At 42.8% G+C, this 57,671-nt stretch carries 38 protein-coding genes and 2 tRNA genes (2 of these 40 only partly in view); 18 read left to right on the forward strand and 22 right to left on the reverse strand.

The features are described from left to right. Together WA1_RS39615 and WA1_RS58955 are read left to right on the forward strand one after the other, a co-directional pair. On the forward strand, positions 1 to 889 hold the 3' portion of the coding sequence (locus WA1_RS39615) for a DNA primase family protein (RefSeq protein WP_272819325.1). The gene continues 83 nt to the left of window position 1, outside the view; the window shows 889 of its 972 coding nt (coding positions 84-972); its start codon lies beyond the left edge, outside the window; the stop codon is at positions 887 to 889. A gap of 347 nt (positions 890 to 1,236) precedes the next feature. Further along, complete coding sequence (locus WA1_RS58955) at positions 1,237 to 4,134, forward strand: competence protein CoiA family protein (RefSeq protein WP_201789154.1); 2,898 nt, start codon at positions 1,237 to 1,239, stop codon at positions 4,132 to 4,134. Positions 4,135 to 4,297: 163 nt separating this feature from the next. Here WA1_RS58955 and WA1_RS39625 read toward each other — a convergent pair whose 3' ends face one another. Further along, positions 4,298 to 4,483 carry a hypothetical protein gene (locus WA1_RS39625; RefSeq protein WP_017746155.1) on the reverse strand — a complete coding sequence of 62 codons (186 nt, stop codon included), beginning with the start codon at positions 4,481 to 4,483 and terminating at the stop codon, positions 4,298 to 4,300. A 217-nt stretch (positions 4,484 to 4,700) separates the two neighbouring features. Here WA1_RS39625 and WA1_RS39630 point away from each other — a divergent pair, with 217 nt between their 5' ends. Together WA1_RS39630 and WA1_RS57645 are read left to right on the forward strand one after the other, a co-directional pair. Further along, positions 4,701 to 5,048, forward strand: coding sequence for a hypothetical protein (locus tag WA1_RS39630; RefSeq protein ID WP_017746156.1), 348 nt, complete (start codon positions 4,701 to 4,703; stop codon positions 5,046 to 5,048). 341 nt (positions 5,049 to 5,389) lie between these two features. Further along, positions 5,390 to 5,545 (forward strand): hypothetical protein, encoded by a 156-nt coding sequence (locus WA1_RS57645; protein ID WP_017746157.1) that lies wholly within the window; start codon positions 5,390 to 5,392, stop codon positions 5,543 to 5,545. Between the two features lie 383 nt (positions 5,546 to 5,928). On the opposite strand, the gene WA1_RS39635 is transcribed toward WA1_RS57645, so the two are convergent. The 4 genes from WA1_RS39635 to WA1_RS39650 all read right to left on the reverse strand — a co-directional run bounded on the left by WA1_RS39635 (position 5,929) and on the right by WA1_RS39650 (position 9,128). Next, positions 5,929 to 6,000, reverse strand: a tRNA-Thr gene (locus WA1_RS39635). 75 nt (positions 6,001 to 6,075) lie between these two features. Then, positions 6,076 to 6,158 (reverse strand) — tRNA-Tyr (locus tag WA1_RS39640). A gap of 147 nt (positions 6,159 to 6,305) precedes the next feature. Beyond that, positions 6,306 to 8,126 carry an ABC transporter ATP-binding protein gene (locus WA1_RS39645; RefSeq protein ID WP_017746158.1) on the reverse strand — a complete coding sequence of 607 codons (1,821 nt, stop codon included), beginning with the start codon at positions 8,124 to 8,126 and terminating at the stop codon, positions 6,306 to 6,308. 219 nt (positions 8,127 to 8,345) lie between these two features. Beyond that, positions 8,346 to 9,128: a DUF6816 family protein gene (locus WA1_RS39650; protein WP_026134966.1), complete on the reverse strand. Its 783-nt coding sequence runs from the start codon at positions 9,126 to 9,128 to the stop codon at positions 8,346 to 8,348. A 738-nt stretch (positions 9,129 to 9,866) separates the two neighbouring features. Here WA1_RS39650 and WA1_RS39660 point away from each other — a divergent pair. The 5 genes from WA1_RS39660 to WA1_RS39680 all read left to right on the forward strand — a co-directional run bounded on the left by WA1_RS39660 (position 9,867) and on the right by WA1_RS39680 (position 13,703). Continuing rightward, positions 9,867 to 10,745 (forward strand): DUF4388 domain-containing protein, encoded by an 879-nt coding sequence (locus WA1_RS39660; protein WP_017746161.1) that lies wholly within the window; start codon positions 9,867 to 9,869, stop codon positions 10,743 to 10,745. 134 nt (positions 10,746 to 10,879) lie between these two features. After that, entirely contained in the window at positions 10,880 to 11,461 is a 582-nt protein-coding gene (locus WA1_RS39665) for a roadblock/LC7 domain-containing protein (protein WP_017746162.1), read from the forward strand. A 233-nt stretch (positions 11,462 to 11,694) separates the two neighbouring features. Continuing rightward, positions 11,695 to 12,249: a protoglobin domain-containing protein gene (locus WA1_RS39670; protein WP_026134968.1), complete on the forward strand. Its 555-nt coding sequence runs from the start codon at positions 11,695 to 11,697 to the stop codon at positions 12,247 to 12,249. 463 nt (positions 12,250 to 12,712) lie between these two features. Continuing rightward, the gene (locus WA1_RS39675; RefSeq protein ID WP_017746164.1) at positions 12,713 to 13,261 is read left to right on the forward strand and encodes a GTP-binding protein; all 549 of its coding nucleotides are present in this window, start codon (positions 12,713 to 12,715) and stop codon (positions 13,259 to 13,261) included. A gap of 73 nt (positions 13,262 to 13,334) precedes the next feature. Then, positions 13,335 to 13,703 (forward strand): roadblock/LC7 domain-containing protein, encoded by a 369-nt coding sequence (locus WA1_RS39680; protein WP_017746165.1) that lies wholly within the window; start codon positions 13,335 to 13,337, stop codon positions 13,701 to 13,703. A 60-nt stretch (positions 13,704 to 13,763) separates the two neighbouring features. On the opposite strand, the gene WA1_RS39685 is transcribed toward WA1_RS39680, so the two are convergent. The 6 genes from WA1_RS39685 to WA1_RS39710 all read right to left on the reverse strand — a co-directional run bounded on the left by WA1_RS39685 (position 13,764) and on the right by WA1_RS39710 (position 26,896). Then, complete coding sequence (locus WA1_RS39685) at positions 13,764 to 18,557, reverse strand: type I polyketide synthase (RefSeq protein WP_017746166.1); 4,794 nt, start codon at positions 18,555 to 18,557, stop codon at positions 13,764 to 13,766. Positions 18,558 to 18,586: 29 nt separating this feature from the next. Continuing rightward, positions 18,587 to 19,819, reverse strand: a complete 1,233-nt coding sequence (locus WA1_RS39690; RefSeq protein ID WP_017746167.1) for a cytochrome P450 — start codon at positions 19,817 to 19,819, stop codon at positions 18,587 to 18,589. Between the two features lie 203 nt (positions 19,820 to 20,022). After that, positions 20,023 to 22,116, reverse strand: coding sequence for an AMP-binding protein (locus WA1_RS39695; RefSeq protein ID WP_148662867.1), 2,094 nt, complete (start codon positions 22,114 to 22,116; stop codon positions 20,023 to 20,025). A 198-nt stretch (positions 22,117 to 22,314) separates the two neighbouring features. Next, positions 22,315 to 22,677, reverse strand: coding sequence for a hypothetical protein (locus WA1_RS39700; RefSeq protein ID WP_017746169.1), 363 nt, complete (start codon positions 22,675 to 22,677; stop codon positions 22,315 to 22,317). 177 nt (positions 22,678 to 22,854) lie between these two features. Next, entirely contained in the window at positions 22,855 to 26,139 is a 3,285-nt protein-coding gene (locus WA1_RS39705; RefSeq protein ID WP_017746170.1) for a type 2 lanthipeptide synthetase LanM family protein, read from the reverse strand. A gap of 388 nt (positions 26,140 to 26,527) precedes the next feature. Further along, entirely contained in the window at positions 26,528 to 26,896 is a 369-nt protein-coding gene (locus WA1_RS39710; protein WP_017746171.1) for an NHLP leader peptide family RiPP precursor, read from the reverse strand. Between the two features lie 510 nt (positions 26,897 to 27,406). Here WA1_RS39710 and WA1_RS39715 point away from each other — a divergent pair. Continuing rightward, positions 27,407 to 28,300 carry a GNAT family N-acetyltransferase gene (locus WA1_RS39715; protein WP_017746172.1) on the forward strand — a complete coding sequence of 298 codons (894 nt, stop codon included), beginning with the start codon at positions 27,407 to 27,409 and terminating at the stop codon, positions 28,298 to 28,300. Positions 28,301 to 28,486: 186 nt separating this feature from the next. Here the strand turns inward: WA1_RS39715 and WA1_RS39720 are convergent, their stop codons facing one another. Then, positions 28,487 to 32,134, reverse strand: coding sequence for a WD40 domain-containing protein (locus tag WA1_RS39720; RefSeq protein ID WP_017746173.1), 3,648 nt, complete (start codon positions 32,132 to 32,134; stop codon positions 28,487 to 28,489). A 498-nt stretch (positions 32,135 to 32,632) separates the two neighbouring features. Here WA1_RS39720 and WA1_RS39725 point away from each other — a divergent pair, with 498 nt between their 5' ends. From WA1_RS39725 to WA1_RS39750, 6 genes are all read left to right on the forward strand, one after another. Further along, a complete protein-coding gene (locus WA1_RS39725; protein WP_017746174.1) occupies positions 32,633 to 33,394 on the forward strand; it encodes a MinD/ParA family ATP-binding protein in 762 nt (253 codons plus the stop codon). A gap of 123 nt (positions 33,395 to 33,517) precedes the next feature. Then, entirely contained in the window at positions 33,518 to 34,741 is a 1,224-nt protein-coding gene (locus tag WA1_RS39730; RefSeq protein ID WP_017746175.1) for a DUF7005 family protein, read from the forward strand. Between the two features lie 28 nt (positions 34,742 to 34,769). Further along, a complete protein-coding gene (locus tag WA1_RS39735) occupies positions 34,770 to 35,885 on the forward strand; it encodes a cyclic nucleotide-binding domain-containing protein (protein WP_017746176.1) in 1,116 nt (371 codons plus the stop codon). Between the two features lie 77 nt (positions 35,886 to 35,962). Continuing rightward, positions 35,963 to 37,417 (forward strand): NHLP bacteriocin system secretion protein, encoded by a 1,455-nt coding sequence (locus WA1_RS39740; RefSeq protein WP_017746177.1) that lies wholly within the window; start codon positions 35,963 to 35,965, stop codon positions 37,415 to 37,417. Positions 37,418 to 37,556: 139 nt separating this feature from the next. After that, positions 37,557 to 39,791 carry an NHLP family bacteriocin export ABC transporter peptidase/permease/ATPase subunit gene (locus WA1_RS39745; protein ID WP_017746178.1) on the forward strand — a complete coding sequence of 745 codons (2,235 nt, stop codon included), beginning with the start codon at positions 37,557 to 37,559 and terminating at the stop codon, positions 39,789 to 39,791. Further along, complete coding sequence (locus WA1_RS39750; RefSeq protein ID WP_017746179.1) at positions 39,784 to 42,681, forward strand: NHLP bacteriocin export ABC transporter permease/ATPase subunit; 2,898 nt, start codon at positions 39,784 to 39,786, stop codon at positions 42,679 to 42,681. Before WA1_RS39745 ends, WA1_RS39750 begins: the two co-directional genes overlap by 8 nt. A 563-nt stretch (positions 42,682 to 43,244) precedes the next feature. On the opposite strand, the gene WA1_RS39755 is transcribed toward WA1_RS39750, so the two are convergent. The 4 genes from WA1_RS39755 to WA1_RS39765 all read right to left on the reverse strand — a co-directional run bounded on the left by WA1_RS39755 (position 43,245) and on the right by WA1_RS39765 (position 47,943). Continuing rightward, entirely contained in the window at positions 43,245 to 45,122 is a 1,878-nt protein-coding gene (locus tag WA1_RS39755) for an FHA domain-containing serine/threonine-protein kinase (RefSeq protein ID WP_158516757.1), read from the reverse strand. Between the two features lie 415 nt (positions 45,123 to 45,537). Beyond that, entirely contained in the window at positions 45,538 to 45,942 is a 405-nt protein-coding gene (locus tag WA1_RS39760) for a ChuX/HutX family heme-like substrate-binding protein (protein ID WP_017746181.1), read from the reverse strand. 115 nt (positions 45,943 to 46,057) lie between these two features. After that, complete coding sequence (locus tag WA1_RS57650; RefSeq protein ID WP_158516758.1) at positions 46,058 to 46,213, reverse strand: hypothetical protein; 156 nt, start codon at positions 46,211 to 46,213, stop codon at positions 46,058 to 46,060. A gap of 107 nt (positions 46,214 to 46,320) precedes the next feature. Further along, positions 46,321 to 47,943, reverse strand: coding sequence for a beta-barrel domain-containing protein (locus WA1_RS39765; protein WP_066613173.1), 1,623 nt, complete (start codon positions 47,941 to 47,943; stop codon positions 46,321 to 46,323). Positions 47,944 to 48,024: 81 nt separating this feature from the next. On the opposite strand from WA1_RS39765, the gene WA1_RS39770 reads away from it, so the two are divergent. Further along, positions 48,025 to 48,423 carry a four helix bundle protein gene (locus WA1_RS39770; protein WP_017750217.1) on the forward strand — a complete coding sequence of 133 codons (399 nt, stop codon included), beginning with the start codon at positions 48,025 to 48,027 and terminating at the stop codon, positions 48,421 to 48,423. A 37-nt stretch (positions 48,424 to 48,460) separates the two neighbouring features. Here WA1_RS39770 and WA1_RS39775 read toward each other — a convergent pair whose 3' ends face one another. The 3 genes from WA1_RS39775 to WA1_RS39785 all read right to left on the reverse strand — a co-directional run bounded on the left by WA1_RS39775 (position 48,461) and on the right by WA1_RS39785 (position 53,000). Continuing rightward, complete coding sequence (locus tag WA1_RS39775) at positions 48,461 to 51,520, reverse strand: peptidase domain-containing ABC transporter (RefSeq protein WP_066613176.1); 3,060 nt, start codon at positions 51,518 to 51,520, stop codon at positions 48,461 to 48,463. Next, complete coding sequence (locus WA1_RS39780) at positions 51,517 to 52,275, reverse strand: peptidylprolyl isomerase (protein ID WP_017746185.1); 759 nt, start codon at positions 52,273 to 52,275, stop codon at positions 51,517 to 51,519. Before WA1_RS39780 ends, WA1_RS39775 begins: the two co-directional genes overlap by 4 nt. 479 nt (positions 52,276 to 52,754) lie before the next feature. Beyond that, entirely contained in the window at positions 52,755 to 53,000 is a 246-nt protein-coding gene (locus WA1_RS39785) for a hypothetical protein (protein ID WP_017746186.1), read from the reverse strand. A 245-nt stretch (positions 53,001 to 53,245) separates the two neighbouring features. Here WA1_RS39785 and WA1_RS39790 point away from each other — a divergent pair, with 245 nt between their 5' ends. Further along, the gene (locus WA1_RS39790) at positions 53,246 to 53,860 is read left to right on the forward strand and encodes an SMI1/KNR4 family protein (protein ID WP_017746187.1); all 615 of its coding nucleotides are present in this window, start codon (positions 53,246 to 53,248) and stop codon (positions 53,858 to 53,860) included. Positions 53,861 to 53,886: 26 nt separating this feature from the next. Here the strand turns inward: WA1_RS39790 and WA1_RS39795 are convergent, their stop codons facing one another. The 3 genes from WA1_RS39795 to WA1_RS39805 all read right to left on the reverse strand — a co-directional run. Next, positions 53,887 to 56,523 (reverse strand): putative Ig domain-containing protein, encoded by a 2,637-nt coding sequence (locus WA1_RS39795; protein WP_017746188.1) that lies wholly within the window; start codon positions 56,521 to 56,523, stop codon positions 53,887 to 53,889. Positions 56,524 to 56,620: 97 nt separating this feature from the next. After that, positions 56,621 to 57,259 carry a DUF416 family protein gene (locus tag WA1_RS39800; protein ID WP_017746189.1) on the reverse strand — a complete coding sequence of 213 codons (639 nt, stop codon included), beginning with the start codon at positions 57,257 to 57,259 and terminating at the stop codon, positions 56,621 to 56,623. A 20-nt stretch (positions 57,260 to 57,279) separates the two neighbouring features. Then, on the reverse strand, positions 57,280 to 57,671 hold the 3' portion of the coding sequence (locus WA1_RS39805; RefSeq protein WP_066613179.1) for a putative Ig domain-containing protein. The gene runs 9,163 nt beyond the window's last position; 392 of the gene's 9,555 nt are visible here — the last part of the coding sequence; its start codon lies off the right edge, out of view; the stop codon is at positions 57,280 to 57,282.

Below are 57,671 nucleotides of genomic sequence, written 5' to 3' on the forward strand. Positions count from 1 at the left end.
TCGTGCCGATCTCCAACAGTTCTTGCATCTAGTTGGTTCTGGTGGCACGGGTAAAAGTACATTTGTTAAACTTGCAATATCTTTGATAGGTAGTAATAATGTATGTAGCACTACTCTGAACGATTTTTGTGTTAAAACTTTTGGAGTTGCGAATGTTCACCAAAAGCGATTGGTAGTATTTGCAGATCAAAGTAAATATACGAGAGATGTGCAAAAATTTAAGTCACTTACAGGACAAGATGAGCTTCAAGCAGAAAAAAAATATGAACAACCGTTTCAATTTAGATTTGATGGTATGGTCATCATGGCATCAAATGACCTGGTGTTTGATACTCATAACTCATCTTGGTTGACAAGGAGACAGATTTTAATTTTCTTCAAACAAACTGTAGACAAAACAAAGCGTAGAGATTTAGAAAAAGAGTTTCAACCTGAGTTGAACGCATTAACTCAATATTTACTGGCTATCCCTGATGAAACAGTTACTCAAGTATTGAGGAATGCAGCCGATAACCCAGAACTCGCTCAATATAGTTTGGAGCAACAAATCAGTAATAATCCTATGGCGGGTTGGATTGATGAGTGCGTTATCCGAGGTGCCAATACCAAAAGTTCAATAGGGAGTGATAGAGAAGACGCCGCAACTCTATTTGGTAGCTATACACAATGGTGCCGTAAGTCTGGTAATTATGCTCCCAATACGCGGAATTTTAGCCCCCACCTACTGGATTTTTGCAACTCTATTATGGGATGGAAGGATGTAAAAAAAGTTCGTAGTAACAAAGGTTATTGCATTCAGGGCTTGAGATTGCGGGAACCTGGTAAGGACGATGATCTGCCTTCACCACTAGCAGGCAGTGTAGAGTCAAACCTACACAGTGAAGGGTAGAGTGTAGTACCACAATTCAGTCAGGGTAAGCATTGTGTAGGTTGTGTAGGGTTAGAGCGTTATTCCTTTTATATTTATTGAGGAATGATGCTCTAACCTGGAAATAAAATCAGAAAATTACCTACAGATATATCAATAATCCTACACACTCTACACAATCCAGTCAGTATAAGGATTCAAACACTACACTAAAGTCTACACAGTGTAGGGTCAATCCTACACATCCCAAGCAAGTAACGAAGTACTGTTTATTCATTTCCTTGAACTGTCGATAGCCTGAGTTAATACTGACATATTAAAGAAACCTGTGTTATAAAAAACATAAAATTTGACTGTATCAATTGGCTATGGATTACGCAATCTCAATGAAGTTAGGTGGCGAAAGAGTTTATGCAGATAAATGTGATTTTTCTTCATACAACGATCACAAGTTACGTTGTCCTGTATGTGGAGAACCTGTTTATATAAAACGAGGTGAGTGTAGAAAACCTCATTTCGCTCATATTCATGCCACTAATGCTAGACAAGTGGAGCAATGTGAACTGAGAGCATCATCATTTGGTAATAGTACAGCAATCAGTAACTTCATTGAGGATAGAGGACAAAGGCTAGAGATATTTCAAAAGAGCTTCTTAAGTATGATTGCTATTGGAAAAGAGAAAATTGTTGATGATGTGAAATTTAATAACTGGATTCGTGCGGTAAAATCTCACAATAATCCAACAATGGATAGCATTACAAACGCTTGTAAAACCTATTTTCTAACTCATCACCAGCAACTGGAGGCAACATATAATCTTACTATTCTTCACAAAGAAGTAAAAGATAAGCGAACTTTACTGCAACAGCAAATAGCTCTAGAAGCAATAGATTACTTGTGTGTCAAGTCTAGCTTGAAGTTGTTGGAGTACCTACTGCATTACAGCATTTACAAACTATACGAGCACGAACAAGATAAGTTGCTTAGACAAAAGATAGGAAGAAAAGATATAGATATTATTTGTCAGTTCGCAGCCAAAGTAATTATCTCCAATTCTTGGATAGAACAATTTGATTTTGTAATAAACATACATAGAGATGTTCCTAGTGTTCAACTTACAATAATTAATAATCAGTTAGAAAATATCCATCATGAAGACGAGCAACATCATGATTCTTCTATAGAGAAAATCAAATTCAATGCATCTGTATATGATATTTTATCTAACTGGTCGCTACCATTTGAAATCACTCTAAACAAGGGGGATTTCCTATATCATGAGAAACAACCTACAGGGTTGTTTCAGATTTGCTTAGAGCAGAATCGCATAGTTCTCTATAAACTAGGCAAAACCTATCAGAAGTACTTCGATATGGGAGAATCTAAGCGAGATAACCACATAAACCATCTAGTAGGCAAATCAGCCATACAAGCTAACAGCCATTCCCTGTTACAAGACAGACAGCGCATATGTGAACTAGGGAAAATCGTGGTCAGCGTATTCCCGTGTCATCAGTGGATAGCAACACAGCCGAAGTATGAATTCATTGCAAAATCACTAACTAGCAGTCACAAATTACCTTCAGATATTGACAATACCTATCGGGGTATTGTCGTTACTGAAGATACAGCAACACTGAGAGATACAGTACTTTGTAAAAAGCAGTACTTAGGCGAACGCTCTATGTGTAAAGTCATCATGTCCCCTACTATTGCGGTAGGTAATAAGACTGTAGAAACACACGTTTCTGGTAACTTGAAAGCAGAGTTTATCTGGATTGATGGGTTATTGAAAACTACTGAAAAAAAGATGATTACAAACAATAGTAAAATCATTGCTGAAAAACTAGGCAATGATAAACTATCAGCCGATCAACAAGATGAATTACACAACAAAAAGAAGAATATCAAAACTCTTCTCTCAACAGTACGCAAACACACTAGACGTCTCAATCCGGATATGTTGGATTCATCATTAGTTGAAATCAGTTCTGCGATCGCGGAATACCTAGTTCAAAACAATGTATCCCGTAATGATATTGTGGGTATGATGCAAAAACTTACCTATAACAACTACATCAAGTTGCGAGACAAGGCAATAATTCACCATAATGGTAAAGATAGTAGTCAACCGAGACATTTACCTCAATTAGAAAACTCATTAATTTCTGAAGAAATAGCCATTCATAGTATTGATAGTTATGTAGCCAACAACAGCGATAAAGACATCAAAGCAGCAGAACACAGCGCAAAAAAGGCTTGTCAGCAAGCAAGATCTGTAATCCGTCAATATGAAGCTACACTGAGTCAGATAGAACAACGTCAAGTACTCAATGACTCAGAGATAGGTAGACTAGCCCTGGATATGACAAAGTACTGTTTTACAACGCTAGAACTCAATAAATACAACTTTGTGGGAATGTTCAAACAATTTACAAATGATCTCAATAACTGGCTGAAAGATGCCAGTGAGATAAAAGACAGCGATAAACGTAACCAATGGATGAAAGATAACTATCAATCCCTACCATTCGTACAGTTTAGAGATACTGTGTTAGGACAGAATGATTCATGGGTAGCACTATCGCAAAAAGTTACATCGGAAGAAACAGAGATTATTGCTATTCATTCACTAAAATATTGCGATTGTGTGTTGATGTTCAAAAGTTATCAACTAGAAATTAATCAGTATGGAATGTTGTCTCATCCTGAATGGTTAGATAGTACTCTCAGTAAATGGGGAATACAAAGGGATAATATTATTGGTTATATCGGTATCAGACACCCCAATAGTAAGATTGAGCAAATAGGTATTGTACACAAGAAACAAGTCAAAACTAGAGAAACCAAGGGTAAACGCATTGTATTGTGGTACACAGAACTAGAACGCTATCAACACAAACAAGTGAACGTGTACAAAGATACTCAACAGATGGAATACCAAGTAAAAGATAGGCTTGTGTTTGATGGTCATATACTCAAGAAAACACAAGTGTTAGTAACAGTATGCAAAACAGTACTTATTTCCGATGTACAAAGTACAAAAATAGAAGTCGATCCGGAAATTGCTTGTTTTCTATCCCTGTATGGCATAGCTCATAACACAGCAATCAAACCATCCAAACTAGTTACCATCAATGACACAAGCAAACACATTAACGTTAACTGGCAAAGTCTCACAGGTCTGAAAGTCGCACCAATGAATAAACAAGGTCAGATACTCTGGCATCCGAAGGACTCTTGTCCATTTACCATAACTGACTAACTCTTGCGATTGTAAATTTACCAGGATCGACACGCACAAAAGCTGTGATACCAGCAGCTAATTCAACTCTGTAGTAATCTTCGTTCATAACAAGAAAACCCGGCAAGTACCGGGTGTGATTTACATGACGCAATTGATGGGAGAGGTAGAAAAACAAGCGAAGCTAGTGTCTACCTCCACCACGTTTACCTGCGACTATCTGACGTTGCAACACAGCTTTGATTAATGCTCTTTTTCTACCATCCGGTATATCCTGCATCTTGATTTGCGCGATCGCTGCGGCTACAGGACTGTAGGTTATTTCTGAAACTTCAGGGGTAGCGATCGCACCGTTCAGAGTTTCTGTCATTATAGTTATGCTCCTTTGTCTGTGTACTATACGCATGGGAGTTACCTCACAACAGGTGATGACTGATGTGAGGAAGTCTCTGAGGGGTGTTGACGCACTCCCCAGAGAAGCAACAGTTTATGCTCACAAGTCATAGTACAATAAAAGTCACAAATTGGATACCAAAAAGAAACCAAATGGAGGTAAATTGGTAACGTAATGAATTTTTGATAGCACAATGGTCAAGAAACGCGATCGCAGGTTCCCGGTCAATCTACCTATAGTCAAAGAGATTCGCTTATCTCTATGGGGTCATACCAGAGGTGTATCAAAGACTCGAATGGCTGAGGCTATTTTGATTGACAGAGTGAGTAACGCTGATAATTGGAATGAGGTTTGTAAAGATTTACGGCAAGAAGCAGCGATTCGTAAAATCACAGTAGAAGAACTGATAAAAGAAATACTCAAAGCTGACGGATACGAAGACTCAGTTGATATCGATAATGTTGATTGGTCTTGTTTGCTGAATAATCAGGAACCAGAAATTGAGGAAACAGAAGAAGAAACTGACACAAGGGATTCTTAGCCCTGAACCGGATAGTGACCAAATATCGCTATCTGTTTTTCTACCTCTAACAAGTCATAGTTTTGGAATCGGATACTTATTCTACTGCCATTAACAAGTAACTATCAGCATAGCGATGCAATTCCGATCGCAGTATGAACCTACCTGACTAGAGCTAATAAATGGCGGTACTAATATACAGGCTTCTGTAACATCTCCATAGTTGATACTTCAATTGATCTGGTCGCACCTCGTTCTACGCACCATAGTGCCAGTATAATACCTGACAATTGTTAAGCTTTTAGTTTTATCTTCAATCGGAGAATAGAATCATATTATTCACATACTCATAACAAAAACAAATGTCATTCTTAAATGATACTGATAACAATGACGACCATGAAGAGCGAGACTTCCCAAAAGACGATGACGAACAAAACAACGATGATAATGGTGACGAAGACAATGAGGACTGGAGTTACCTAGAATCTCTCATTGATGAGGTAGTGAACTCATAAACAAACCCGTAACTCAATACCGTTACTTGATCATGCAGGAGGTAGAACAAGTTTCTATCTCCTGTTTGTTTCTATAGTGGCACTACTGTCAATACTTGCCTCTGTAAGCCTCTGTAACTGTCCATCTGAAGCTATTGTGGTTTGATATCTGAAAGTCAAAACAGAGGGGTTACAGGCTGATGTAGCGCGAGTTCTCATTCAGTAGTCACTACGAGCCAAAAAACGAGTACTTTGCTATAAAATTAGTTTATACAATGACGTTAATTGATAAGCAATCCTGTTATGCAAGTTCTATGCAACTAGATATGTCTCAAGCGATACTGGTAGAGTAAAGCCAACTTATGCAACTTGCGCGAAACCATTGATTTCCTGTGATTCTATAAAGCCCGTGATGGGGATTGAACTCATGACCTCACCCTTACCAAGGGTGTGCTCTACCACTGAGCTACACGGGCAAATTTTATTTGAAGGTTTAGAGTTAGGAGATCGGAGTTTTGTTTATTGCTCATCTCTCTTAACTCTGTTGAAGGTGGGCCGAGCTAGATTCGAACTAGCGTAGGCGCAAGCCAGCGGATTTACAGTCCGCCTCCATTAACCACTCGGACATCGACCCGTATCACCCACGATTACTAATATTAGCACAAGCTGTTGGAAATGCAAGGGGGAGAGAAAAAAATTTTTGTTGGTGGTTAGTTGTTGGTGGTTAGTAGGAAAACCACTATCCACTAACTACTATCAACTAACCACTAACTACTATCCATTATCCAACCAATTCCCCAGTCTCTTGCAGGGAGTGCAAGCGATGGTAAATTCCTTGACGATGCAGGAGTTCGTGGTGGTTTCCGACTTCCACTATTTTTCCTTGGTCTAAAACCACAATCTTATCTGCTTCCCGTACTGTACTCAGTCGGTGGGCAATAATTATTGTGGTGCGGGTTCCCAAAATTGAGCGCATTGCTAACTGAATTGAACGTTCTGACTCATAGTCCAAGCTGGAGGTGGCTTCGTCAAACACCAGCACGTCTGGTTCTACTAACAACGCTCTAGCAATCCCCACACGCTGTCTTTGTCCGCCGGAGAGTCTCACGCCTCTCTCTCCTACAACTGTGTAATATCCTTTAGAAAGTTGCTGCACAACTTCATCAAGTCTGGCTATTTTGCAGGCTTCTTCAACTTGCTCAAAACTAGCATTGGGATTTCCATAAATCAGGTTATCCAATAAAGTTCCGTTGAAAATATCGACTTCTTGGTGAACGATCGCCAGTCTCCGCCTATAGTTCCCTACATTCAGAGTGCGTATATCCTCACCGTCAATCAGAATCTTACCTGCTTGAGGTTCAAAATACCGCAGTAACAATTTCACTAAAGTCGATTTACCAGAACCAGAACGCCCTACCAACGCGACTGTTTGATATGGCTCAATCAAGAGATTGATGTCTTGCAAAACTGGGCGATCGCTATCATATGCAAAGTTGATATGCGAAAATTCCAGTTTTCCAGTAAATCTATAGGGATTGTCTGCAACATTTTGCTCTTCTAGTAAACCTTCTGAATCAACTCCCGAAGGTTCTTTAAGAAAATCGTGGAACCGTATCATTGATGTATAACGGCGAGCAAAAACCTCTGCTAATGTGCTGATAGGTTCTAGCTCGGCGTATGCCATGCTAGACAACGTGAGTGTCATGACAAAGTGACCGAGACTAATTTTCCCATTGAGTGTCGCTGCTAAAGTCAAACCCAAGACTGTAAATACACAAAACTGAATGACAGTTCTTTGCCAAGTTTGCAGTTTTACGTAACCCTTGTGAATGCGGTATTCAACAAGTTTTAATTCACGCGATAACCTTACATTTTGCCGCTTTAACTCTTTTGCTTCAGTTGCAAAAGCTTTCACTGTTTTGATATTGCTGATAATCTCAGAAGTGCGGCTTTCTGTATCTTCCATGTACTTATCTAGTAAGTTATCGTGCCAAATCAGCCTCTGCAATTTCTTTAAGCTGAAGCCTAGAATCACGATAAAGGAGATCAGATACAAAATTGCAATCCGCCACTCAACAAACCAGATAAACACAAAGATAGCCAATACCCGAAACAGCTTGGGAAGTAACTGTCCGGCGATTTCAGGGTAAGTCCAAGTGTGGTTGGCAATTCCTCTTGCTACCCGTCCGGCAATACGTCCGGGGTTGTTTTCATCATAAAATTCTAAAGGTAAGGTAAGAATCTTTTCTATGGCTGTTTGGCTCTGCACCTGACGCGCCTTTAAGGCTATATCCCAGTGAAACCAACTGCTCAACCAAGGCTGCGTTGGTGCTCTCACCACTGTAACCAGAAAAATTAAACCCAGTAATGCTCCTAACTCTAAAGGTTTACTTACTGGGTAGTCGATAAGGTTTGACAGATTTGCGATCGCGTCTTGAAGGATTCTATCTAATGGTTGGTTGGACAAAACGTTTAAAATTTGCCCAATAGCATAAGGTACCACCAAATCAATGACTTCATACATACTGGTTGCTGCGATACTAAAAGCGCTAACCGACCAGTAGGGACGAAAGTAGTTGAGAATATCTCGAAAATTAGCCATGATGCACACTAATCTTGGAGCGCGAACCTGTAACTCCTGAGGTTTTAATACTACATATATACTACAAAAGAGTCAATAGTTTAGGTGTATAAATCTTTCTTTGGGAGTAGGGAGTAGGGAGTCGGGAGTCGGGAATGGGGCGAAACAATTCAATGGTCACTGGTCACTGGTCACTGGTCACTGGTCACTGGTCACTGGTCACTGTTCACCGGTCACTGTTCACTGGTCACTGTTACGAAAAAATTCCAGCCGATAGCGATAGAGCGCAACGGGTCGAGAACCAGCACTGAAGTAACTTGGATCTTGCGGTGACAGGTAAACAGCAGTGACTTGATCTGCTTCGATCGCAGGACTCCCAGAGTCGAGTCTATCTAATTTGTGATATGCAGTCGTAGATTCAACAATATTGAAGTAAGGACGCCCACCACCTTTAAATATTTGTTGAAACACTTCTGCTCCAATGAATTTGCCATCACCTGTCGTTTCTGTGGCGCGTCCACTGATTATGGAAACAAGCTGGCGTTCGCCACGTAAAAAGGTAATCTGACGATTGGGCGTCTTTGGATCTACTTTGACGGATAATACAGCATCACTTAGATAAGCCCTTGCCAAATTTAAACCGTTAAAAGCTCTATCTGCTACGACTGCTGCTGACTTGTTATTGATGACAGGAATGGCTTTGAGCGCTGTTGCAGGCATTTTTGCCTTAACAAATCGCACTTTGAAACTTATGGGTTTGTTGAGGTACTGACGATTGCTTTCAAATCCGGGTGTAACGATATTGGGTGCTAAAGGTGCAGCCAAATCGGAAAGTGTGCTTTTCACCTCCCAATCACCTTCCATCCATTCTGGGTAAACCAGATCGCCTACAGCTGGTTGTACTGATGTTAGTTTTTCCCAATGCTCGAAATTGACCAACCTTTCAGATAATTCTCCACCTTCTGCTTCCCCAGCCCAGAAAAGGCATAACATAACTAAGCAACAAACCCAAATGATTCTCATAAAAGTATTTTTAAGCATGAAAAAATTTTAATTGTAATTTCTCTAGCAATCCTAATTGAATCTTGAAATCAAGAAACCCGGTATCTCCCAGATACCGGGTTTCTAACGCTCAGTCATTATATATTAATTTATTTTAATTTTATTTTGAGTAATAACTCATTCAATAAAAACTTAGATTGCTTTTTTATCATCAAATTTAACTAGAACGTAAAAAACTAAATAAAAACATTAGCCTTTGACTAAAATACTGAGCAAAAGAAGCTCAAGGATTAAGAGAGATCTCTAAAACTAACCTAGTTAAGGGAAAAATCCGTTCAAAAACCCTGTTTCTTTGACAAATTTGAATCATATGTCTTGTTTTTAACATGAGAAAAGTCTCATCATCACGATAAAAAGAGAAGTCCAAAACTAACCTAGTTAAGGGAAAAATCTGTTCAAAAACCCTGTTTCTTTGACAAATTTGAATCATGCGTCTTGTTTTTAACATGAGAAATGTCTCATCATCAAAACGATTGTTATTAGAATCTTAATTAAAAAAATACTTGGTACTAATAAAAATTCAGTGAAATTACTTAAATGCGAGAATTTACTTTTCCGCTCGGTAATATTCCTCCGTTCAAATTTAAATTAGATTTAAAGAGGGGTATTTATCCTTAGCTAACAGGATATTTTAAAAGTCGAATTATCGACCAGGGTGCAAGTTTATATAAATTAATCATCGAAAGAGTACTTGCACTAATGAGTCTGTCTAGTTCTTTTACGGATTTTTCCTTAGCTGAATTGTTCCAACTGATTGACCAAGGACGAAAATCTGGTTGTTTAACAGTTTGTACCTTGCCAGATTTACAATCTCCTATTTCCAAATCTCAGTATTTTTATATCTGGTTTAGACAAGGGAAAGTCGTAGCTGCTGCCCATAACCTGCGCGGTCAGGAGTTAAGTTCTAAAATAGTTAAGCGAGGGTGGGCAAATTTGAACGTTATAGAAAAAGCTTGTAATGAAGCTCCCACAGCTCTACCTCTTGGTTTACTGTTGAAAACTGAAAGTCTATTAACTGCCGAGCAACTCAACCTGCTATTCGCAAACCAATTACAAAAAGTTCGTGAACTTTTTGAAATTCAACAAGGTGTGTTTAAACTTGATAGCAAAGCAGCTTTGCCTCTAGAAGAAATGACTGGATTAAGCCTGAGAGCAACAGAAGTGGCTCTTATGGCTTTAAGAGCATTAAAAAACTGGAAAGCGCTGGTGGATGTCCTCCCAAATCCTAGTTCATCTATCAAAAGTATTTCTCACGCTAAACCACAGATTCGCTTGCACGCTTGTGAGTGGCAAGTATGGGAATTCGCTAATGGGAGTGTTTCTTTGGATGCGATCGCAAAACAGATCAATCAACCCCTTGCTTTAGTCCAACAAGCTACCTTCCGGCTAATGCTTGCGGGTTTGGTGGAAGAAGTTCCCATACTGACATCAACCACAGATTTGAATGATGACTCTTTGAATTGGGACCTCATTGGCGATCCTGAATTGAACCGCCAAAAAGCGAAGGAATCAGAAGCATTCAAAATCAATACTTCATTTTTGCAAAATCTAGTGGGTTTTTTAAAGAGTAAGACTTGAAAATAAGGAGTCTTAGTGGTTAGTGGTTAGTGGTTAGTGGTGTTTCAACTAACAACTAACAACTAACTACTAACTACTAACCACCATAGTGTAATAATAAAATCACAACATTGAAGTATGCACTCTCAGTCACCATGCCTCTGGGCAAAATTCTGAATCTACTGTTAGTAGTACTTGAAAGAATATCAGCCAAGTCCGCAAAATTAACAGACAATTTGCAAACCACAGAAGAGTTGCCCTCAACCACTACTGTGGAAAAGACAGAAGTCAGTGCAGCTATCATCTCAGATGTATCATCTTTTACAGAAGAAGATCGATCTGAAATATTTGAGGAAAAAAATGCGATCGCGATCGCAGTTTCAGCGCTCCAAGATGAGTTGCACAACTTTGTCTCTGGTAGCGCTGAAGTTGAAGGTGCGATTATTATTAGCCCTGATGGCATGGCATTAGCTTCTGTGTTGTCGCCAGGAATGGATGAAGAGGGTACTGCTGCTTTGTCAGCATCCATGCTTTCATTAGGAGAACGTATTGGAAGCGAACTTGCCCGTGGTGCTATCGATCGCGTTGTGGTGGAAGGCGAGAGAGGTTACGGAATCTTGGTGGGCTGCACTCAAAAGGCTATTTTGTTAGTGCTTGCTAGTTCTGCTGCTAAGCAGGGCATCCTGTTTCTGGAAATTAAACAAGCTGTTGCCAAAATAGCGGCTTTGTTGAAGTAAACGAGGCAGCTTGATTCATAAGTTTTGATGGGTTAAGTTGGTCTAGATCCCCGACTTCTTAAAGAAGTCGGGGATCTAGCAGACCTCCCCACTCCCCATTCGCCACTCCCCATTCCCAAGTTAAAAGAATGTAACAAAATTCCACACAATGTAATAATTTTGCTACTTTTAAGTGGCTGCTGAACCATAATAGCTGAAGACTTTGTTTTTTTTGATACTTAGGAGAACTAACAATGACTCTAAACCCACATGCGTTTATGTTGACGCTAGAGAAGCGTGCTGGTTTTACAGATGCAGATAAAGCTTTGCTCAAAGCTAACGCAGATTGGGGAGTCAAAGTTGCCCCAGAAATGACCGACCACTTCTACGCCTACCTCGCACGAGATGAAGAAATGAATGCGATTTTACATACTGGACAAGAGCGGATTCATCGCCTTCATGAAACCTTTATACAATGGTTTCAAGAGATGTTTACAGGGATCGATAATTGGGGTCCTGGCTATGCAGACCGACGCTGGAAAATTGGTCTAGTTCACGTTCGTCTCGGAATTGGACCTCAGCACGTTGTTCCAGCAATGGCAACAGTGATACACGAAGTCGGCAAGCAGCTACAAGCTGAAGGTCAAAGCGAAGTTCTTAAAGATACTCTCAGTCGGATCTGTATGATTGACTTGGCTTTTATTGAACAAGCATATGTGGAAGTCTCTTCAGCAGCTGTTCTTCAAGAAACTGGTTGGACAGAAGGATTGTTTAAGCGCTTAATTGCGACTGGCGCACGTTCTATGTAAAACTTTTTTACAGAGCTATAACAGGGTAAGTAATACGACTAAAGCGATCGCCCCTACAGGGTGCATTTGCCAATATAGCTTCCGGTAACCGAGAAACACTTATGAGCGGATTATGCGGAGAAAATTTCACAACGTAGTTATTAAGAGAACTTAAAAAAGCTAGCATTCAAGTTTGAAAAGTGACTAACTACTGTTGTAAAATCCCAAAGAAGGCAATAAAGCTATTTCAGGGTGTGCAATCTGTAATGCAATTTTTAGATCGGTTGCATCAGTTGAATCAAAGAAGTTGTGTCACATGACCTGAAGAGGACAGAATCTGATGTATCTCATAAAATTATCTCTGCTCATAAAGTCAAAGTTACTGAGTAAGTTCATTGTTATATTTACGTGGATTGAAATTACCCACAAGATTTTCCAAGTGCTTGGGTATGCCTCCAATAGCTGTAACCTTATGGAGGTATAAATGGCAATCCTACGCATAGTAGTCACAGGAGGCGTAGGCGCAGGAAAAACGAGTTTGATTCGTACAATCAGTGAAATAGAAGTCGTGGATACTGATAAGAAAGCGACAGATGAAGTAGGACAACTGAAGGAAAAAACTACAGTTGCTCTAGATTTCGGGCGACTCACTATTGCATCGAATCAATCATTACACCTATATGGCACCCCTGGTCAACTGCGGTTTGACTTTATGTGGGATATTCTGATTGCCAAAGCGCATGCTTACATTCTGCTAGTAGATGCCCATCGTCCAGACCAAATACGATTTGGACGGCGGATTCTTAACTTTGTCAACCAACAAGTGCAACTACCACACATTATTGGTCTGACACACACAGATTGCGCGGACGCCTGGGATGCAGAAGACGTGGCTCTTGCTCTGGGATTTGTAGATGAGCACGCTCGACCGCCAATCATTTCTGTTGACGCTACTAGTAAACCTTCCGTAGCACAAGCTTTGATTGCTCTTGTTCAAGAGATAGGTAACTTCTACCCTGGTTCTAATTCGTAGCGCATTTTGTCAAGCGATCGGAGTGCATACCTTTAACAACATAAAAACAACACCCTTTTGGAGAAATAGAGTCATGATTAATGTTTCAATGTTGCAAGATGAATTACAAAACTTTGTCTCTGGCAGTGCGGAGGTTCAAGGTGCAATCCTTGCCAGCCCTGATGGCTTAGCGTTAGCTTCCGTGGTTACAATAGGAATGGATGAAGAGCGTACTGCTGCTATGTCAGCCTCGATGCTTTCACTCGGAGAACGCATCGGACGCGAACTGGCTCGCGGTAGTGTTGACCGTATTGTGGTAGAAGGTGAGAAAGGTTACGGTATTTTAGTAGGCTGCGGTCAAGAAGCTGTTTTATTGGTTCTTGCTAGTGCTGCGGCTAAGCAAGGTGTTCTGTTTTTAGAAGTCAAACGGATTGTGGCTAGGATTACTCCTTTGTTAGCATAATTGTTACATAATATTGGATCTTAGATTTTCACTCTCAATCTAAAATCCAATATTCAGTCACTATAAACGACGATGCTCCATAAATATGTGACTCAAGGATAGAACGCTATCTTTAACTGCCCCAATCACGCGATCGATATCTTCCTCTGTATGGGCAACAGAAAGAAAACAGGTGCGACCTTCCCAGATGTAAACTCCCTTTTCGATGAGGTGATAAAACAGCAGTTCAAACTCGATAGGCAAATAAAACTCGCTGACGTTACCTGCGAAAGAAAAGCGAAAGAAGGAAGCAAAATGTGTTACCTCAATGGGTAAACCTTCTTGTTTGAAGAAAGCATTGAGAGTTGCGGCTAGCTGTGCGGTTCGCTGATTTAGCTGTTGCTGTAGCGTCCCTCCCTGCATTTTCATCTGCCTAAGTACAGCCCTCGCCGCCGCCATTGTGAGCGGATTTTTACAAAAAGTCCCCGCAAAAAACGTCATTGGCACTTCAGGATAGGAATTGTCTCCATACAGCCACATACCGCCATCAATTCTATCCATATAGTAGGGTGAGCCAGCAACTACTCCAATTGGCAATCCGCCGCCAACTACTTTGCCATAGACAGCCAAGTCCGCTTTCACACCAAACACGGCTTGACAACCGCCAGGATGAACGCGAAAACCCGTGAGGACTTCATCGAAGATCAGCGTGACTTGCTTTTCTTGAGTCAGTTGTCGCAATTGTTGGAGGAATTCTTTGGGTTGTAAATCGGGACGACGGCTCTGTACGGGTTCAACTAAAACGGCAGCTAGCTCATGAGCATGAGCGTTGATGATCTCTAAAGATTTAGGATCGTCATAGGTAAGAACCAAAACATCGTCGGCAATCTTTTGCGGCACCCCCGGAACCAAAGGTACAGCATGAAGTTTATTATCCCCAATTTGGGGGATGACCAAAGTGCTATCAAAGTGACCGTGATAAGAACCTGAAAAGATAGCAATCCGATCGCGACCTGTCGCTGCACGGGCTAAGCGCACTGCTGTCATGACTGCTTCTGTACCGGAATTACAGAAAACAACTCGCTCCATACCCGTCATTTCTGCGATTAACTCTGCTACCTCACCTGCCAGTTGGGATTGCGGCCCAATTTGTATCCCTTGCTGAATTTGCTCTTCCAGGGCTGCCGTAATAAAGGGAGCTTTGTGACCGAAAAGATGAACACCAAACCCCATTGTTAAGTCTATATACTCGTTGCTATCGACATCCCACAATCTCGCTCCCTGGGATTTCTCACCCACAATCGGATAAAACATCTCCTTAGTCAGATTCCAAAAACCAAAGGCAGATCTTCTATCAGCAAGAACGGGACGGTAGGCTTGCGATCGTTGTTTCGATTTTTGAGTGCGCTTGGTATAACGTTCAATGAACATTTGCAGATAATTCTGCTGGCTGGGATTTAAACTGTCAGCACTATCTTTTCTCAGGGTGCGATTAGGTTTAAATTCTTTGGTGCTGCTATTTCCAATAGGGGTTAGGGGGTAGGGGGACTCGGTGCCCCCTCTGGGGATAGGGGGAGAAGGGGGTAGGGGAAGAGGGATTTTCTCTTGAATAACTGTTATGGGGTCATTTTTTAATAAATTTGAATTTCCGTTGCTTTCTGGCTTGGTTTCGCCTACAGGAAGGCTATTCACAGATTTTTCTGGCAGCATATTGTTACGCAACAGTTCTAATTGTTGCGCCATTAAATCTAACTGTTGTGCGATAAACCTTTCTAGGTAAGTGTTCTTTTCCTGCTGAGACTGAATCCTGGCTAGTGGTACTGCGCGATCGCTCTCCTGTGGTTTGCTAGAGGTAATGGAAGCAACAGACTGCACTTGCGGTCTAGCATCGGTAGCAAAAGACAAAGAAAAGTCTGCTGATAAATTTTGGCTGATGTAAGTAGCGAGACTATCAATGGTGGGCAATTCCTCAAACAACTGAGCTATTGATACCTGAATGCCAAAGGTATCTTGAATTCTACGTACAGCGTCAATGAGAACAATGGAGTCAGCACCAACTTCCAGAAAATTGCTCTGAACACTGACTCGTTCTGGCTCTGTTTGCATGACGCGAGCCATAATAGTTTGTAACTTTGATGCGATCGCACCTTTTGAGTCGGTTTTGGGGGGTTGTGTGCTTGATTCTTTTACATTCATAGGTTTAGGGAGGTCAATCCAATAGCGTTGACGCTGAAAGGGATAAGTTGGTAAGTGTAATTTCTGACCTTGGTAACAGCGAGTAAATTCAGTCCAATTTATCTCTATACCTTTTATGTAAAGATGGCTGAGACTGCTCAAGATCGCCTGCCAGTCTTTGTGACCTTTTTTTAAAGAAGGTAGCCAAGTATACGAATTTTCACTTAGACAGCGTTTTCCCATCCCGATGAGGATGGGATGGGGACCGATTTCCAAAAAGACATCGTAGCCTTCTTGAACCAAAGTCTGAATGCCAGCAGCAAATTGTACGGGTTCTCTAGTTTGACGTCGCCAGTATTGGGCATCTAAGCGTTGTTGTGGCTGTAGTTTTTCACCTGTGAGGGTAGAAACAAACGGTATGCGGGCTGGACGATATTGCACTTGATGGGCAATTTCCGCAAATTCATCAAGAATTGGCTCGATGAGATGGGAGTGAAAACCGTGTGAGACTTGCATGACCTGGGTTGTCAATCCATCTGACTCTAACCGATCAAGCACCTTACCCATGGCTTCCGCTTCTCCAGAAATGACTGTATTTTTTGGCCCGTTTATAGCGGCAATAGTGACTTGGTTGTGGTACGGCGCGATCGCCTCTGCGACTTGCTCTCGATCAGCAAAAACAACTGCCATTTGCCCTTTCTGAGACAGCTTTTCCATCAAACTTCCTCGCTGGGCAATCAGTTCCAGTCCTGCTTCTAAGCTGAATGCGCCTGCTATACACGCGGCGGGATATTCTCCCAGACTATGACCCATGACTATAGCTGGCATAATTCCCCAAGATTGCCATAATTGGGCCAGAGCATATTCCAGGGAAAATAGGGCGGGTTGAAGATAGGCTGGTCTATTTAACAACAGTGCTTGTTGGTCTGATTGCGGATACAGAACAGAAAGTAGCGATTGTTCTAGATGGGGACGCAACAAGTCATCGCATTCCTCTAGTGCTTGGCGAAACGTCGGTTGAGTGTTGTAAAGTTCTTGTCCCATATCTGGGTAATAAGAACCCTGTCCCGCGAACAGAAAAGCGATTTTCGGGGACTTTTTGCTCTGTACTTGCCCGCTCAATACACCCGACTGCTGGGCCGGGAAAACCTTTAACTGATTGTGCAACTGTGCGGTTGATGCAGTGATGATCGCGAGGCGATGGGCAAAATGCGATCGCCCTGTATTGGCAGTAAAACAGATGTCTTTCGTATTTTTTTTAAGATTAAAAGTCAAGTATTTGTCATAAGATTTAACTAAATCTTGCAATGCGGTTTCACTTTTCGCGGAAAGAGTCAGCAAATGAACAGTGGGTGGTTTTTCTCTCCTGCTCCCTTCTTCCTGCTCCAGAGCTGTTTGATGATTATCCTGCTGACTTATGCCTTCTAAAACCACATGGGCATTCGTCCCACCAAAGCTAAAGGAACTGACCCCGGCTAAGGGTAGGCTCTCCCCTTCTGGCCAAGGCGCGAGGGTTTGCTGGACTCGCAGTGGCAGCTTGTCAAAAGGAATGTAGGGATTTGGTTGCTGAAAATGGAGGCTCGGTGGTATTTGGCAGTGTTGGAGAGACAGTGCTACTTTAATCAATCCCGCAATCCCGGCAGCTGTCTCGGCGTGTCCGATATTCGTTTTCACCGAACCGACGGCGCAATACTGTCCGGGAGGGCGACCCTCAGCCAGCACTTTCCCCAGCACCTTCATTTCGATGGGATCTCCCAGCTTTGTCCCCGTCCCATGAGCCTCAATGTACTGCACGCGACCGGGGGAAACGCCAGCTTGACGGTAGGCTGCTCGCAACACAGCCTCTTGAGCGTGGGAATTGGGGGCTGTCAGTCCATTACTACGCCCATCCTGGTTAACCGCACTGCCACGGATGACCGCATAAATGGGGTCGCGATCGCTGAGGGCTTGGGAGAGAGGCTTCAAAACGACAATCCCCGCTCCCTCACTGCGAACGTAGCCGTTAGCCCTGCTATCAAAAGCTTTGCAACGACCGTCAGGAGCCATAAATCCGGCTTGAGAAAAGCTGACGGTAATCCATGGGGATAACATCACCCGCACCCCTCCCGCGATCGCCATCGTGGATTCTCCACTCCAGAGGCTCTGACAGGCCAAGTGAACGGCAACAAGGGAAGAAGAGCAAGCCGTATCCACCCCCAAGCTCGGGCCAGTAAGATTTAATAAGTAAGAAATGCGGTTCGCTGCAATACAATTCGTGTTACCCGTGCCTGCGTGAGCGTCAACGCTAGCGGGATTCTCCATCAGCAGGGCATAGTAGTCAAAGCTATTGATACCCATAAACACTCCCGTCTGCGTCCCAGCCAAACGCTCCGGCATTTGTCCGGCATCTTCTAGGGCTTCCCAAGTCACTTCTAGCAACAGCCTCTGCTGGGGGTCGAGGCTGACAGCTTCTCGCGGGGAAATTTTGAAAAATTCAGGATCGAAGCGATCGATATCCGCCAAAAATCCCCCCCAACGGGTATTCATTTTGTGAGGAGTGGTAGGATCGGGGTCGTAAAACGAATCTGCATCCCAGCGATCGCTTGGCACTTCAGTAATCGCATCCACTCCATCCCGCAACAACTGCCAGAAAGCTTCTTTATCCTTAGCTCCTGGAAAACGACATCCTATGCCGACAATTGCGATTGGTTCCCTATTCATAATCCTTATCAAATTCAAAATCAAGAAATTTATCTTCGTTTGCCAAAGGTCACTGGAAGAGCCTGCAAACCCCGTAAAAAAATGTTCTCTCGCCATTCCGGTGTGTCTGTCTGAAGTTGTAGGGCGGGCAAGCGTTGAATTAGGCTATTAATAGCAATCTGACCTTGAATGCGTGCCAAACCCGATCCCAAACAATAGTGAATGCCATCACCAAAGGCAAGGTGACGGTTGTCGGGACGAGTAAGATCGAGCCTATCGGGGTCGGGAAACTGCTCTGGATCGCGATTGGCTGACCCTAGCAACAGAAAAACGGGTAGACCTTTGCGGATGGTTTTGCCACCAATTTCCAGACTGTCGATAGCTGTCCTACCGCAAATTTGCAAGGGGCTTTCGTATCGCAGCAGTTCTTCAACCGCATTTTGAATCAGCAATGGATTCTCTTTCAGCTTTTCAAGCTGATGAGGATGGCGCAGCAAAGACAACATACCATTGCCAATTAGATTTACCGTAGTTTCTTCGCCACTAGCAAACAGTAACATACAAGTTACCAATAGCTCGTCTTCAGTTAACTTATCTTGCTCGTCTCTAGCTTGAATGAGGGCGCTAATCAAATCTTTCTGGGGATGCTGTCGGCGCTCGGCAATCAGATCGATTAAATAATCCCGAAACTCTAACACCGCTTGATTGACTTCTTCACCCAGATTTGACGACTTCATCGGGTCAAAGATATGCGCTAACCAATGAGACCATTGTTTAAGCTGGCTGCGATCTGCCTCTGGTATCCCCAATAACTCAGAAATCGTCCTCACTGGTAGCGGACGGGAGAAATCAGCAATAATATCCATAGTCCCAGCACCCTCAACGCGATCGAGTAGCTCGTTTACAAAATTTACAATGCGCGATCGCATCTCCTCCATCACACGAGCGTTAAATGCTTTGCTTGCGAGCCTTCGCAATCTGGTGTGGTCGGGCGGATCGCGAAAAAATAAACACTGGCTGCTCAGGGATACTACGGGAGAAGGAGTTCCTTGTTGTCTGGAATATCGAGAAATGTGGGATTGCGCGGAACTGAGGCGCGGATCGCGCAAGGCTTGAACCACATCCGTATAGCGACTGATAATCCATATACCCAAAGAACTCATGTGAATGGGGTCTTCGGTGCGGAGATGGGTATAGATCGGGTAAGGATCGGTGTGAAACTCCGGTAGAAAAGGATTAAATTTAAACGTTACTTTTCCATTTTGACTGGCAACGGTTTGCATAGTTTTTTTCTTAAATCAGTATTTATTTTGGATATTGAACCGCAGAGGCGCAGAGGACGCAGAGAGAGGAAAGAGAAATAATTTCGACACAAACGGATTTGATATTGGACATCTCCAGAAATTTCTTCTCCTCTTTCTTCGTGCTCTTTGCGTCTTCGCGGTTTATTTAATTAATCTTCGAGTGGGATAGGAGTAATTATGCATTACCCGAAAATATTGGTAGGGGCGCAAGGCCGCCGCGCCCCTATATCTTTTCCGGAGTTTAATAATTGAGCAAGATAGCGTGCAAGTTCTTCAATGTTCGGATATTCCCAGAACAGTGTCGGTTCGACTTCGTACCCCAACCAGTCTATTAATTCGCCCGTAATAGCGATCGCTACCGATGAATCCAGACCGTAGTAAGCGAAGGCTTCCTGAATGTCGATCTCCTCTGAAGCGATTTTTAACTCCTTTGACAAGCGAAAAACCAGCCAAGCTTGGATCTGTTCTGCCGTTATTGACGAGGGTTCAGCATCGAAGGATTGTCGCCAAAATTCGGCTGATGCTTGCAAATCTACATCCATCGGAGGCGGTTCTTGCCAATTGCCGACAATCTCTAATGTACCTTTTAAAAAACCAGTGCGACAGGAATGGCGCTGAATCTTGCCGCTAGAGGTCTTGGGTATAGTCCCTGTTTTTAGCAGTACGATAGCATAAACTTGCAGTTCATATGCTTCTGAGATAGCTTGACGGATGGCACCAACTACCTGGTTAATATCTAGCTGGCGCAGATAATGCCGCTCTACTTCCTGGGCGATCGCCAGCCGTTCCACCCCATCGACTTCTATTGTAAAGGCTGCACCGCCAGCAATACGAAGAGCAGGGTGACTTTGTTCTACAGTCAGTTCGATATCTTGGGGATAATAATTGTGTCCCCGGATAATAATTAAATCCTTGAGGCGACCAGTAATAAACAGTTCGCCATCCTGCAAAAATCCCAAGTCCCCGGTACGCAGGAAAGGTCTTGTCTGGGTATCAGCTAGATAAGCTTGAAAAGTCTGTTCGCTTGCTTCGGGCTGATTCCAATATCCTAGAGCAACACTGGAACCGGATACCCAAATTTCTCCCACCCGACCGGACGAACACTGAGTTAAGGTTTTTGGATCGGCAATGACAATCTTTTGGTCAAGCCACGCCCGACCGAGACCGACAAGAGTTTGACTATTTTCTGACTCCCCACAAACTACCTGGTTTTGCTCAATAGCTTTTCTATCGACCTGGGAGATAATGGGCGCAGCAGTTTTCAACCCGCCAGAAACAATTAGAGTTCCTTCAGCCATCCCATAACAGGGATAAAAAGCTTCTCGCCGAAAACCACAGGGAGCAAACGCTTCGACAAATCGCTCCAGAGTTTCTGCTCGAATGGGTTCAGCGCCATTGAAAGCTACCTCCCAGCTACTCAAGTCAAGATTTACCCGTTGTTCGGGCGTTATTTTGCTAATACACAGTTCGTAAGCAAAATTGGGACCGCCACTAGTAGTCGCTTTGAATTGAGAAATTGCTTCCAGCCAGCGAATCGGCTTTTGCAAAAATGCTACAGGGGACATGAGAGTGACGGGAAATCCTGCATAAACGGGTTGCAATACTCCCCCAATCAATCCCATGTCGTGGTAAGGAGGCAACCAAATCACCCCTTGGCTGTGAGGCGTATGCTGGAAGCACCGATAGATATGTTCCGAATTGTGAAGCAGATTGCCATGAGTTACCATAACTCCTTTCGGCATGGCAGTAGAGCCAGAGGTGTACTGAAGAAATGCTAAGGTGTCGTTAGCGATCGCGGGTTTTTGCCATTGCTGTTCTAATTGACTTGGGATGGTATCCGTAGTTAGCCAGAAAAGTGCTTTCAGTTCTTGATTTGTGGAAAATCGTCGCTCTAGATCGGATAAAGTTGAGGTATCTGTTAAGATGATTTTAGGCTGAGCATCAGCGATAATACTGAGCAGACGTTCTAAAAAGCGATCGCGTCGGGGCGGATATGCGGGAACAGCCACAACTTCAGCATACAAACACCCAAAAAAAGCGCTAACGAACTCTAGACCGGGAGAATAGAGCAGTAAAGCCCTTTCACCCTCCAGTCCCAAGGATTGTAGTTGAGCTGCTATCGCCCTTGCTTGTCGATCTAAGCTTTGATAAGTCAAGCGATCGGATGCTATTTCCCCATCCTCCAAAAAGACCAAAGCCAATCGGTCAGGTTCGTTTAACGCTCTGGAGTGCAAAATATCAATAAAACTTAAAATTTCCATGCTAATATTCGTCATTGGTCATTGGTCATTGGTCATTGGTCATTACTCCCTTCCCGCCCAAAGATTACCTATCTAAATGAACCGCAAAGACGCAAAGAGCGCAAAGAAAAAGGAACATATGTTCGTTAGTCTTATAGCGGAAAGGGAGTAGTCATTGGTCATTAGTCATTGGTAAGGATTTCGGGTCTGTTGACATTGCAATTCTTGCGTGAGTTAAACCAAAGTTTTTTTGCTGACTTTACGAAACTTGAATATTCGTTGCTGATAGTATCCTGACGCGAACGCTTGGTATCTTTCAGATCCAGGCGAACATATAAAGTTAGTTATTGAGAGCCGCTCTGACTCATCTTGGAAGAGATTATTATCTTGAAATATCTTTAGGTATTGTTCTGTTTTTTCATCGCATGACAGAAGAACATTATGGGAAATGTCTATATCTGTTACAACCTCAAACCCTATAGATGTAATGAGCTTTAAGTTAATATCCATCTTTTTGGCATCCAACAGGCTGTTTACCGATTCGTAATACTTCTTTACGATGGCTTTCTTAAAACTAGATGTTAATGAAAAATGCATCTTACCTCCTTCCTGGTATTAGGATTATTGATGACTTTTAATTACTCCCTTTCCGCCATAAGATTACCGATTCCCTTCTCCTCTTTCTTTGCGCTCTTTGCGTCTTTGCGGTTCATTTAATTAAGTAATCTTTAAGCGGGATAGGAGTCATCTCCCCCTCTCACCAATCCCCGCAGTTTAATCCCACAACAACACCGAAGGTAATAAGTTCGGTTCCGCTAACCGCAATAGTTCGTAACCAATACCAGCGACTCCCCGAAAGAACCCTGGATGGTAAACTCCTTGTGTAACTTTGTGGAATATATGAAAACCCCCCGTTTGTTTGGCTCGCTCCACCACCCAAGCAATGTGCTGAGGAACTGTTTCGAGTAACTCTGGTCGGGAAAGCCGTCGGGATGCTTCTAGCAACACGTCAACCCGCCCAAAATTCCCACAACAGAGATGATCCACTCCCAACCAGGGAAATTTCTGGGTCGCTTGGAGGGCGATGTCAATATCTTGCCGAATTTCAGGAGCATCAAGATATTTTAAGCTTCCCAAACGAGCTAGACCAATTCCCGGCGCTCCATGACACCAACTAGTCATAAAAGCGGGTTGGTTGTTCTTAAGGATGAACGGTCGAAAGTCAGGCCAATTTTGCGCCTCTTGTGAAAAGACGCTGGTTTCGTAGGCGATCGCTTCTTTGGCGGTTTCTAAGTAAGTCGGGTCTGAAGTCACGCCGTACAATCGCAGCAAAGCATAGGCAATACCAGCTGCTCCGTGAGAAAATCCGGTTAGCGGTTTTTCTAGCCCCATTGTTTTCCAAGTTTTGTAACCCGTTTCGCTGACGGAGCGACGCGCAAGCAAGTGCTGACCGCAGATCATCGCTATTTCTAGCGCTGAGGAATCACCCGTCGCCTGGTACAGCGATAATAATCCCAGCAGCGCCCCTGCTGTTCCCATACTGATGTCTAAGTTGCGATCGCTGATAATATCTGTGGGAGTTATCAAGAAGGCAAGTTGTCTAGCATCTTCCAGGAGTGCTGGCTCTTCCAAAAATTGGCTGACCTTGACTAGCGCATAAAGTATTGAGCCAAAACCACCAGTAGCACCCAGATCGACGGACATTTTCAGTAGTTGATAAGCTTTAGAATTGTTCAGGATTCTGCGGAGCAGCTTGAGAGCAGACAAAGCCAAGTCTCGATACCCGGCTCCTCCCGTAACCCTTTCTAGAGCAGCCAAGAATAAAGCAATCCCGCACCCGCCTTCCAAGCCGAAATCTATTAATTGTAATTGAAGTTTTCCTGTTTGCGGCATATACTCCAAACCAGTCCAACGGGCAATTCCATCAGCTGTGTAAATTGCCTTATCCTTGAGATCGGTAGCAATCGCCAGTGCTTGCTGCAACATCGCTTCCCGACTTAAAGGTGTAAAGTCATCGAACTCAGGCTCCTGATACTCGAACACAGTGGCACTTTCAAGGTCGGTGGCAACTAGCGCATAAAGAGAACCCCTGATAATAGCAGTCTGCTGTGTCAGGTCTTCAGCGCTAAGTTGCTGTAGGCGAGCAATGACCGAGTTGTAGCTAGGTTCGCGGAACACTCCGACAATGGTTTCTTCTGGAGAAATAATCAGTGCATTGTTGTCTGAGTAAGCACTCAAGTAAGGCATATCTAATTGCGCCAATGCCTCCTCTTCCCGCCCCAGCAGTTGCCAGCAGTCAGGTTTTTCGTCACAGGCGAGGAACGCTCTGCTAAGTATGTCCAATTCGATGCTGAAGTCTGCACCATTTTGAAGAAACTGGGGGGCGAGGGCATTTTTTAGCACGACTCCATAAAGCCTGGTATTGCGAAAGAGAAAACGCACTTTCTGACGAGCCAGAGAAGCTAAGGGTCCGTCAGGTACTAAAATAGCTTCTTGGCGATCAAGCAAGAAGTCATACATTTGTCGAAAGCCATCGACAATTTCCTCTATATAACCATTCAGCGAACAGACAACGCCGTCGAGGGTGGGTAAATTGGCTTGGTGCGCTAGTTTGCCATACCGTTGTCCTAACGCCATGCGATCGGTGTTAATGTTATGCCAAGTTAGGATTTGATAGGGTATTTGCTGTTCGCCAACTCCCCCTAATCCACTGACATCGAAGAGCGTGTGCCCATCGGGACTCATTTCCCAGTTTGGCAACAGACCCGTACTGAGTACAGAATTATCGAGTATCTGATTGACTAAGGTTTGCAACTCTCCATAATCGCCCCGATCCTCCAGTCCCCGAATTTCCGGTTGTAGCAGGGTTTCTAAATCGATCGGGACGGGATGCTCGCCACTAGCAATGAGGTTTTCATAGTGGCAATCTTTGCCTTTTAAGGCATAAAGCAGACACAGCAGAACTCCCGCTCGTCGATAGTATCGCTTGACAGCTGACTCGTTTTCACAGGGTAATTGCGCCACATACTCAACCCAGCCATAACTAGAGTGGTCAATAACTTTGAGCACCTTGAAAGGCAAAGGCATTCCTTGCTCGTTTAACCAAGACAGTAACTGAAAATAAGCCCCCTCTAGTCCTAGAGTTCTGGGTTTATAAACCAGCTTCAGACCGCAACTAAATTCAATAATAATCACACAACGCCCGCAATTGTGAGCATCGCCAATATCTAGATTTAGCTTCACAATCTGTCCCAATACACCTTCAGCCTGGAAGATTTGCTGAATTTCCGACCAGTCTTTTACCAAGCGCTGAAGAAACTCACCAATCGCTTCTACCCACAAGTTGATAGTTGTTGCCAATAACCGAGCTAAGACGCTGTATTTCTGGAACAGAGACAGCAGATTGTTGCTAAGTAGCTGCTCGATAAACTGCTGGTAAAGTTCTCTAGAGAGACTACCAGAAGAGTGCGCTACTGAAGAAACTAGGCTCGCTCGTCTAAAATTACGAAAAGTCACAAATTCTGCTTGCAGGGTTTGCGAGCCAACACTAGCGAGCTTTTTTAAGAGATTGCGCTCTAGAATTACCTGAACTGATGGCTCCAGCAACTGATATCCACCGTTAGCCCGAGCAAGGAGTTTTTTTCTAGCCACCTCCACAAATGATATAAAAACAGTTTCAAAAGGAATTGGATCTTCGGGGTCTACAAAACGGTACTGACTCGAATTGTCTTTCTCCAAGGTTTCTAATGCAACTGAACTTATCGCTTCCATGACAGCTGCAAAAGTTTCCGCCCAAGTTGGTAGGGGTGCATCTCCAACCCAGTAGGCTGTGTCGAGAGCACGACGAACTGTGCTTACATCTAGACCATCCCAAGCGAGACGCTTCTCAAATTTTTTGGTATCTCCTTTAGCCGCAACCCGACACCAGCGCTCAAGTCGGGAGTTAACCCTTGAGTCATTGATAGGAACTTCATTCATCAATAAATTAGATTTTAGACGTTCGGCAATTGTACTCGCCTTACCCACTATTTGAGCTAAATCTTTCCGAGCCAATTTCATTTTATATAACAATCCTAAATCATTTGTAAAATTCTCTCTTCTCTCTTTTCTTTGTGCTCTTTGCGTCTTAGCGGTTAATAATTTTTACCTATCAAATAGGGCTATATTTCAGTTGTTCTTGCTTTTTTGCTTTGAAATACAATCCTAGTGGCAGTTTTATAACCCCAAGATTATTGGGCTAAAAATCGGAAAAAGCGAGAGAGCCACCTTGGTAGATTAGACTCTCTCGGACACCTAGTAGTCTGGCAAGTGAACTTTGCCAAATGGGAAATGACGCGGAGAACACCAGATACGGTGATGAGGAAAATATTTACACTCAGCAAAATTACTGTGGTTGACTACTAATACCACCTATTGGCAGGTAGTTGATTATCAAAAAGGACAGGTATTAGCATGAACACCCTTTGACTCCTTCCATAACAGTATTGAATATCGACTTTTTCACACCTCCACCAGCAACCGCTTCTAGTTCCTCGTCGGAGAGTTCTTCTTCAGTATCGACAGAAGGCTTCATCGGGATGGATAGATAATAAGTTGTCGGAGTTTCTTCAAGTATTTGAACTTCAACACCATCAGGAATCTGAGTGTTTAATTCCCGTGCGATCATTCCTTTGGGATCGCTGATTAACTCTTGCTTGAAGTTTTCATCTACCCAGGCTTTGGCAATTAATGCCGACTCAATCCCCAGTCTAGCCTTGAGTTGTTCGTCAAGAAAGTCTCGTTCGCTATTAGATGGATTTGCTCCTGCTTGAGTCATAATTTCTATCTCCTATGATTGTTAGTTGAGCCATACCAGTTAAGATTTATTCAATCTTTTGCGATGCTGGTATTGTTCTGTTTATTCAAAGTAACCGCTCAATAACCTAAGGTAAATCCTTCATCTACAAGCGTCAAATGACGCAAAATCGTTTTTGTTCTGATAGTTCGCCCTGATTTATTGAGTGGTTACTATTCAAAGTTAATTCAGAAAATGATTAATGACCAGATAGGAAAGTTCAGTAAAGTTCAGTAAAGTTAAGAAGTTTTTTCAACAATTTGATATTTATTTTTTAACAAATTGAAACAAACTCTTTTGAAGCGGTTCAAGCAATCTGGTGTATCATAAATTCCGAACAAACAAAATTATTAGACATTTCCAGAATAAGAGTTATAATAAATACTAAGGATATCTGAGAAACGAGCGCTCAAAAATTTTCAAAAATAACCGTAAAAGAAACGTAGAGTTTTTAGTTAAAAATAGATAAATAGTTTTTCTTGACACAAACTAATGTATTCATTGCAGATTCTTGATAGTTCGACAGCAACTGCTTATGAGAGAATGACCTTTCCTCTCTTCCGGTCTCGGCTGCAAGTCCTACACCCACAAGAGCTGACAGTAGCAGTCGGGGCTTCTGATTTGGGGCAACCAATTGGGTTAGCCCTAGCCGAGATCCAATCAGACAATACCTCTGCTAAAGTGCTATCTTTATATGTCGGTTCCGAACACCGCAATGCCGGAATCGGAACAGCTCTCCTTACCCGTTTAGAGCAGGTGTTGCGTCAAAGAGGTTGTACGAACGCGACCCTGGTCTATATAACAAGCAAACCGACAACGCCTGCGCTGGAACACCTGCTTGAAAAATGCCACTGGTCCCCGCCAATGCCACGAATGCTGATCTGTAAGAGCGATCGCCGGGTTTTAAATGCGCCTTGGCTGAAAATGTACGAAAATTTGCCGCCTTCATTTACCATTTTTCCCTGGTGTGAATTAACCCATGAGGAACGAATCGCCATCCAACAACAGCAAGAGAAAGATCCTTGGATTCCAGAAGAGTTAGTTCCTTTTCTGCATGAAGAAGGTATGGAACCTCTTACCAGTTTTGGATTGCGTTACCAAGAGCAAGTAGTAGGATGGCTAATTACTCATCGGATTTACCCAGACACGATCCGCTACACTTGCGATTGGGTCAGGGAAGATCTCCAGAAAACGGGATGCTTACTTGCTCTCCACGCTAAGGCACATAAGCGTCAAGCGATCGCAAAAATTCCGAAAGCGATCTGGACTGTACCCTTGCACCATTCAAACATGGTACGATTTGAAGAGTATGAGAAAGACTACTTAACTTCTATGGAGCAAACCAAGGGGTCATTTAAAATTTTGGATGCTTCGTCTGATATTTAGTTTTGGAGTTTGAATTTTTGGTTAAATTCTCGACTTCTTGAAGAAGTCGCAAATTGTTATCTACTAGACATCTGGGGAAAAAGATGTAAGGGCGCAATAGACATCTGGTGGAAAAGATGTAGGGGCGCAATGCCTTGCGCCCCTACCAAGACTTTTGGATAATTCATAATTAATTTCTGGAGATGTCTACTCTACTGCGCCTAAAAATCTTAAGGCTTCCTGTTGAACTTCTGTTAAACCTTTCGCTTCCGCGATACACATTCCTTCATAGGGTCGTTTTGTTCTCAACATACCTAGGCATTTTCCTGTTTGAATATCCCAGAGTTGGATCGTTTCATCTTGACCACCGCTGACCACAGTCTTCCCATCGGGACTAAACGCCACCGACCAAACCCAACTCTGATGAGCTAGTATCGTTTGCTGACATTTCCCTGTACTTAAATTCCAAAGCTTCACGGTTTGGTCACAACTACCACTGGCTAAAATTTCCCCATTTGGACTAAATGCTACTGACTGTACCCAACTCGTGTGTCCCCGTAACGTTTTTAAACATTCTCCTGTAACGACTTCCCATAAGCGGATACTGCAATCACAACTTGCACTCGCCAAAACTTTGCCATCGGGACTAAAAGATATTCCTTGTACCCAGCTAGTATGCCCCACGAGCGTTTTTATACATTTACCCGTGCAAATATCCCACAGTTTAATAGTTTTGTCTTCAGAAGCACTCGCCAGTGTCACCCCATCGGGACTAAATTGGACAGACCACAACCAACCTGCGTGTCTGTGTAAAGTTTTTAAGCAGTTTCCTGTAATGACATCCCATAACTTGACAGTGTAGTCACCACCGCAACTGGCTAGCGTCAGTCCATCGGGACTAAACGCCACCGAACCAATCCAACGACTATGTCCTTGTAAGGTTTTTAGGCATTGACCTGTCCCTACATCCCAAAGCTTGACACTATAATCGCTACTACCACTGGCAAGATGTTTGCCATCAGGACTAAATGCGACGGAACAGACCCATCCTCGATGTCCTTCCAAGGCAATTGAACTTGGCAGAGTTTTTAAAGATTGAGCCTCCTCAAGATTCCACAATCGGACAGTCTTATCTTCACTACCACTGGCTAAGGTTTTTCCATCGGGACTGAAGGCGACTGATTGAATCCAACTGCCGTAACCTTGCCAAATATCGATGCAGCTACCCGTGTTGACTTCCCATAGTCGCACGGATCGATCTTCTCCGCCAGTGGCCAAAATTGTCCCATCAGGACTAAAAGCGACTGAGGTTAAAAGATTGTTATGACCGTGTAGGGTTTTGAGGCATTTTCCGTCAGCAACACTCCAAAGTCTGGCCGTGCGATCGCCACTACCACTAGCTATCAGCTTGCCATCTGGACTAAAGGCGACCGATCGCAATCTTTGAGTATGTCCTGTGAGTGTTCTCAAACATTTGCCAGTTTTAATTTCCCAAATTTTGATCTTGCGATCGCCACTGCCACTTACCAAAAACTTGCTATCGGGACTAAATGCTAGCGTTCGTACCCAACGATTATGTTCTAATAGCGTTTGCCGACATTCACCCATGTTCACATGCCAAAGTTTAATACTCTTATCTTCACTCCCACTGGCAATCATGCTGCCATCAGGAGAGAAAACGACAGACCAAATATAACTTTTATGTCCTGACAAAACTTTTAGACATTGACCGCTATTAGTATCCCAGAGTCTGATTGTTGCATCGCTTCCACCACTGGCTATTAGCTTGCCATCTGGACTAAAAACAGCTGAACGAACTCGTTGATGATGTCCTACCAGCGTTTTCAGGCAACTGCCGTCGGACACATCCCATAATTTCACAGTATGGTCGCTGCTAGCGCTACAGAGCATTTTTCCATCGGGACTAAAAGTAATTGAATGTACCCAACCTGCATGTCCTTTACAGTTGAGAATCGGCTGACCATCGGCAATTTGCCATAAGTGAATTTCTCCATTCACATCTCCAGTGGCAAGTAATCTGCTATCGGGACTAAAGGCAACAGATAAAATGCTGGTTAACTGTTTTGCAAATACTGACTGACTGAGATCGGCACGAGTAAAATTGACATTTTGTAAGTTAGTATTTTGTAAACAGCCAGACCAAACAGTTAAATTTGAGAAGTCATATCCGCTTAGTTCAACTTGAAGCTGACATAAAAGATTAATAATGTTTCCAGCTGCGTATCCCGGAGATAACGTCGTATTTTTTTGTAGGTTTGCGAGAATTTTTTGGAATTTTATCTCAATATTTTTGAGATTTTTATAAAAGGTTAACAGCCTATCTAATAAAGGTTTAATAAGTAGTTGAATCTGAGTTTGTTTGAGATATTCTTTAGCTCTTGATTTGAGTAAAGGATACTGGTTTAATAAAACTAGATTCTCACTCTCAATCTCTTCCAGAATTTGCTCGACGAGCTTGTTCTGGAAATATTCTCTAACAACAGGTTGTAAAAAAAGTTTTTTGTTCTTTTTCTCCAAAAAAGAATGATGCCACAGCGATTGGATAGTTTCAATAATTAATTTGTGTGAGAAGTCTGGAAAAGTGACTACACTCAAATTGCTTTCATCGATTGGTTCTTGTTCAAGAGTTAACCAGTATAAAAAGCTTTTGACTGAAAAAGGTAAACGATTAAATTGCTGTTCTAAAACTTCGTTGATTTCGCCAAAGACTAAAGATTTTTTTCTCAAAAGTTCGGAAATATTCCCATCAAACAAATCGGCTGCTATGGAAGCAACAATTTTTAAGGCTAAAGGATTACCGCCATAGTTTTCGATTAAAACGTGATAGGATTCCTCCGACTCTAAAAAGCAGCCTTTTAATTGCAAAAGTTTCTGCGCGGCTTGGAAATTCAAGCCGTTTAATTTTAAAGAGCGAACGGGTAAGGTTTCTCCTTGCATTAAGGCAATTTCTTTAGGTTTTTCTCTCGTAGTTAGCAGCAAGCAACTGTTATGATTGCATTCTCCTAGCCGTTGAAAAAATGTTCTATAATCCTCATAGCCTTCTTGATATTGACCTGTTAAGACATCACTTCTTAAAATCGTCTCGGTATTATCTAGTATCAACAAACATCGGTTTTTTTTCAAAATATGAATCAGATACGAAATTTGCTCCTCAAATCTAATTGGTAAATTGTTTTCCTCTCCTTGAGTTAAAAATCTGAGGAGGTCGATCGCCAGTTGTTGTAAAGAAGGCGCTTGGGCTAGCGATCGCCAAATCAAATATTCAAAATGGTTCTGAATTTGTGCGGCTAACTTAACGCTAAGATGGGTTTTACCGATTCCTCCCATTCCTAGCAAGACAATCAAGCGACAGCGATCGGCCACTATCCATTGTTCTAGGGTAGCCAGTTCTTGAATGCGATTGTAGAAAACGGAAACATCAGGTGCATCTCCCCAGTCTTGATATCTTGTCGTCCCACCGACTGGAGTGTTGACCAAAGCTGGCGATAGCTCGGTTGTATCAATCACCTTCTCACTAAACCTTGTTATGGGTAAACTGTCCTCAACCAGCGGAGTGATATCTATCTGATGCGATCGCCTGTCTAAAGCCGAGCGAAAATTGGTTTTACTCACTTTTTCACCGCAAACCTCCGACAGCAGCAACCATAACTTAGGTCCGACATCTTGCTTGAGGTAACCCACCGAGTAGCCGTAGCTTTTGGCAATGTCATCGTAGCGCAGACACGGATCTGACCAAAACGATTGCAGAATCAGCCTTTGCAAATCGCTCAGATGCTTACCTTTTTTCGTAAATACCAAAGCGTCAACAAAAGCTAAAGCTTGTTGAGCGTCCATAAATTTATAGGTTTATTTATATAAAAGAAGAACAAGAGAAGTATCAAAATTTCGGAGTGAATTCATTAATCTTAACTTTATCCAGCAAATAAACTTACTGGCATCTTGTAACAAGAATGGGGGCTTTTATGATTTAAATGACCTCATGCGATCGCCTGAATATACAACTAGCAACTTGGGTTACTAGACAGACCATCTAGCTCGTCCACCTCCTTTGATATACAAGTTGTAATATTTAGATTTTATAATATATATGAAGTTATATAGTTCTGTTTTTTCCCACCCACCTACTTAATTTCTATTTTAGATTCTAGGGTCTGAGTTTGCATAAAAATACTTCTTTTTATTCCCTAAAGTTATCTAAAGTTATCACTTTTTCTCCCAGATTCAGTCTAATAATATAGATATAATAAGTGGTACTTTGGAAGGAGTTATTAGTACCTAGTGAGATTACGCACTTAGTGCAAAGTGTAAGAGTTGACAACGGAAATATTTACTATGTCAAAAATTGTCTCCATTCACTCTTATAGAGGTGGCACTGGCAAGTCAAACTCTACAGCTAATCTGGCGACAGTGATTGCTCGCAAGGGTCATCGTGTAGGTATTGTTGATACCGACCTAGCATCACCTGGAATTCATATGCTATTTGGCTTAGATGAAGGAAAAATAAAACGTACTCTCAATGAGTTCCTTTGGTCTCAGTGTAGAATTATTGATGCTGCCCATGATGTTACTTCTGTACTCAAAGACCAAGGAAATGCTCGTAGTGCTATCTATTTGGTTCCTGCAAGTGTTAAACTAAACGATATATCCCGTATACTGCGCGAACGATTTGACGTTGAACTTCTACTTGAGGGCTTCCAAGAGCTTATTAAGAGTCTTAAACTTGACTACCTTCTCATAGATACCCATCCCGGTCTTAATCAGGAGACTCTAATTTCACTAACAACTTCTGATATCGTCTTGTTGGTACTGAGACCGGATCGGCAAGATTTTCAAGGCACTGCAGTCACTGTAGATGTCGCACAGAGGCTGAAAGTCCCTAAGTTGTTACTGGTCATTAATAAAGCCTTGAGAGAGTACGACTATCAGGATCTCCGACAGCAAGTTGAACAAACTTACAAAACTCCAGTTGTCGGTATTATTCCAGAGTCAGAAGACTTGCTTCGGCTTGCAAGTAGTGGCATATTTTCTCTAAACTACCCCCGCCATCCCATAACTCAGGCAATAGAAAGAGTAGCGGAAAAAATTATGGTTTAAGAAATAAGCGTTCTCTTGTGAAGAACCTGATGAATTTGACTGAATTTTTGGTCAAATTCAGTCAAACAATTTTTTGTGTAACTATGTTTATTCACTCACTCATTTACAAAATGCTTGCTCTCAATGGACGCTCTGCAATTCCGAACTAATGTTCTAGTAGCTTTTGGTGCTAGCAACAGTGAAATAACAGAACTGCTCGCATATAACCAAAACATATTTGGTCATGATAGGTGGCAGTTTCCTCAAACTTTCCCACCTCCAGCAGAACCTTATATCTCAGCTTGGAAACGGTACGTAGCACAAGCTGAAACTGAAGGAGCTTATACTGTCTTGAAACAAAGTCTTATCCAACTTCAGTTCCCAATAGTGGCTGGTATGAGTGAAACAAAAACCTATCGTGCCGCGACTCGTCAAGGTAAGCTGTTGGATAGTATGGCGATACTCTTTCAGAGTCACTTTGTGAACGCAACAGGGTTAATTTTGAGCGAACCCGAAAAACTACAGATTCAGTTGTATCAATCTCTAGCAGGTTTAATTCCGGCGATCGTGACTGGTAACCGCAAAGATTTTGTGAGCTTAGTACAAGCCCTCACTCAAAAGAACGAACCGCAACCAGTACCTGATTCTATGGGAGCCTGTATTGTAAGTGGCTACAACAATTGGGAGCGCATACGCCAATATCGGCAGCAGTGGGAGAACCAACAAGCTCAATACTCTGAAACTGACTGGAACAACGAATTTAAGCGCTTGATACCGCACAAGGAATTGTATCAAGATCGGTTTATCATTGTCAGTCCCGGTTTTTACAGCAATATAGCTGCAAGCGATCTGGGATTGAGTGAAACACAGTGGCAGCAACTTTCTTTAAAAATTCGGTTAGAACATGAATGTACGCATTACTTTACTCGCCGCTTTCTTGGCTCAATGCGTAATAACATTTTTGATGAATTAATAGCTGACTATAGAGGTATCGTAGCTGCTATTGAGCACTACCGATCTGACTGGTTTTTACATTTTGTTGGCTTAGAGTCATTTCCTTTGTACCGTGAGGGTGGCAGGTTACAAAACTATAGGGGCGAACCACCCCTGTCAGACAAAGCATTTAAGATTCTTCAAGCATTAGTTAAAAGCGCAGCGGAAAACGTAGAATGTTTTGATAAACAATATTCACGACGATCGAGAACTGTAACAGAACAAGTTTTAACATTGATTGCTTTGACGACTCTAACACTAGAAGAATTAGCTTGTGAATCAGGCAAGTCCTTACTGGAAGATGCTTACTATCGTCAACAGCAACAATTGTTCACTTCTTTGGTTGGCAACGAGCTGCACGCCGATAAAAACTAACAGCAACCATAGTTCAAAAATTAAGCTTATGACAGAAGTTCTGCTCCAACAGTTAAGTAATAGTGATATTAGCTGGATGACTGCCAATGGTCGTCAACAGAGAATTGCTGCTGGCTCAGTCTTGATCCAGCAGCAGAGCAGTCTTGACACTTTTTATCTCATTCTTGAAGGCACTTTAAGCGCTAGTATCAGCAGAAACCAAGAAAGTACTTTAGCTAGTGTTTTTGCTGCTTTAGAAGATGACAACGACTTAGAGCAAGAAATCGCTCGTTTCTCTAGTGGCGAGGTGCTAGGTGAAATATCTTTCCTCAACTTCAGCCCCTCAACAACTACGGTAAAAGCAGTAGAAAATTCAGTTGTTCTAGCCTTACCCAGCCAGCATTTGCTAACAGCACTTCGGCAAGATTTGGAATTTGCAACCCGATTTTACCGTGCGCTTGCCATCCTGCTCTTAGACCGCTTTGAGCGCTTGGTAAGTAAGTTTACACGTCGTCAAAATATAAAAATTCCGCCTTTGCAAGATGTTCCTTTGCTCTTTGGCGAACTCAGTGATAGTGATATTGACTGGATGATTGAGCACAGTCATGTTGAAACGCTTCCTGCTGACAGTGTTCTGATTCGAGCAGGTAGAGCGGTAGAATACCTCTACGTATTACTACATGGAAAAGTGTCAGTTTTTTTCAGTGGAAATACGCAAAACTCTTTATCCCGTGTTTTTACACTTTTAGAAGATAACGGACAAAGCGACTCCAGCCTTGCACAAGAAATTGCCTCAGTCTCAAGTGGTGAAATTATTGGTGAAACAGCTTTAATAGATGCACGCTTACCAGCCTATACCTTTAAAGCTGTGGAAAATTCCCAAGTGTTAGCTGTTAAAAAGCAACAGATCGCGATCAAGCTTCAACAAAATCCAGCTATGGGATCTCGTTTATACCGAGTTATAGCTATGCTTCTTGCTGCTCGGCTCCAAGGACTCATCAGTCGTTTGGGATATGGTAGAAGCCCTTACCAAGTAGGGCGGAGGTTATCTCAAGATGTTAAATACGAGGATGAAATTGATTTGAATATGATGGACAACCTTTTTTTAGGAGGTACTAGATTTGACTGGATGCTCAAACGTTTGAAAGTGACCAGTGACCAGTGACCAGTGACCAGTGACCAGTGACCAGTGACAAATAACAAATGACGCTCCTCACTACTTAGTTTTACAGGATTATTTAAATGCAAACTCAAGGAAACAAAATTTTTCGTCAGGAAGCTGTAGAACGCTTATCTTCACCAGAACGGCTAGACGAGATGATGCGTGTCGTTAGCCGTAACGCCTGGATACCCTTGACTACGATTGGCTGCTTAATTGTTGCAGCTGTTGCTTGGAGTGTATTCGGCAGAATTCCAGTTACTGTCAGCGGTCAGGGCGTACTCATCCGACCTCGTAATGTGGTGCCATTTCAAGTGCCAAGTGAAGGTCAAATTTTGACACTTAATATTAAACCAGGGCAAACAATTAAGCGAGGGGACGTTATCGGTACTATCGACCAACCCCAACTCAAGCAACAATTACAGCAAGAGCGATCGAAGCTGACAGAATTGCTCAGACAGAACCAAGAAACTGGTAATTTGCAAAAGCAGTCCATTACGCTCCAACAGCAGAATATAGAGAAGCAGCGAGAAGTGTTACTGAAAAACCTGCGTACTACTGAGGAGTACGGACCGATTCTGCTTGAAAAAAACCTCAAATCCCTGATACAACGACGTGCAAGTTTACAGCAGAGTTTGGCACAAAGCAAAGCCTTAATTCCAACCTTAAAAAAACGGTTCGAGATTCGACGTCAGCTTAGAGATCAAGGAGCCATTAACGAAGATACGCTGTTGCAAGTTCAACAAGACTATACCGACAGTCTGACAAAAGTGTCAGATTTAGAAGCGCAGCTTAAAGAAATTGATAGCCAAGAATCCCAAGCACAAGCTGAGTATTTAAAAAATCTTAACTCCATTAAAGAAATTAATACCCAAATTCAAAATCTGGATGTACAAATAGCTCAGTTAGCGCAACAAAATCGAGAGCAATTGATTAATAAAAGCAATCAAGCCCAAGAAACCAAGCGTCGGATTGCTCAACTAGAGTTGGAGTTAGCTAAAAAAAGCAAAATAACCAGTCAATACAATGGTCGAGTGCTAGAAGTGGCTACTGCTCCAGGTCAAGCGATCGGAGCTGGTTCGCGCATTGCGTCAATTGAAATTGAAGATAACAACGCTCAACTGATGAGTGTCATTTATCTTGCTGACAAAGACGGCAAACAAATTCAGCCAAAAATGCCCGTACAAGTCACTCCTAGCACAGTCAAGCGCGAACGCTTTGGCGGTATTGTTGGGAAAGTCACTCAGGTTACGCCATTTCCAGTGACAAACCAAGATATTGCAGCAATTATCGGTAACGAAAATTTGGCAAACAGTATTACGCAAAATCTGTCCAGTACTGGTAGCGCCACCATACAAGTCTTTGCTGAATTAGAATTAGACCCAAACACCACCAGTGGCTACAAATGGTCTTCTTCTAAAGGACCATCACTCGAAATTTCATCAGGTACCACCACACAAGTCCGGATACAAGTTGGGCAACAAGCACCCATTTCCTACGTAATTCCTATCTTTAAGTCTCTAACTGGTGTTTATTAAAAAACGTTAGTGGTTAGTTGATAGTTGTTAGTTGATAGTTGATAGTTGTTAGTTGTTATTAGCTACTAACCACCAACCACTAACCACTAACCACCAACCACTAACAACTAACCACTAACAACTAACCACTAACCAAATTATGCTTTTCAGTTTAAATTTAAAGTTTTGGCGACAGCGTCCATCTCATGTACGTACTCCTACAGTTCTCCAAATGGAGGCGGTGGAATGCGGCGCTGCTAGCTTGGGAATGATTTTAGGCTACTACGGTCGCATTGTCCCCTTAACTGAATTGCGACGTGAGTGCGGGGTTTCGCGAGATGGAAGTAAAGCATCTAATGTATTGAAAGCAGCTAGACTTTACGGTTTAGATGCGAAAGGTTTCAAAAAGTCTATAGAAGACTTAAAAAATTTGCGCCCTCCATACATTGTTTTTTGGAACTTCAATCATTTTTTGGTAGTGGAGGGGTTTTCTAAAGACCGTGCTTATGTTAACGATCCAGGCGGTGGGCGCAGGTCAATGTCTATGGAGGAATTTGATGAAGCCTATACTGGTGTCGTTTTATTGATGGAGCCAGGAGCAGAATTTAAGAAGGGTGGAAGGAAAAAAAATATTGCTATTGCGTTAGTTTCACGTCTGAAAAGCTCTCGTGGAGCAATTATATTTTGTTTATTAGCAGGGTTATTACTGACAATTCCTCGTTTGGCTGTGCCAGCTTTTACTCAAGTCTTTGTTGATGAAATTCTTGTAGAAAATCGTCAAGAGTGGTTAAAACCTTTGTTAATAGGAATGCTATTGACTGCCTTGGGTCAAGGGCTGCTCGCACGGATGAGGCTGCTTTATTTACGACGATTAATGATCAAGCTGTCGGTTTCTATGTCAGGACAGTTTCTTTGGCATACTTTGCGCTTACCAATTGGGTTTTACGCTCAACGTTTCACAGGTGAAATTAGCAGTCGTAACGAACTTAATGATAAAGTTGCTGACGTCCTATCTGGACGGCTTGCTACCACAGTCATTGATACAGTCATGATCGTCTTTTACGCTCTAATTATGATTTTGTACGACTGGATCTTGACGCTTGTCGCTGTTTTCTTTGCTGCATTCAACTTTTTTGCACTGCAATCTTTATCGCGTAACCGTGTTGATGCCAGTATGAAAGTTGCTCAGGAAACGGGCAAAGTTGCTGGCGTTGCTATTAGTGGAATTCAGTCCATGGAAACGGTTAAGGCTAGCGGCTTGGAGTTCGATCTATTCTCTAAGTTTGCTGGATATTATGCCAAAACACTTAATGCTCAGCAACAATTGGCATTCCCTACCCAAATGCTGACAACATTGCCTACATTATTAACGGCATTAGCAACAGCCTCTATCCTAGTTGTTGGAGGTTTCCGAGTCATGAATGGTAGTTTGAGTATCGGGATGCTAGTCGCCTATCAATCTCTTACAAGGGAATTTCTTGAGCCAGTTAACAATCTCATGAATTTTGGCAGTACGTTACAGGAGCTAGAAGCAGATCTCAACCGACTTGATGATGTTCTTCAGAACCCCACTGACTCCGAATCCGATCGCACTTCTGAGAGTGAAGGAAATCCCGTGCATACTATCGCACAAGATTCGTTTCAGTTGCAAGGTTACGTAGAATTACGCAATCTTTCCTTTGGCTACAGCCGTTTGGAACCTCCTTTGATCGAAAAATTAAATGTGGTTTTGAAGCCCGGTTATCGGGTAGCGTTTGTAGGAGGTAGTGGTTCGGGTAAGTCTACAGTTGCCAAACTCGTTACGGGTTTATACCAGCCATGGGGAGGTGAAATTTTGCTTGATGGAATACCTCGAACCCAAATTCCACGTTCCGTTCTTGCTAATTCTTTAGCAATGGTTGAGCAAGATATCTTTCTGTTTGCTGGAACAGTTCGAGAAAATTTAACCCTTTGGGATTCAACTGTTCCAGAATCGGATTTAGTGCAGGCATGTATTGATGCAGAAATTCATGACCTGATCCTAAATATGCCAGGAGGATATGACGCGCCTTTGTTAGAGGGGGGAGTCAACATGAGCGGAGGACAGCGCCAGCGCTTAGAAATTGCCAGGGCTTTAGTCAGGAATCCAAGAGTATTAGTGCTTGATGAGGCAACAAGTGCTCTTGATGCAGAAACAGAGTTGATTATCGATCGGAACTTGCGGCGACGTGGTTGTACGTGTATTGTAGTCGCTCACCGACTCAGTACAATTCGGGATTGTGATGAAATTATTGTGCTCGATCGTGGCAAAGTTGTGCAAAGAGGTACCCACGAGCAATTACGTACACTCAGGGGAACATATGCTCGTTTGGTCAGCATTGAAGAGAAACAAAAAGAAACGGTAAGCCATGCTTGAATTAAATCTTAATGAAAAAATATATCATATAAAAGGTAACGAACCACTGCTGTTGAACGACCCGCAAACGTTTTGGGTCGTTCAATCTGGTACTCTTGTACTGTTTGCGACTCAAGTTGAAAAAGGAGAACCAAAGGGTCATCGTCGCTACTTGTTTAGTGTAGGTACAGGTGATGCGCTATTTGGTTCAGAGCTTTGGGAGCAATGGGGTATTCTGGCAGTGGCTTTAGAAGAAACAGAATTACTACCACTACCGATAGCAGATTTTACTGCTGGTTCTACAGCAGCTCGTGTTGAGGCGATCGCTCTTGTTGAAGGTTGGATCGAAAACTTGGGGAATGTCGTCAGTAAGGCTCAATTAGTTGTTCCCATGAATGTGGAACACATCAATAACTCACACTACTTGTCTTTACAGAAAGAACAGACGCTCTCATGCTCTGTAAATGAAGTTGTTTGGGTACATCTAGATGATGGCAGTGTCAAGTGGATGGGAATTGAGGGACTGACGTTAAACAAGACCTCAACAGTCTTTCCCCTAGCCTCTGGTATGTGGTTGGAGGCAAAAGAGTTAACAGAATTACATATTGCGCGAACACGAGATTTAGAAAATATTGAGCAAATACCGAATAGTTTAGCTCAATTGCATACTTACTTTTTCCACTACTTGAATTTACTGGTTCTTAAGAACAAAGAACGGGATTTTCGCCTTTTTCTAGAACGTCAACAATTAAATAGCCAAGCGACAGAGGTAGCACTCGGAGAGTTAACCACGGTTTTAGAACCACAAAAAACTGCTTATTTTCAGGAAGGAACACCACTGTTAATTGCTACAGGAGCCGTCGGTCGAGCATTAGGAATTACAATTCATCCTCCCGCTCAATCGGAAGACCTCAATCGTGTGAAAGATCCATTAGAAGCAATTGCTCGAGCATCACAATTTCGTACCCGTCGAGTGCTCTTAGCAGGTGATTGGTGGAAAGAGGAGCACGGTCCATTATTGGCTTACACTGAACCAGACAAAAACCCGGTAGCATTGTTACCAAATAAGGGCAATCGTTACGTTTTATTTGACCCTGTAGAACGAAGTCGCAAGCTAGTCACTCCAGCGATCGCAAAAACGCTATCGCTAGAAGCCCAAATGTTCTACCGACCATTGCCAATATTGGTTCGCAACGCCCTGGAATTATTCCAGTTTGGGACTAGGGGTAATACCAAAGAAATGGTAGGTGTATTCTTGCTGGGGGTATTAGGAACTCTCATGGGAATGGTCACACCCCAAGCAACAGCAATGTTAGTGAATGATGCCATTCCTGACAGCGATCGCGTCCTATTATTACAAATTGGGCTGGGATTATTTGCTGCAGCGTTTGGACAAGCAGCATTTCAACTTGCTCAAGGCATATTATCGTTACGAGTTGAAAACTCTGCTGATGCTTCCTTACAGCCAGCTGTATGGGATCGATTGCTCAATCTTAAACCCGCGTTTTTTCGCACTTACTCCTCAGGTGACCTACTGACTCGCGTGTTAGCAGTCACTCAAATTCGCAGTCAACTCAGTGGCGCTACTCAACGGACTCTCTTGAGTTCAATTTTTTCCCTGTTAAATTTAGGGCTGATGTTCGTTTATAGCGTACCTCTCGCTCTAGTGGGCATAGGTTTAACCCTTGTAGCAGTCATCGTAACAGTGACTTCTAGCACAATGCTGGTACGTAAAAATCGGCAACAAGAGACAGTGGATGGTGAAATTAACGGGCTAACTGTGGAATTGATTAACGGGGTATCAAAGCTGCGAGTCGCAGCAGCAGAAGGGCGGGCTTTTGCTGCTTGGGCAAAGAAGTACAGCTGGAGAACCAAAATTAAAGCTGGTATTAAACGAATTGATGACAGTGTAACCGTATTTAATGAAGCACTACCGTTGATAAGTTCTGTACTTCTATTCTGGTTTGCAATCCTGTTTATTCAAGCAGCTCAAGCCAAAGGCGGTAGTGGGCTAAATATGGGTACATTTTTAGCTTTTAACGCAGCTTTTGGAACTTTCATCTCTGGCGTAACGGACTTAAGCAATACTCTGACCGACATTTTAGGAATTGTCCCCTTGTGGGAGAGAGCCAAGCCCATTATTCAAGGGACGCCAGAATCCGATCCGACTAAAGCCGATCCAGGTCGATTAACAGGGAGAATTCACTTAGAGCATCTCACGTTCCGCTACCGTGATGATGGACCTTTAACTCTCGATGATGTCACCATATATGCAGAACCAGGAGAATTTATTGCCTTTGTTGGTCCGAGTGGCAGTGGCAAATCAACTATATTTCGTTTGTTATTAGGATTTGAGACACCGCTCAGTGGAACTGTTTATTACGATGGTCAAGATTTGTCAGGATTAGACATCCAAGCGGTACGAAGACAGTTGGGAGTCGTATTGCAAAATGGTCGAATAAACTCAGGATCGTTATTTGAAAATATTACTTGTGGAGCATTGGTAACCCTAGATGAAGCTTGGCAAGCGTCACGGATGGCAGGGTTTGCTGAGGATATTGAGCAATTGCCAATGGGGATGCATACTGTCATTAGCGAGGGTGGTACAAATCTTTCAGGAGGACAACGACAACGGCTATTGATTGCTCGTGCTCTTTTGTTAAAGCCGAAAATTATTCTTATGGATGAGGCGACTAGTGCTCTGGACAATCGCACCCAAGCAATTGTGACTGAGAGTTTAGACAAGATGAATGCTACCCGAATAGTCATTGCTCACCGCCTCAGTACTATCCGCAACGCCGATCGCATTTATGTTATTGAAGCAGGTCGCTTGGTAGAAGTAGGTTCTTATGAGACACTGGTTAAACAAAAAGGGTTATTTGCTCGACTCGTAGCACGACAATTAGATTGATGAGTTCGGCGAAGTTAAAACAGACCTCACCCCAAACCCCGCTCTTTGGGATTTCCAACAAATAAATTACCTAATCTTGTGGTACGGGCGTCCCGCCCGTCACTAGTATAGAACGGGCGGGGACGCCCGTACCACAAGAGATATTTGAAGACTTTTTTCATAGAACGGGCGGGGACGCCCGTACCACAAGAGATATTTGAAGACTTTTTTATTTGGAAGTCTCTTAAGTTTATTTACTCACGTCTTAGTATATCCGGTAACCACAAAAGCATGAGTATTAAAAAGCAGACTATAACTAAGCCGACACTAAATTGTATAGAGTTATTCATTGCGGTTACCCTCTAAATAAAATTCACCAAAAAACTCGAACAAAAAAATTTTCTTTAATTGCTAAAAAAGATTATTGATATTTATATTAGCATAACCACATTCTTTATCGGAGTTTGCTTGCCGATTGGAATTAATGTCCCTAAGTCGAGTTTCTAAATAGCTTCTATTTTTCAACACAGTTAATTAGTTTGTTTATAATTGCTTGAATCGTTACTACTTATCAACTCAATATGCTAAGAAACTTGGAATAAAAATGCTATCAAGTTTCCCTGACCTAAACTTATAATATCACCTGATTGTAAGCGCCGTTGGACGCCTGCGAATAGTCGTATATCATTAACATAGGTACCATTAGAACTTCCCGAATCTTCTACGTATATACCGTCTCCCCGGAAGTAAATACTGGCATGAATTCGGGAAACAATACCCGCATTGGGAAATTCTGAAACATCTATATCTGGAGGTCTGCGATCGTTTGGCTTACCGATATGAATAACAGATTGATTTTTGGGCAATGCAATTTGTTTGTTGGTTAGGAGATGAATTAAACTTATCTTTGCCCGTTGCAATTGAGTTATATCATTATTGACTGGTAATGCCGAGTGCGTAAGTTGAATTTGATTTTCTATTTGTGAACTAATCGGCTGAACAGTGACTGTTGGAGGTAAAGCATTTTGCAAGGGAACTATCTGTAGTTTGCAAATATCCTCCGTATTCGATGATAAGTTTACTGTCGAACGCTGAAATGTCTCTATTTCTGCCTGAGAGTCAGTAAAAGTTCTGAGGTTATTTTTAAATTCTTCTACGTGTTGAGGATTTGCAATTTCCACTGCTAATGCTTCAACAACTTCTGTGGGTGTCATTTGTGGTGACTGACTCGAAACTTTGTCGAGTAGAAAATTGGCTAGCGAGCCAACAAAACGGGTTAGTTCTTGCCGACAGCGCTCTAAAAAATTTGCATTAAGATAAGGAGAGCTTTCTACTTGCAACTGATGTTGAGGAACAACTATGACTAGGTCAGATGGTGGAGGGATGATTAAATTTTCAGAAGAGGGCGATCGCTCTTGTACTTGTCCTTCTTCTGAAAACTCAGATTTAGTTGCTGTATCAATCCTCTTCCTAAACTCGTTTGCTCGTTGTTCCAAAAGCTTAAATTCATCTGAATCTACAATTTCTGCTACTTCACGCTCTTTCTTGAGTGGATCGATCTCAATTTGTACTTTTTTCAGTGACTGGCTTGCACCTAATTCATCAGACCAATATAATACTTGGAGTTCAGTCAGAATCTCTTGAGCTGACTGATAACGCTGTTTGGGTTTTTCTGCCAGCATTTTGTCTAGTATTTCAGTCAGAGAATGGTTGAGATTTACGTAAGACTGCCATTGCCACTCTAAAGACTCATCTATCAACAACTCTGGCATTTTTCCTGTCAGGAGAACTATAGCACAAACTCCCAGTGCATATAGATCGCTAGAAGGATAAGAATGTCCCAGACGCAGTTGTTCGGGTGGAGAATAACCAATTTTTCCCAGTACTGTACCAATCGACCAAATTTGAGAGACTTTTTCCTTAACCAATCCAAAATCAATCAGCATGGGTTTCTTTTGGTCAAAAGAAAACATTATATTCTCCAGAGAAATATCCCGATGAATAATTTTCATCTCATGTAAGTACTTTAGAACTGGTAATAAATCCTTTAACCACTGGACTAATTCAGCTTCAGAAAACGCCTGATTTTGCTCAGCAAGACGCTCTTGTAACAGTTGAGCATAAGTCTTTCCATTCACATATTCCTGTACAATGAACAAACGTTCTTCTTCTGTAAAGCACGCTAAAAATTTAGGAACTTGAGGATGATTAATTTGATATAAAGCTCTAGCTTCTCTCTCGAACAACTCGCTGGATTTTGCAACAACCTCTTCTGCAATCCCCGCAGGTACAAACTCTTTAAGTACACAGGGGTGACCAAAACGGTGACTATCAAATACTAGGTAAGTTCTTCCGAAGCCTCCCTGTCCAAGAACCTTCTGAATTTGATACCGACTATTAATCCTAGTTCCGGGGTTGATCGCTGCTAGCATTACCGCATTGCTCTCTAGTGACTGGGACACCAAAAATAGTTTTGTCTTACTCCATTCCTGCTACAAGCTTACCGATCTTCTTCTCCTCTTTACTTAGCGCTCTTTGCGTCTTTGCGGTTCATTTAAATAAGTAGTCTGCGGACGGGATAGGAGTATTACACCTCTTCTTGGTAAGAATATACTAAACTACAACAAAGAATGTCCAGATTCCGAAGGTGTTTCAAGATTGATGCAGTCGCGTAAATGAACGCATTTTGGAGAAAGATTATTAGTAGAGGCGCATAATAGACATAGGCGTGAAAAAGATGTAAAGGCGCAAGGCCGCCGCGCCCCTACAAAGACTTTTGGGTAATGCATAATTAATTTCTGGAGATCTCTAATCTTGCGCCTACATTAGAGTTAAGTGCGAGAGAGACAAGTAAGTAACATTTACTCACGAGATCTGTCAAATTGTTACTGGTGCAGGTTCCCAAACTTCACCATACTTTTCTCTTAGGGTCTGCCAAGCTTCTACCTGACCGGGTTCATATTCTCCTGGCTTACCCCACTGCAAAAAGACACTGAGGGCTGGTTCCTGTTTTTCATCAAGCAATCTGATGGCATAAGTGGTAAAGTTACCCCTTTTTGCCTCTCCTGTTTCAAACTTTACTTGAGTAATTTTATCCATATTCAAATGAAATTCAAAACCTTCGGTATGCATATTCGCATATCTACCTTTAGGTAATTCTGCATAAAACAGCTTTTCTATCTTACCCCGTGCTTCTAAGACAGCAGCACTACTTGTAACAATAAGACGTAATGTACCCAAAGTCTCACAAGCTTCTAAAAATTCTTTTAACGTGGCTGTCATCGTTCATTTTCCTTTCTTTCTTGTCTAAATTTTATGGTACTAGAGCAGACAAACTAATGACAGATTAAATTCTGTGAGTTAGGCAGTTCCTCATTCTCATTCGCTTCTGTTAACACTATGCGCTCGTCAGGAGTGAGAAGTAACTGTTTTGCTTCGGTAATGCGATCGCCCAATTTCCAAGTCTGAGTATTTTCTCTGTTCCTGCGTGTTCCTTTGTCTGCGGAAACTTGATACCACTACCACGACGCATCATCAAGGAATTTGCTTGCACGAATATGTTGCCCACCTTCACCTAATTTGGTTGCAGCAGAGAGGCGCAATTAACTTATGTTTAAGTCCCGTTAGCTGTATGACTAGTTGTAACTTATTCTTGTGCTGCTACCGTACAGTCTTGAGGCTCTCCACACTGGAGCTAAACATATCAGTAAAAATGCTCATGACGGTGCGCTCTCTAATCTTAATATTGGTACTGACCGACATCCCCGATTGCAGTTGTATTTTGCGTCCGTTCGCTAAAAGCGACTGTTGTGACAATCGAACTTTAGCAGGAAATCTGTAGTACGGATAAATTTGATCTGGTGGCAAAGCATCAGACCCAATCGAAATGAGTTGACCTTTGATATCGCCAAATTCGCTAAAGGGGAACGAGTCAATTCGCACATCCACTGTCATTCCTTCTTTAACAAAACCAATATCTTTGTTGGTGATATATACTTTAGCGATGAGTGCATCATCAGGAACAACCTTAAGAATTGGTTCGCTAGAAGTTACAACAAATCCCGGAGTGTGTGCCTTTAATTCAAAGATTGTACCAGCTACCGGGGATTTGATTTCTTGATATTTCAAATTCATCTGAGTTTGACTCAGTTGAGAATCAATTTCTGCTATCTTTTTGTTATTCTCAACTATGGCTTTAGTTAACTGAGAGTCAATTTCTGCAATGCGTTTGTTGTTATCTGCAATCTGCTGTAGCCAATCTTGACGAGAGAGAGCGATTGTGTTTTGTAGCTTGGCTTGTGCTTGAAAAATAGCTGAATTTAAACGCGCCCGTTCCTGAACGAGTTGGTCAATTTCGGACTGACCGTTTCTCACTTCCTGTTGCTGTTTGAAGTATTGAATTTTAGAAATCGCTCCATCTTGCATCAATGGAGTGACACTATCCAAAATGCCTTTGTTCATTGCCAAGGTATCAATAGTGGAAGCTTGTTTAATTTCAGCTTGTTGTCGTTGGTGCTGCAATTGGACAATCTCTAATTTGGCTGCAGTAACACGAGCATCCAATTCAGCTTGGTTTGATTGCAGGCGTTCTTTTTGTTCTATTGTTAACCTATTGGGATCTCTCAAACCATCCAATTGAGCGCGATACACTTGGTTTTCAGCAACTAATGTTGCTCGACTTTTGGTCAGGTCGAGCATCTCTCTTGGGAGTGAGGGAGTGAGGGAATGAGAGAGTGAGGGAGTGAGGAGATTTTTTTCCCTCCCTCCCTCTTTCCCTCCCTCTCTCTCTCCTCTTAATTGGGATTGATAGAATTGGTTTTCTTGAACTAAAGAAACACGTATTTTCTGCAAAGAAGCAAGCTGTGAATGAGCCGTTGTAGGGTCAAGACTCAGGAGGCGTTCTCCACTCTTTACGTGCTGTCCGTCCTCTATATGAATTTGCTTTACCACCCCACCTACAGGGGCTTGTACTTCTTTCACAGTACCTGTTGGCTCTAACTTACCTGTAGCTGAAACCGCTTCTTCAATCTTGGCTACGTTTGCCCAAATGATAGCACCCGCAGTGACTGCCATCAAACTCCATAATATTGCTCTTGACCACTTCCTTGGTTGAGTAAGAATTACGGGTTGGTCAAACTTGAGGAGTGAGGGAGGGAGAGAGTGAGGGAGTGAGGGAGTGAGGGAGTTTGGATTTTGTTTGATGGAAGTATCGGTGGCAATTTTATGGCTTGAATGTTTACCATTTCCATTTGAATTATTTCCTTTTCCATTACTGATATTCATAATTTTTCCTGTATCTATAAATAATGTGTCATTTAGAAATCAATATTGATATATTGTTTGTTATTGCTTTTGAGATAATCCATGGGAAGAGAACATATTAAAAACCATAAAGATTTAGAGGTTTATAAACTAGCATTTGATGCTGCTATGAAAATATTTGAGGAGTCTAAAAAGTTTCCAGTGGAAGAAAGATACTCTTTGACCGACCAAATTCGTCGTTCTTCAAGATCTGTCTGTGCTAACTTAGCAGAGTCTTGGCGCAAGCGTATGTATGAAGCAGCGTTTGTAGCCAAGTTAAGCGACTGTTCGGCTGAAGCAGCAGAAACCCAAACATGGATAGAGTTTGCTGTTCAATGTAAATATTTGGATGTAGAAGCTGGACGCGAGCTTTACAAAACCTATAATTCAATTCTTGCTATGTTAGTTTCCATGATTCACAACTCAGATAAATGGATAATACCTCCCAGTAACAACAAATAACTCTTACTCTCCCTCACTCCCTCCCTCCCTCCCTCCTTCACTCCCTCACTCCTCCCACCGCTTCTTGCTGTTGGTAGAGACAGTAGTACCGTCCCATCATTGCCATCAGTTCTGCATGAGTTCCCTGTTCCACAACGGAACCCTGACTCATCATCAAAATGACATCGGCACTACGGATAGTAGCAAGACGATGGGTGATGAAAAATACTGTTCTTCCCTTGAATGCTTGTGCTAGATTTAAACACACTTGGCGTTCGGTATCGTAATCCAAAGCACTGGTCGCTTCATCTAGAATCAATAGTGGTGGGTTTTGCAGTACGGTACGAGCGATGGCAATCCGTTGTCTCTGTCCACCGGATAGAGCAGAACCCCTCTCCCCAACACGGGTTTCATAACCGTTGGGTAAATTCATGATAAAGTCATGAGCGCAAGCAATCTTGGCTGCTTCTACAATCTCTTCTGGAGTGGCATCTGGCATAGTCAGAGCAATATTTGACTGCACCGTAGTGTCAAATAACAGAGTATCTTGCAGCACCATGCCAATTTGACGGCGTAAGGAGTAAAGTTCGACCTTATTGATGTCGTAGCCGTCAATTTTAATCCGACCGGAATCGAGTTCGTACAAGCGGGGTATGAGTTTGGTGAGCGTGCTTTTGCCAGCACCACTTTGTCCCACCACTCCAACAAAGGTTCCTGCTCCAATGTCTTGATTGATGTTGACCAATTGGGGATTGGGACTCTTGCTAAAGCTAAAGGTCACATTTTCGTACTTGATAGCTCCAGTCATTGCTGGCATTGGAATTTGGGAGTATGAGGGAGTGAGAGAGTGAGAGAGCAAGGGAAAATTCTCCCTCCCTCCCTCACTCCTTCCTTCCCTCACTCCTCCTAGTCCAGCTATCTCGCTTTCAGTAGGATTATCTAGAATATCAGCAAGTCGTTCCAGGGATAATGCCGTTTCTTGGAAGTTCTGCCACAGTTGTATCAATCGTAACAAAGGACTGGTGACATAACCTGCAATAATACGAAATGCAATTAGTTCTCCCAAAGTGAGTTGACCTTCAAGTACTAGAAAAGCACCAACCCACAGCAAGAGTAAGCTAGAAAGTTTGTTGAGGAAGTTGCTGAGGGAACTTGCGGTATTACTCGTCAGCACGTTCTCAAAAGAAGCACTAATGTAACGTGCGTAACGGGTTTGCCACTGCCATCGGGAGTTGAGTTCGATATTCTGTGCTTTGACAGTTTGAATGCCAGAAACCACTTCGACTAAGTAGGATTGCGTTTCGGCATTGCGTTCTGCTTTGGTTCTGGTTTGGCTGCGGATGATGGGGGCAAAGATATATGTCAGCAGGGCAAATAGGGGTACTGTTGCAAGTGCTACTACAGTGAGCAACCAGCTGTAAATGACCATCACCGCAATGTAGATGACAGAGAAGATAGCATCCAAGACTACGGTTAGGGCAGTTCCCGTGAGGAAGGAGCGGATGTTCTCCAGTTCGTTGATGCGGCTGGAGATTTCACCGACAGGACGCTTCTCGAAATAACGTAGGGGCAAGCGCAACAGGTGGTCAATGACCTCCGAACCCAAACTTAAGTCGATGCGGTTGGTGGTATCGACAAAGAGGTTGGTTCTCAGCCAAGTAATAACCCCTTCCACCACAGCCATTGCTATCAACAGAAATCCCAACACGTGGAGGGTATTGACACCGTTTTGGATGATAACTTTATCAATAATGACTTGAGTAATGAGGGGGTTAGCCAGTCCCAAGAGTTGTACAAATAAGGAAGCAATAAAAACTTCGATAAGTACTGTACGATGCTTTTTGATAGCAGGAAGAAACCAACTCAAACCAAAGCGGCTTTTGGGTGTTTCTTTTGTGGGTTGCAGCAGTAGTACTTGACCTTCTTCCCCCCAAATATCGGCAAATGCTGTGGGGTTTAAACGTCTGATGCCCTGTTCTGGTATTGCCAAAACCAATTCTTTGGAAGTAGCTTTGTAGAGAATGGCGAAACTGTCCTGCCAGGGGAGGAGTGCTGGTACTGGTAGGCGACTGACACTGAGGGCAGGAACTTGTACTAGTTGGGAGGTGAGTCCCATCAGTTCTGAGAGGGCACCACACAATTGAATGGAAATGCCACCCGTGCGCTGAAAGTTGTTGACCAAGGCACGTTTGATGACATCTCGCTTGAACGGCATTCCCCAGTACTGAGCTAGCATTTGGAAGCAGGCGACGGACGCATCCACCGGACCTCTACCACGAACATGAGGATATTTGACCGATTGGGAGAGGCTTGGTTCTTCTGGTTCCTCCGGGCGTTCTGGGGCGTAGGGTGCATCTTGCCAGAGTGAGGAGGGAGAGAGTGTTTGAGTGTCTGAGTGAGGGGAAGGGGAAGCAATGTCCCCTGATATTGTTAGTTCCCGCAAACCAATAAGACGAACTGGTTTATCAGCTTCTACTTTAATATATGCTTGTGGGTCATGGGAGTTGAGGCTGCAACCTACAGCATAATTGGAACTACCGCCACTCACCAGCCATAGGAGATTGGGGTCTAGCTGTTGAAGTGGCGTTGTGCCTGGAGGTAAGTTGAGGACAGTGGCTGATGCGTGATACTGAATTGCCAGTTCTTTGAGATTGGCATTCCCCAATGCCCTTCTTTCTAGTTCTGCACCCAAGAGGTCATACACTTCAATTAGGGAACAGTGGTTGCTATATGCATCTCTTAGGACTGGTTCAAGTTCTAATAGTTTGAGAAAATCGGCTGCACTTAGGGTAAGACAGAGGGTTTCATCTGAGGAGATCGCGGTTTCACTTGCAACACCCCTCACTAAGCTTGCACCGCCCAAGAGTGCTCCTGATTTCAACGATTGCAGTGTTTCTGGAACTTTGGCTCCGGGTGCGTAACCGATAAGACGCGCTCCACCTGAGTAGATAATAGCAATTTTATCGGGCATGGTTTCTCGCACAAAGATGGCTTGCCCCATGCGATAGCGTAGTGGTTGGAGTTGGGAGGCGATGCGTTCAACAGTCCTGACATCCAGCTGGTTGAAGGGGTGGTGTTGAGCGAGAAAATCAATAATAGTGGTAGTGCTGGATGTCATCTTGTTAGGAGAACTGGGGTAGGTGTATCGTTAAGAATAGTTGGTTGGGCATTGCGAACGGTTTCTGCAAGCATTGTCTCAAACATCTGATTGAGCAGAAACGCACGCATGGCATCGTCCAACTGGGCGCTGATAAATTTCTCCAATCGCAGGATGACTACCCATTCTCCTAACTTGGTTGGTGGTAGCAGTTCTCCCGCTTGGGAAGTGGAAAGCATTTTAGCGATGGTAGGATGGGGTTGTGACAGGGGAACCGGACCGAGCAATCCTCCTGTTTGTGCTTCTGCACCTTGCGAGTATAATGATGCACATTCAGCGAAGGTCTGTTCTCCTGCTAGTATGCGGAAGAACAGTTCTTGAGCAACTTCCATGGAAGGAGTGCGGATGAGGGAATAGACAACTTTGTCTAATTGGGATTTGTGATTGAGAAATATGGATTCAATCTTCGCTCCCCATGTGGCCATTTTGAATTTCTCAATCCTGAGTTCTTTTGTTGCTAATGCTTCTAGTTGCTCGGTTGTCATGCCATAAGTTAGCAACCAAGTTTGGAGTAGCTCGGGTGTAGTAATTTGGTTCTTCTGGTAGAACTGCTCTTGGGCGCTCTTTCTCTCTTCCACAGTCAGTGTGACAGGAGCAATAGCAGAGTCAATAATCATGGAGCGACATAACTGGGGTAGCATTTGGTACTCAGCTAGCAGGCGAAAAACCTCTGCTTCTGTGATTGTGCGATTCCCAAATTGGAGAATTTGAGCCATAGAGAGTTTGGGTAGATGACAGAGCCAGCAAAAAAGAGAGTATTGTTTTTGGTACAAACTCCCTATTGCATAATGGCTTGTTGGTTATCTATATCACAATGATGAGTCTACTTAATTTGGTTATAAGATTGGCAGTTGAATGCGTGGAAATACTAAGGTGGCTGCTTTATGGGTTGACAATGCATCTGTGGAAAGGCTACTGTACTAATCTGGGGTGAACTTCCGGGTTTTCTATTCCAAAATGTAGATACACAGAGAGTTTTGAGCAAGCGCGTACAAAAATCCCACGCAGGGCACGGTAATCCATGGTATTGGGTATCCAGATGAGTAAGCATACCACTACCCCAAGAAAGCTTAAAAGCCAATATCTACCTTTAAAGTTGATAGGTATTAGCTGTGTGAGCGATTAGGATTTAAAAGATTGATGTTTTGTCATGTACATACATGGCTGACACATTGAAATTTCAAGGGTTTTTGTCTTAACTCGGTTTCTTGAAGAGTTGATACTCACTCCCCTTACCCGAAGGACTGATTAAGCGAGCTGTTACAGTGTCAGTACCTACAGTGGCTCCATCTGTAAACATACCATCGTAGAAGATCTGTTGACCCGCAACGCCAGTGAAACTATAATCATGCATCAGGCGACCGGGTTCTAAGGGCTTGGTCACCTCAGCACTCAATTGCAACACGCGGTGATCGCAACCGCCATTCGCTAGATAGAGCATGGATTTCAAGTCGATTCTATGAGGTCTATGAGGGCGGCAAAATGACAACGTGTTGTTCGGTGGCGATCAATGATGTTAACCAGCATGAGGTTTGTAGTTTGTCGATGACATCTCTGTGAGAAATCCGGGTAAAGTCGAACTTAGAAAACTATCTCGGAAAAAGCATTAAAATATATTATTCATTAAATATATCAAGTTTTTTTCGTGCGCTTGCACCTACATCTACGAGAAATGACGTTATTACTATGAAAGCATTTGACTGGGAAATCTTCCTGAAACAAGAGAGCCAAAAAATTATTGCGGATTATAAAGAAAAGAAAAGTAAGGGTAAGGGTGGAGATTGGAGTTTTATAGAACTTGCTTCTGAAACTATTGAATCTGAATGGTTAGGTTATCCAGGCGCAACAGAAGAGCAAATTGTTGCTGCTGAGACTCGTTTAGGTATAATTTTGCCACCTTCATATCGAATGTTTTTGACAGTTACGAATGGTTGGCCTGCGCTACCTGGACCTCAGAAGTTGTATTCCACAGAGGAAATTAATTGGTTCTGTGCAGAAAATCAGGATTGGATTGATGAATGGACAACTGCACTAAAACTTCTTCCACCTATCACTGATGAACAATATTTTGTTTATGAAAAAAATTATTTTTGGAACCAACCTATACGCACAGAGTATATGCAAACCTCCCTACAAATTAGTGATGAAGAGGATGCTAGTGTTGTTTTACTAAATCCTCAAGTTACCCATAATTATGAGTGGGAGGCATGGCTTTTAATCAGTGGTCGTGCTAGTATTTTGCGATGCCGTTCTTTTCAAGAACTAATTCAAACAATGGGAATGGTAAATCCCTGGTTATGATTGTGATTCATCTGCGTTCGTAATGATTACCTACCAATAGGAGTAAATCCTCTAAAAATTCCATCTCGTGTGAAGTAGCCAGACTGCATTCTGAGTTGTGGGATTCCTACTACAAGAAATCGTCCTCGCGGTGTATCGGGTATAAGATTGACATTTAGATCTCCATAAAAAGCCGATATTAATCCCGCTTGTCTTCTAGACTCAGCATCAGGTACATATCTAACAGATACTTGATTGTTATTAAACCGAGCTGTCCCTCCACTTGTAGTTGTACTAAATGGAAACTCATCACGGACTACTTTATTTTCCCGGTCAATCACACTCGCTAAATCACCATTCGCATCGTACTCATAGCGAATAAGATACCCCATCGGGTCAAAAACTGACGCAATTCTCCCAAGTGCATCGCGCTCAAAAGTAATCTGCTTTCCGGTTGAACTGACAATTCCCGCATCGCTATAAGTCAGTTTATTTGAGTTAGTGTCAGTGACTGTCAGCAAATCACCAGTTTGTGCATCGATTTCATAGACAATCCCTTCCTTTGTTGTCAGGACGTAAATGCTACCAAAGTTGACATCCGCAGGATTATAAGGCACACCACCATTTAAGCCAACGTACTCATTGCTACCAGCCTTATGAAGAATCCGGGTATCTTTCACTGTTAAAGTACTGGTGACACCTTGATCGCCAACAAACTTGGGACGATAAACAACCGCATCCGGATTTTTTGCGATCGCAGATGCTAACCCAAATAACGGGTCAACAGTCGGTTTGAATGTAAACGCTTCTCGCTTACCTCCTGGCAAGGTAATGTATACACGAGTCCCATCTTTGAATGCGCTTTGATACCCAATCAGTTGGTCTTCTTCACTTGGAGATCTCAACGAAGTCCGCAGGTCGGTATCTCTAAACTCCATCCGCCAGCCGTAGCCAAAGTCATCAGTCATACCACTAGTGAGGGTGTCATAAGTACGTGTCAGGGTGATGGGGATGCCAGTGACAGGAATTGATAAATCAGTAAACGACAACCGGAAGTTACCTAGCTTTAAATCACCCGCAACATCCACAACTTCCTCAGAGTAGGAAATATTACCGCCATTGTCTGCAACTTCTAATCGCAAAATGTAGGAATCGTTTTGCAGCAAAGATGGGTCGAACTTACCCAGAACACCATCAGCTATTGCATTTGGATGATCGACAAACAGGATTTCCTTGAACTCCCCACCAGCAACAGGCGCAACCAGTAGTTTGTAGTAATCTAACTGACCGTCATCAGAGAGACTGCCTTTGATATCTATCGGTGCAGTCACCAAACTACCTGCATAAGTTCCTAAGTTGAGGCTGACAACAGGAGCATTGACATCGCTAGTATCGATCGCCGCAACATCAAAAGTTGCTTGTCCAATATTGCCTGCTGTATCAGTTGCAACAGCTACTGCTCTAATTGTCAGAGCAGTAGTAGGTGTAAACCGTGCCATGCCGTTGCCATCGAGCACAAAAGGTGTATCATTAATCAGCAGTTTTAGCCCGGCCACTTTCATATTGTCTGTTGCTCGTGCTTGAAAGATGACAGTTTCCCCAAGGTTTACTAGGTCGTAATTAGCAATCAGCCTCACGAGGGGTGCTATTGTATCAGATGTTACTGACAAGTCATACTCCTGCTGTTGAACACCGCCATTGCCATCGCTCACTGTGAGAACAACATGGTGAGAACCAACATTGCTGGTGTTCGGCGTCCACCGCAAGCGTCCCAAATTATCCAGGGTGATACCTTTATTGAGAGATGCAGTGTCCTTGGAATAACTCAACTTATCGCCATCAACGTCAGTTGTCCTAACATCGTAAGCATAAGTACTACCAGGAGTTGCACTCAGGACTGGGTGAGACTGGATAACTGGAGTATTATTTGCCCGTGCCGTCAGCGTAAACCCTTGTGCGGCACCCTCTCCATGAGTATCCACCGCACCAACTACAATCTGATAGCTACCAGCAATGGGGTTGTTCCAAGTTAGCAATCCTGTATTCGGGTTAATTTCGATATTGATGCCGTCGGGTTTAGACAGCAGTTGGTAGACTAGAGTATCGCCTGCATCCGGGTCAGTTGCCACCACTTGGTAGTTATAAGCACTACCAACCGACGCCTTGAAGACAGGAGTTGAAGTGATAACGGGAGCATTGTTGATAGCCGTTTCACTCACAACTATTGTATAGGTTTGGGTGGAGGTAGCACCAAGAGCATCGGTCACGAACACTTCGACTGAGTGGTCACCGACTTGCGTACCTTGGGGTGTCCATTGAATCGCGCCGTTGTCGTCAATGGTCATGCCAGTTGGCGTTTTGCCCAAATTGAAGGTGAGTGTATCGTTCTCTGGATCGGTAGCAACAACAGTGTAGGTATAGGGTTGATTTTTCGCGGCTCTTGTGACGGGATTTGAGACAATTGTGGGTGGAGCGTTAATGCCAGTCACTTGTAGAGTAAATTCTTGAGTCGTATACCCACCCAACGCATCTGTCAGTTGCACGGCGACGGTGTGTTCTCCGATTTGGTCCGATGCGGGAACCCAACGCAACGCGGACGATTGTGCATCAACCCTGCGGGGACGAGCAAAGAGCAAAGTCGCTTGGCTTAAAAGAAAAGACCAAAGGTTGTAAAAGGGTGACAACTTTCTTTATAGGCGTAGACCTTAAAGCCTTTAAAGTAGAATAGCAAGTAAAAAAATATTAATAGCATAGCTCTTGGCAGCGCTTTAACTGTAAAGTTTAACTCGCGTCGATTATACTTTTTCCGCCGTTATCAAACGAAGTACAAAGCCACTCCAAAAAGTTACAATCCAAGATTTTCATTTCTTTCAATCGTTGCAAATCCTCATTTTCTTTTGTCATTTCTCGAACTGCTAGTGGATGATTGGTAATAGCGTCTAGTTGAGCTTTTTTATCTTTATACTGGCTGGCATTGAAAGACTCATCTCTAGCACGGATAAATAGCTCAATAGTGTTAAATCTAACGCCTTTAACAACTTGAAGAATAAATTGTAAAGAAGTTGGATTTAGATAAGCGTGTAAAGTAGCATGGATTGCGAAAAGAGCCTCTTGAGCTTCAAAAAGATAGTAAGAATCAAAAAAATCATCTGAGTCTGGACAGATATCTTCGCGAACACAATCTTCGGCTAATTGAAGAAGTTGGACTTCATCCGCTGATTTTCTTTGTAAGGCTTGCCAAATCTCGTTTAGTGCCTTTCTTGGTACAAGAGGGTTACCCCAATTCTCCATTCGCGAAAAGGCGTTGTAATTGGGAAGCATTCTCTCGCAAATAGAAGCTGCAAAAGCCACTCTGTGAAGAGGAGAGAGTTGTTTTAGTTCTTGTTCTAAAGAGTCCATGTCAAAAAAATACAAGTTCATTTGTCTTCTTACTCCTTTTACTATTTACTTGGCTTATCTGGCTTCAATTTGCTACCTCTTCTAATACCTTCTGTTTGCATTTCTGTCCAACAAGAAGAGCAAATCCCAGCAGGATGGCTTACCCCAATCGCTTCAATTTTTTGCCCGGTACTCTTTTGCAGTCTGATTAAACGTCTTTCTGCGTGGTTATCTGGTTTGGCATAGCTTCCTTTTTTTTCCTCATATACAATATACCCATCTTTTCTGAGCAAAGTTTCTTGGTAGTCTGTAAATTCTCCAAAAGAGTTGGCTACAACTTTTGCCTCCGATCCCTCAATTCGACCTACAGCAACTGTTCTGTGAGTCCTAGCTACGTCATCGTAAATTTTTTTAGCAATATCTTTAGCCTCTCGATCCAATTCGTAATCTTCTG

Origin of the sequence: Scytonema hofmannii PCC 7110, assembly GCF_000346485.2 — a bacterium.
In the GTDB taxonomy this organism is placed as follows: domain Bacteria; phylum Cyanobacteriota; class Cyanobacteriia; order Cyanobacteriales; family Nostocaceae; genus Scytonema; species Scytonema hofmannii.

Bases quoted from the DNA above. Each gene is read 5' to 3' on its own strand.
- WA1_RS58955 (WP_201789154.1), top strand. From the start codon at position 1,237: ATGGATTACGCAATCTCAATGAAGTTAGGTGGCGAAAGAGTTTATGCA.
- WA1_RS39625 (WP_017746155.1), bottom strand. From the start codon at position 4,483: ATGACAGAAACTCTGAACGGTGCGATCGCTACCCCTGAAGTTTCAGAA.
- WA1_RS39630 (WP_017746156.1), top strand. From the start codon at position 4,701: ATGGTCAAGAAACGCGATCGCAGGTTCCCGGTCAATCTACCTATAGTC.
- WA1_RS57645 (WP_017746157.1), top strand. From the start codon at position 5,390: ATGTCATTCTTAAATGATACTGATAACAATGACGACCATGAAGAGCGA.
- WA1_RS39645 (WP_017746158.1), bottom strand. From the start codon at position 8,126: ATGGCTAATTTTCGAGATATTCTCAACTACTTTCGTCCCTACTGGTCG.
- WA1_RS39650 (WP_026134966.1), bottom strand. From the start codon at position 9,128: ATGAGAATCATTTGGGTTTGTTGCTTAGTTATGTTATGCCTTTTCTGG.
- WA1_RS39660 (WP_017746161.1), top strand. From the start codon at position 9,867: ATGAGTCTGTCTAGTTCTTTTACGGATTTTTCCTTAGCTGAATTGTTC.
- WA1_RS39665 (WP_017746162.1), top strand. From the start codon at position 10,880: ATGCCTCTGGGCAAAATTCTGAATCTACTGTTAGTAGTACTTGAAAGA.
- WA1_RS39670 (WP_026134968.1), top strand. From the start codon at position 11,695: ATGACTCTAAACCCACATGCGTTTATGTTGACGCTAGAGAAGCGTGCT.
- WA1_RS39675 (WP_017746164.1), top strand. From the start codon at position 12,713: ATGGCAATCCTACGCATAGTAGTCACAGGAGGCGTAGGCGCAGGAAAA.
- WA1_RS39680 (WP_017746165.1), top strand. From the start codon at position 13,335: ATGATTAATGTTTCAATGTTGCAAGATGAATTACAAAACTTTGTCTCT.
- WA1_RS39685 (WP_017746166.1), bottom strand. From the start codon at position 18,557: ATGAATAGGGAACCAATCGCAATTGTCGGCATAGGATGTCGTTTTCCA.
- WA1_RS39690 (WP_017746167.1), bottom strand. From the start codon at position 19,819: ATGCAAACCGTTGCCAGTCAAAATGGAAAAGTAACGTTTAAATTTAAT.
- WA1_RS39695 (WP_148662867.1), bottom strand. From the start codon at position 22,116: ATGACGAATATTAGCATGGAAATTTTAAGTTTTATTGATATTTTGCAC.
- WA1_RS39700 (WP_017746169.1), bottom strand. From the start codon at position 22,677: ATGCATTTTTCATTAACATCTAGTTTTAAGAAAGCCATCGTAAAGAAG.
- WA1_RS39705 (WP_017746170.1), bottom strand. From the start codon at position 26,139: ATGAAATTGGCTCGGAAAGATTTAGCTCAAATAGTGGGTAAGGCGAGT.
- WA1_RS39710 (WP_017746171.1), bottom strand. From the start codon at position 26,896: ATGACTCAAGCAGGAGCAAATCCATCTAATAGCGAACGAGACTTTCTT.
- WA1_RS39715 (WP_017746172.1), top strand. From the start codon at position 27,407: ATGTATTCATTGCAGATTCTTGATAGTTCGACAGCAACTGCTTATGAG.
- WA1_RS39720 (WP_017746173.1), bottom strand. From the start codon at position 32,134: ATGGACGCTCAACAAGCTTTAGCTTTTGTTGACGCTTTGGTATTTACG.
- WA1_RS39725 (WP_017746174.1), top strand. From the start codon at position 32,633: ATGTCAAAAATTGTCTCCATTCACTCTTATAGAGGTGGCACTGGCAAG.
- WA1_RS39730 (WP_017746175.1), top strand. From the start codon at position 33,518: ATGGACGCTCTGCAATTCCGAACTAATGTTCTAGTAGCTTTTGGTGCT.
- WA1_RS39735 (WP_017746176.1), top strand. From the start codon at position 34,770: ATGACAGAAGTTCTGCTCCAACAGTTAAGTAATAGTGATATTAGCTGG.
- WA1_RS39740 (WP_017746177.1), top strand. From the start codon at position 35,963: ATGCAAACTCAAGGAAACAAAATTTTTCGTCAGGAAGCTGTAGAACGC.
- WA1_RS39745 (WP_017746178.1), top strand. From the start codon at position 37,557: ATGCTTTTCAGTTTAAATTTAAAGTTTTGGCGACAGCGTCCATCTCAT.
- WA1_RS39750 (WP_017746179.1), top strand. From the start codon at position 39,784: ATGCTTGAATTAAATCTTAATGAAAAAATATATCATATAAAAGGTAAC.
- WA1_RS39760 (WP_017746181.1), bottom strand. From the start codon at position 45,942: ATGACAGCCACGTTAAAAGAATTTTTAGAAGCTTGTGAGACTTTGGGT.
- WA1_RS39765 (WP_066613173.1), bottom strand. From the start codon at position 47,943: ATGAATATCAGTAATGGAAAAGGAAATAATTCAAATGGAAATGGTAAA.
- WA1_RS39770 (WP_017750217.1), top strand. From the start codon at position 48,025: ATGGGAAGAGAACATATTAAAAACCATAAAGATTTAGAGGTTTATAAA.
- WA1_RS39775 (WP_066613176.1), bottom strand. From the start codon at position 51,520: ATGACATCCAGCACTACCACTATTATTGATTTTCTCGCTCAACACCAC.
- WA1_RS39780 (WP_017746185.1), bottom strand. From the start codon at position 52,275: ATGGCTCAAATTCTCCAATTTGGGAATCGCACAATCACAGAAGCAGAG.
- WA1_RS39785 (WP_017746186.1), bottom strand. From the start codon at position 53,000: ATGCTCTATCTAGCGAATGGCGGTTGCGATCACCGCGTGTTGCAATTG.
- WA1_RS39790 (WP_017746187.1), top strand. From the start codon at position 53,246: ATGAAAGCATTTGACTGGGAAATCTTCCTGAAACAAGAGAGCCAAAAA.
- WA1_RS39800 (WP_017746189.1), bottom strand. From the start codon at position 57,259: ATGAACTTGTATTTTTTTGACATGGACTCTTTAGAACAAGAACTAAAA.